Source organism: Desulfitobacterium elongatum (assembly GCF_055378975.1).
In genome coordinates, this window is record NZ_AP038772.1 from 1,095,759 (window position 1) to 1,152,868 (window position 57,110).

The window sequence follows — 57,110 nt, forward strand, 5'->3', positions numbered from 1 at the left end:
AGATGTCGAGCAGGCGACAGATAAGCTCAATCGCTTGATGGGTCTTATCGATAAACGCTTACGGTTTGACCTTAACGAAGAGTCTGATCAGATTATGGTTCGGGTTATTGATCAGGACACAGATGACGTCTTAAAGGAGATGCCTCCCAAGCGAGTTTTAGAACTTCTCCATTCCCTGACAGACATAGCAGGTTTGTTGGTCGATCAAAAAGTATAGATATATTGTTAAGTTTATGCGTAAACACTCTGATATTTGTTCAGAGTGTTTTTTTTTGAGAGTATTTTGATGGTTTTTGCCTGAGAGTCCTAAAATAAAGGGACCTTAGTCCTAAGAATAATGTCGAAAAGGGGGATTTACACCTTTTATATCGAAGTGCTAGTATTATGTAAAGCATCATCAAAGATTTGCTAATATTCTCCTTACTTGGAGGAATTATAGCTATCTTGGCGAATAAAGAAAATTGGAGCACTCTGTAATCGTGCTTCTTAAGGATAATTAGGATATTTACATAGGTTATATACATTTGTGTTCTAATGGAATTTGTCATAATAAGTAATCCGGATTTCGAAAGATAGGGGTGGGACTAAGCATGAGCCAAGAAGAGGATCAAAAACTCGGGGTGGACCTTGGTGAGTTTCTGGAATTTTACCTGTTAGATTCTCAGGAACAGATTGACAAATTGGGAGCAGGCTTGTTGCAACTTGAAAAGGAAGGCAACAATATCGGACTCATTAATGATTTATTCCGTTCTGCACATAGTTTAAAAGGGGCATCTGGAACCATGGGCTTTACTTCGATCGTTGCCTTGACACATGCAGCGGAGGATTTGCTCGACCGTTTACGGCAGGGGCAGATAGAAGTTTCTCTATCCATGGTTGATGTTCTTTTAGCCGTTACGGACCGTGTGAAGGCCATGCTAAATCAAGTCGAACACAGAGAGGAAATTTCACTCGAGTACCAAGACTTGGTGGATGAGATGAAAGCACTGATTAACGGGGAGGTCCGGGTTTCACCTGACAAAAATGAAAAAACCCCTAAGCAAGAACCTGAAGATAATCAATACACCCCTGTAGATTTTCAACTGACAGCAGAGGAAAAAGATCAAATCTCAAATGCGCTGTCTATGGGTCATGGTGTCTACCAAGTGGATGTCAAGTTTGTCCCGAATACCTTGATGAAAGCTGTTCGGGCCGTGATGGCAATGCAGCGTATGGAGAATTTGGGTAAATTGGTTAAACTCCTGCCGAGTATAGAAGATTTAGAAGTGGGCTCTCCAGATGGTTTTGCCTTGCTTGCGCTTTCAGATGATTCCCCAGAGGAGATTCGTACGGAACTTCTTGGAGTTTCTGAGCTCGCCGATGTCGTTGTTAACCCTTATCTCGGCTTAGATGTTCAGGAAGCACGGGGCGGCGAGGAAGAGATTGCTGCAGCTTCTGCACTTGAAGAGACAGTAACCATTCCGCCTGCTAAAGCTGTACACGAAATAGCTCCACAAACCACTAAACTCACCCAAGTGGCGCCTGCTATTGCTCCAGCTAAGCCAGTCAATGCCAATGCAGCAACAAATGAGGGGAATACCCAAGTACATACGATTCGTGTGGATACTGCTCGCATGGATAACCTTATCAATCTTGTAGGAGAAATGGTCATTACACGGACACGACTGGTTCAGATTGGACTAGATCTTAAAGAAGCACATCGTATGGATGGCCTTGTGAACAACTTAAATGAAACCAACGTTTATTTAGGACGTTTAATGAATGACCTTCAGGAGAGTGTCATGCGTCTTCGCATGGTACCGATCGGAACGGTCTTTAGTCGTTTCCCACGTTTAGTTCGCGATCTCGCACGAAAAACCGATAAAGAGATTGACCTCGTGCTTAAAGGAGAAGACACAGAACTTGATAAAACAGTCACCGAGGTGATAGGCGACCCCTTAATGCATCTCATTAGAAATTCTGTAGATCATGGCATCGAGACTCCAGAAGAGCGTCGGGCCGCTGGGAAACCCGAAGTTGGACAGATCACTCTCGATGCATACCATGAAGGTAACCATATCGCCATTCTCATTTCTGATGATGGCAAAGGGTTAGATCTCAATCTAATTCGGGAAAAAGCCATAAGAAAAGGCTTAATTGGTGAACGTGAAGAGCTTGATGAGCGAGATATTGCGAACCTTATTTTCCTCCCCGGCTTTAGCACTGCTGAAAAGGTCACAGACATCTCCGGTCGTGGAGTCGGAATGGATGTCGTAAAGAAAGCCTTGAATAACCTCGGAGGAATGATTGATATCACGACTCGCGTAGGACAAGGAACCACCTTTACTATTCGTCTACCCTTGACTTTAGCGATTATTCAAGCGCTCTTAGTCGAAGTCGGAACAGAGATTTATGCAGTTCCTTTATCCTCGGTACTAGAAACCCTGCTCGTCGAGAGAAAGGATATCAAAGCTGTCGGTGGATTACCCATGGTTCAACTCCGTGGAAACACCCTTCCGCTCATTTCTCTCCGAGATAAATTTGAACTTCCCGCATTGGAAGAAGAGAGTGAGGAAGTATTTGTTGTTGTCGTAGGACTCGGAGATAAAGCCCTTGGCCTCATCGTCGACGGCCTCCGCGGACAACAAGAAGTCGTTATTAAATCCCTCGGCGACTTCCTCAATAATTTACCTGGCATCGCCGGCGCCACCATCCTCGGTGACGGAAAAGTCACTCTCATTCTCGATGTTGGAAGCTTAATTCAAGATATCTTAGTCACGAGGAAGAGCTAATAAAAAATTTAACAAGCCATATACTTAAGAGCTACAGTTAATGAATACATAAGTATATCTGTAAGAAACAACCCAAGGATTTTGCTTTACATTAGTGAGCGCCTTCTAAGCGAGCGGCTACCAATCTTCGCGAAAAGTATGCAGCGGAGACGGGTTGGAAACATGGACGTTTCCAACCGGCTAATAAGCCATGGATGGCGATTCAGCCACGAAAGCCTCCAGTGACGAAAGCCTCCGGTGGAGGGTTTCGCCCGAAGCCGCATGCTTAAGAGATAGCTTTACGGCTGAAGGGGGGGGTTGCCGAAGCCGCAAACCCGTGATGATTCTAAACGGTGAAGGATGTACCCGTCGAAGTGAAGGACTTGAGCGTTAGATTGGTCCGCGCAACTTACAGAGAGAACGGTGTAAAGCAAAATCCTGGAGACCTACCTTAAAAAATCCTGATAAATTAGTAATACTCCCAAGTAAGAAGAGGAGGGTGACTTTATGGCAGAAGAACAACTTGTCACATTCAGCCTTGGTTCAGAAGAATTCGGCGTGGACATCATGCGTGTCCAAGAAATTATCCGTATCCCACCCATCACGCGGGTACCAAAAGCCCCCAGCTATGTCGAAGGGGTTATTAATTTACGTGGAAATGTCATTCCCGTAGTAAGCTTACGTAACCGCTTTGGTATGGATCGTGTGGAAGAAACCGATCTAAGCAGGATTATCGTATTACAAGTTCAGAATAAAGTATTTGGTATTCGTGTAGACGCAGTGACCGAAGTCCTTCGTCTTGATACGGATTCCATTGAACCACCACCGCCAGTCGCGTTAGGTATGGATTCACACTTCATCCTTGGTGTTGGAAAAATTGAAGAAAGACTCCTGATTCTTCTTAATCTCGATTACATCATGGGTGGAGAGATGGGACATGAATCAGCCTAATTCACCCATCACGGTACTCATTGTCGATGATTCTCCCTTCATGCGACTCACCTTACAGAAGATTTTGAATCAAGATCCGGAAATCAAAGTTCTTGATTCGGCACGCGATGGGAGAGACGGGATTGAAAAGCTACAATCTCTCCGTCCCCAAGTCGTAACGATGGATGTAGAAATGCCGGTCATTGATGGCCTTCAAGCCCTCGATGAAATTATGCGTTGGCAGCCCACTCCGGTCATAATCCTAAGTGCAGTAACAACAGAGGGAACACAGGCAACTTTAAAGGCCTTAGACGCTGGCGCCTTTGATGTCGTGGCGAAACCTTCAGGTGGGCCAGGTGCTGACTTACAGGCCCTCGCTCGAGACCTTATTGCCAAGGTGAAGGCGGCAGCTCAAGTAGACCCTAGTCGATTGGGTAAAAGAGGAACAATTAATCGTCCTAAAACCAAGCCTGCCACAAGGCCGACAACAACGACTGGAACCATTAGTGCTTATACCTCTGGTATACCCTCAGGAACTACGTCCTCCCTTGGGAATACGGCCTTACCTCCTGGGAGTACAAAAACTCGCTTCACGGAATCACAGGGGGTGCTACCTAAGCATCCAATCGAAATCGTAGCCATCGGAACTTCTACAGGGGGGCCATCTGCCCTACAGAATGTACTACCACAACTTCCTGCAGATTTCCCTGTTCCGGTGCTTGTTGCACAGCATATGCCTCCGGGCTTTACCGGACCTTTAGCCCAGAGACTCAATGGGCTCTGTTCACTGAATGTCCGGGAAGGCGTTCATGGGGAAGTCTTGAAGGCTGGGACCATCTATTTTGCACCCGCAGGAAAGCAACTTCAGATTCAACGTCGAGGGAGTCAACTCTTTCTACATATCGGAGAGGATTCGCCTATTCCCACTCTATATCATCCCTCGGTGGATGTGATGTTTCTTTCCTTGGCTAAGGAAATCGGGAAAGGAGCCTTGGGAGTGGTTATGACAGGGATGGGGAATGACGGTCTTAAAGGAATGCGGGAGATAAAAGCCTCGGAAGGGTTTGCAATCGCTGAAGCAGAAGAAACGTGTGTCGTCTACGGGATGCCGCGAGCCATTGTGGACGCGGGACTTGCTGATCGGGTGATTCCCCTCGGGGAAATTGGCCGAAATATCGTAGAATGTGTTCAAAGGAGGTAATCAGATTTAATGGGCCTTTTTGGAGCGATGGATATCAGTGCCTCCGGGTTGACTGCGCAGCGTTTGCGCCTCGACCTGATATCAAATAATATTGCCAATATCAATACGACTCGGACGGCGCAATCGACCCCGGGTGGGAACCCTGTCCCTTATCGTCGTCAAGTTGCCCTCTTTGTCCCCAGACCTGCGGAAACCAGTTTTGCGGAAACACTCAACCAAACCTTACAGGGGAACTCACTTAATCGAAATACGCTTCCTCAAAAACTACCATCGGCGAGCGCTAATGGAAATGGTGTACAGGTCCAAGCGGTTCTGGAAGACCCTGCTGCCTTTCGCATGGAGTATAATCCAGAGTCCCCTGATGCAGCCCAGACGGCAGAAGAGGGGATTCCTGTAGGATACGTCCGTATGCCTAATGTCAATATCGTTACAGAGATGGTGGATATGATATCAGCCTCTCGTGCTTATGAAGCGAATGTAACGGCAATGAATGCCTCGAAATCGATGATGAGTAAAGCACTTGAAATTGGAAGGGGGTAAGCTTTAGATGGCGATCAGTGCTATTCCACCTTTGAACCCCGTGTTTCTTAATAGCCTGAATCCGGTTCAAGGGATAGAACAGAAAGAATCCGTGCCTTCTGCCACTGGAAATGGAGCAGCTAAGGCAAGTTCTGATTTTAGCCAATTCTTAACAGAGGCTCTACAGCAAGTAGACACCCTTCAGAAGAATGCCGATGTAGCAAGCGTGGGCTTAGCCACAGGGCAGATTCAGGATCTACATACGGCGATGGTCGCTTTGGAAAAAGCAAGCCTCTCGTTATCCATGACGGTCGAAGTTCGGAATAAAGTCTTGGATGCATACCATGAGATTACGAGAATGCAGATTTAAATCAGCGAGATAATACTCACTCCTATTTTTCCTTCTATAAAAATAATACGACATTAATCATCAAGATATCGGGGTCTATAGCTTGGTAATTTTAACCGAAAGGAGGAGCCATTCAATTGGAATTTTCGTGGGCAGGAATACAAAAATCTATCCGTGAATTTTGGGGCAAGCTCTCTCGCCCACAAAAGGTCATTACTGTGGCCGCTCCTCTGGCTGTAGCAATTGCCTTATTTTCTTTACTCTATTGGGCAAGCCACCCTCAATATGTAGCGATTTTTACAAAGTTATCAGACACAGAGGCCGGAGCGATCACCACGAAATTAAAAGATCTGAAAGTGGATTATCAACTTGCAGATAACGGTTCTTCCATTTTAGTTCCTCAAAAACAGGCACCTGAGATTCGCTTGGAGCTCGCCAATGCGGGCTTGCCCCAAGGAAGTAAATTCAGTTGGAGCGATAGCTTGAATCAGATGCGGGTGGGAGAGACAGAGGCCGACCGGAGACTGCGTTATATTCTTGGATTGCAAAATGAATTGGAAACAACGCTTAAGAGTCTAACCGGAGTACAGGATGCCAGAGTGCATGTCGTGATGCCGGAGCCGACTCTTTTTGTCGAGAAAGAAAAAGCAACGACAGCAGCAGTTACTTTAAAACTTAATCCAGGCGTAAAAGTTGCAGATGATCAGGTTCGTGCCATAGCTAATCTTTTATCCTCCTCGGTTGAAGGACTGCATCCGGAGAATGTAACGATCGTGGATACGGGTGGAAACGTGCTTTCTGATGTGATTGGGCAAAAAAATGAACCCGAGCGGATGACTGCTACCCAATTTCAGCTAAAACAAATCACGGATGATAACATCCAGAAGTCTGTACAAAGTATGCTGAATCAGGTGCTTGGCTCGGGTAAAACTGTGGTTCGCGCGAATGCCACACTGGACTTCGATAAAGTCACGACGAATTCTGTAATCAATGGACCAGGAGCCGTGGTGAGTGAAGCGAACACTTCAGAGAAAACGACCAATGGAGTTGGGGCAGGAACGGTTCCAGGTGTGACGACAAATGTTCCAGGGTACCAGACCCCAGTCGCCAATGGAACGACTTCCACTTCAGAAAAAACGAGTAGTACTAGAAATTATCAGGTTGATAGCACTCAAGAACAGAGAGTTCGAAACCAAGGAGATATAAAACGCCTCTCTGTATCTGTAATGCTTGATGCAGATTCGGTCAGTGCAGAACAGGTCAATCAGATTAAAACGATTGTCTCGTCTGCGGTCGGAATCGTCGAAGCTCGGGGAGATGAGATCCAAGTCGCCGCCCTTCCCTTTGATAAGACTGGTCGACTGCAGCAAGAGAAGGAATTCGCAGATGCTGCTCGCAAAGAGCAAATGCGCACTTATATTGAACTCGCAGCTGGAGCACTCCTGGGAATCCTTTTTCTGATTTTTATCTTTAGAATGAGATCTAAACGGAAGCAGGAGAATATGCCCTTCGGGCTTGGTCAAGAGCTTAAACCTGTCCCCTTAGCTGCAGCAGAAGAACTTCTGCTAGCCCAGCAGGAAGCGGAGCAGGAAGCTGATTTAAAACTTGCCCAGAAAAAACAAAAATCAGCTGAGGAAATTCAGCGCCAGAAGATCAAGGAAGCCGTCGAGCTCTATGCCCGGAACAATCCGGACGAAGTGGCTCGTCTTGTAAAAACTTGGTTAGCGGAGGAACGTTAAAATGGTCCAAGGCCTATCGGGAATTCAGAAAGCAGCGATTCTCATGATCGCTTTAGGACCAGAAAAATCAGCCAATGTGGTCCAACATTTGGGTGATACAGAAATTGAACAATTGACCCTAGAGATGGCCAATGTCCGTAAGATTTCATCTGAACAGCGTGACGTGGTGGTGGATGAATTCCATCAGATGTGTGTAGCCAATGATTACATTGCTCAGGGTGGGATTGAGTATGCTCGAGATGTTTTGGAACGTGCGTTAGGCGAACAGAGGGCCTTTGAGATCATCACTCGCTTGTCCTCTTCCCTGAAAATGCGTCCCTTTGATTTAGTGCGACGAACTGACCCTAAACAACTCCTCTCTTTTATCCAAGGTGAGCATCCGCAAACCATCGCACTTATCATGACGCATCTTCCCTCGGATAAAGCGGCTACCCTGTTATCTAGTCTGCCTCAGGATCGACAAGCTGACGTGACAAAACGGATTGCCTTAATGGGGAGAACAAGCCCAGATGTTCTGAAGGAAATCGAAAAAATCTTAGAACGTAAGATTTCCAGTCTCGCTCCTACGGATTATACCTCCTCGGGTGGAATACAGAGCGTTGTCGATATCTTAAACCGCAGTGACCCAGGAACGCTAAAAATAGTCATGGATACTCTAGAAGTCGATGATCCGGAACTTGCTGAACAGGTTAAACGTCAAATGTTTGTCTTCGAAGATATCGTCATGCTTGACGACCGAGGAATCCAACTCGTACTGCGTGAAGTGGATGTTAAAGATTTGGCCTTGGCCCTTAAAGGTTCAAATCCGGAAGTTTCTCAGAAGATCATGGCCAATATGTCTGCTCGGGCGTCACAGAACCTTAGGGAAGACATGGAGTTCATGGGCCCAGTTCGTCTTCGCGATGTGGAAGAAGCCCAACAGCGTATTGTTAAAGTAATTCGCCGACTCGAAGAAACTGGCGCGATCGTGATTTCAAGAGGTGGCAGTGATGAAATTATCTACTAGAGCACGGGTCGTAAAAAGCAATACAGTCGAGGTGTGCATTCCTCGACTAGTGGAGTGTCAGGCGGGAGAATTTCGATTCCTTGGGGAGCACCTTTCGGTTGTGCGAGATACTTGCCTGGAGTTCTCCCTACAAGAGAATACTTATTCCTCAGAGCCTGATGACAGTTCCTCAAGTAGGGATCTTGATGAGCCAGGGAAATTGCACATCGTTGCGAAGAATTGGACGACAGAAGAGGAGACGATTCTGAGTCAAGCTAAGGCACAGGCCCAAGAGGTTCTTACTCAGGCTCAAGAGACTCTCGCTCAGGCTGAGGCGACACTTGCTCAAGCGCAAATAGATGCCCAAAAACTTCAGGCCGAGGCACGAGCGGAAGCAGGGGAATACCGGGCAAAACTCTACGAGGAAGTCTCCCAGCAGGCCTATGCCGATGGACATGAACAAGGCTTAGCCCAAGGGCTGCGAGAAGGCTTTGAGCAAGGGGAAAATGAAGCTGAAAAGATTAAGAATGAAGCGAAAGACCTTTTCCAACTTGCGACGCGGGCTGTGCAAGAAGAGCTTGCTAAAGTCGATGAAATTCTTCTCCACCTTGCCTTGAAGGTCTCGGAGAGAATCGTCCGAGCCAATCTCCGACAGCATCCGGAGTATTTACTCCATAGGGTACGTGCCTTAGCCCTACTCCCTGAACAACGGGAAGGGTGGAGGCTTCATGTCGCCTCTAAGGACGCTGAATGGTTGAAGAAACTTCCGCCAGAAGACAGGTTAAGAATTCCTCTTATCGAGGATGAAACCCTGAACCCAGGGGATTGCTTCCTAGAGTGCTCAGAAGGGATCTTTGATGCACGTCTAGAGGCGCAATTAGACAGCTTCGAACAACTCCTGGGAGAGGAGCTAAGGCATGACGGATTGGAACAGGCTGGTCGCTAAGGTAGAGAATATAGAATCCGTTCTATCCCAGGGACGTGTGGCGAAAATAGTCGGACTTATGATTGAATCCGACGGTCCACGGGTCAGCGTCGGAGAATATTGCCACATTCTAACTCGAGAGGGGCAGAAGGTCCCTGCAGAAGTTGTAGGTTTTAGAAATTCAACAACTCTTCTGATGCCTCTTGCTGAACTCGAAGGAATTGCACCCGGTGATCGAGTCATTCCCCAACAGCATAAGCTCAGGGTAGGGGTAGGGAAGGCTCTCTTGGGAAGAATTTTGGACGGATTAGGGCGCCCACTGGATGGCAGACCGCTCAATACCGCAGAGGATTATCCCCTCCAAAGCGCCCCACCGAACGCTTTTTTAAGACCGAGGATTCGCGACCCGCTCAGCGTTGGAGTTCGTACTGTCGATGGACTCCTCACAATTGGTAGGGGACAGCGGATAGGAATTTTCGCTGGCTCGGGTGTGGGTAAGAGTACCCTCCTTGGCATGATGGCCCGAAATACCACGGCCAGTATCAATGTCATCGCCTTGGTCGGAGAGCGGGGTCGCGAGCTAAGGGATTTCATCGATAAGGATCTCGGTCCAGAAGGTCTGGAGCGCTCGGTACTCATCGTTGCAACCTCTGATCAACCCGCATTAGTCCGTCTTAAGGCCGCTTTTACCGCGACCGCGATCGCCGAGTATTTCCGGGATCAAGGTCAGGATGTCCTTCTTATGATGGACTCTGTCACCCGCTTCGCCATGGCCCAGAGGGAAGTTGGCTTAACCGCTGGTGAACCCCCGGCAACTCGAGGTTATCCCCCTTCCGTATTTGCCCTCTTACCGAAGCTCCTGGAGCGATCCGGAATGAGTGAGCAGGGAAGCATCACAGGAATCTACACAGTACTTGTCGATGGGGATGATCATAACGAGCCGATTGCAGATTCAGTCCGTGGGATTCTCGACGGGCATATCGTTCTTACTCGAGACCTGGCCATGCAGAATCACTATCCAGCCATCGATACCCTTCAGTCTGTCAGCCGGGTCATGAATGATATTGTTTCCTCAGAACATAAAGTTCTCGCCGGGAAACTCCGCGAATACTTAGCCGTCTACCAAGATGCGAAGGATCTGATCGACATTGGAGCGTATGTCTCCGGGAGCAATCCTCGAATTGACGCGGCGATTCAGCATATCGACGGAATCAATGGCTTCCTTAGACAAGGAATCGAGGAGAAGGTCTCCTTCGAAGAGATGATTGGGCAGATGCAGGTGGCTATGCAGTAAAGCGAATTTGCTTGGGTCAGCGGCGAGCTGCATTGCTCCGTTCATCAAATAGGTTCAGAGCAGATTCGCTATTCGACTTCGCTACCTCGCTGAACCTCAGGGTAATAACCTGAAGTGAACCATAGCTCGGCTTCACGCTACGTCTCCGGCGCTCATCTTGCTCTTCGGCCTAAAAGATTCTCTCCGCAATGCAGCTCGCCTGCTTGCACGTCGATTAAGTACTACTTTCAAGAGTCGCTTAGACCCGAAAGAGTAGCTTTTCGCGCAGAAGTGAACGACTTTTAACGGAAGAGCGTAAAAGCGAACGAGGCTTCTAAGGACGAAAGCCGTTGTAGGGTTTCGGCCCTAGCTAGCGGCGCCACTGGTTCACATGCAGAAAACAGAAGGGTTTGGCAACGAAAGTGTCCAGTGGACATTTTCGCCCGAGGCGGCATTCCACAAATGATACTCATCCGCTGAAGGTGCTCCACCGGAAGCAAGTGAGGCCTTCGTCCGAATGCTCCGCCGCATTCGAGCCCTGGAGCTACTGAGTACGTGAGTCTCCCGAAACCTGTCGTAAGGTTTCGGCCCTAGCGTGGAGATTCACGCCCGAAGGTCCGCTGCGCGAAAAGCTACACGACCCCAAGCAATCTTCGAATCCTAAGGAGGCGAGCACCATTGCCGAGATTCAAATTCCGCCTTGAAGCCGCCCTAAGACTCGCTGCTCGGAACCTTGAAGAACAACAACGCCTCTTAGCTCTCGAACTCGAAAAGCTCTTTAGCCTCCAAGCCCGCTGTCGAGAACAAGAAAAGACCTGGCAACTCGCACTAGAAGGGCAACAGGAAGCAGGGATGAACTCCCCCCAAGACTTAGGTCGCTGGCAAACCTTCGCACGTAAACAACTTGAGCTATTACGTCTCATCGAGCGAGAGACTTTACAGCAAGCACAAGTCGTAGAGCAGCAACGCCAACGCCTTCTCGAAGCTCATCAGGAAGCGGAGAAATTAAAGAAACTCAAAGAAAAACAGAAAGCCCAATATGACCTCACCGAACAAAGGCGTGAACAAGCGATCCTAGATGAAGCAGGCCAAGTGATTTTTAGACGGAGGAACCTCGAATGATACAGGTTACACGCCTCAATGGAAAACAGTTTGTCGTCAACTCATATCTCATCGAAAGTATGGAAGCAACCCCGGATACGGTCATTACCTTAACGGGTGGAAATAAATATGTGGTCTCCGAGACAACGGAAGAACTTATCCGGCGAATTACAGACTATCAACGACACTGCCATCCGTTATATCGGGAAGAAGGAGAGATACCGAACGAATGAGCCGAAAAGCAATTATTTTTATTATTGTCGCTGTATTTCTTGGTTCTGCACTAGGAGTGGGCGGCACCTTGGGATACCAAAAACTTTTCCTAGATAAAGGGACAACTGTAGCTACCCAAAAAACTGAGGGGCCGATAGTATCCGTCGGTGAGTTTACAGTTAATTTGCAGGGTGGGGCCTTTCTAAAAACTTCGATTGCTGTAGAAGGTGTCGACATCAAGTCGGAAGTGACCTTGAAAGCGAAAGACGCCTTTATGAAGGATCGAATCAACACCGTGCTTTCAAGTAAATCTTTAAACGACATGCAGCCGGCAGTACGAGATAAGTTAAAGAATGAGCTTATCACACAGTTAAACGAGGTTGCAGGAAATAAGATTCAAAATATCCTCTTTCTATCCTTTGTATACCAATAATATTTGTTTTCCACATTTTGTATACCAATAATATTTGTTTTCCACATATAGTGATTTGGTCATAAGTGAATTTACCCATGGTGAGTTAAGACCTTAAACTATTTATTAACTTGAGAGGGGGGATCTTATGGGAGACGTCTTGTCCCAAGCGGAAATTGACGCGTTACTGAGTGCACTTTCTGATGGACAGGTCGATGCGGAAGAGATAAAGACGACCAAGGTACAGAAGAAAATCCGGGTTTATGATTTCAAACGTCCTAATAAATTCTCAAAAGATCAGATTCACTCCCTCGAAAATATCCATGAGAATTATTGTCGGGCACTCACAACCTATTTATCAGGTCATCTGCATTCCGTGATTGAGACCAAGGTTCTTTCCATTGAACAGATTACCTATGATGAGTTCATCCGATCTCTTCCGAGCCCGACGATCTTAGGGATATTCTCTATGAGTCCCTTAGAGGGAACACTTCTCTTAGAGATGAGCCCGTCTCTCGCCTTTACCATAATCGACAGGTTGCTTGGAGGTCAGGGCTATGGGTCTGAGAAGAATAGGGATCTCACAGAGATTGAACGAACCATTGTTGAGCATCGTGTCAATCAGATGATTAATTTGCTGGAAGAATCTTGGGTAGAGGTTATTGAAGCAAAACCAGAACTTATCTCTTTGGAGACAAATCCTCAGTTTACTCAGATTGTTGCACCGAATGATATGATTGTCCTCGTGACTCTCGAGGTGAAGGTTGGGGAAATGGTGGGGATGATTAACATGTGTCTCCCCTATTTGGTCCTAGAGCCGATTTTGGATAAGCTGAATACTTTATTCTTATTTTCAACTCAGGCCAAAGTAACCTCGCCAGAACAGGTTAAGTTGATTCGTAAAAAAATCGAGTGGGCTAAAATAGATATGACCACGTTACTTGGGCAGTCGGAAATTCTGGTGCGCGATCTTATGGAATTAGCCCCAGGAGATGTAATTCCGCTGATACAAAATGTCAAAGAGCCTCTCTCCATTTATGTAGGGAATTACAAGAAATTCCGGGGAATCCCTGGATTACATGGGGAACATCTCGCTGTTCAGCTAACAGAAATTGTTGAGGAAGGAAGGGATCAGGATGGGTAACGGGATGCTTTCCCAAGAAGAAATAGATGCTCTGCTGAGAGGAAGTTTTGATGCGGATCCCCCGGTCGAAGAAGTACCGGCCGAGGCATTCTCGGACATGGAGAAAGACACCATAGGAGAAATCTCAAATATCTCCATGGGGACCGCGGCCACAACCCTTTCACAACTTTTAGGCAAAAAGGTCGAGATTACAACCCCCAAGGTTGATGTTACGAATTCGGATCAGATCCGCAAGGATTATCCGGTTCCCTCGGTCATCGTGGATGTGAAGTACAAAGCTGGAATTGAAGGATCTAATCTTTTAATTCTCTCTCAACGGGATGGCACAGTTATTGTCGATTTGATGATGGGGGGAGACGGACGAAATCCCTCACCAGAACTCTCGGAGCTTCAAATCAGTGGAATATCTGAAGCCATGAATCAAATGATGGGTTCTGCAGCGACCTCCATGTCGACGATGTTTAATTCTATGGTCGATATCACCCCACCCCAGTTGGTCTTAAATGATATGTTGGGGATGGATGATGATGTCATCAAGAATTTTCTCAATATCAAGGAAAATCTGGTTCGGGTATCTTTCAGGATGGTCGTGGAAGACGTTATCGATAGTATCTTAGTCCAGGTCATCCCTGTAAGCGTGGCTAAGGGAATGGTGGAAAAACTACTCGGATCCATGGGTGGAGCGAGTTCTCAACCGACAAATCGGCCGGTTGCTCAGCCAAAATCAGCACCAGCCCCGTCAATAACTCCGCCAGTAGCATCCCAGCCCACGCCATCAGCCTATGTCAATCCGACGCCACCACCTTCCCCGTATTCCGCGCCACAGCCGGAATATCCACCCACTACGCAAGGGTACGGATATGACGGACCAGGATATGGACAAGCTCCTGGAGGATTTCCAGCTGGCCCAGTAGGGTATGCAGCGGTTCCCCCGACCCCGATCCAGCCTGCTCAATTCACCCCTTTAAGACCAGGTGTTCCGGTGGTAGGGCAGGATAACCTAGAATTGATCCTTGATGTACCCTTGCAGGTAACTGTCGAATTGGGAAAAGCCAAGAAAACCATTAAAGAAATACTTGAGTTAGGACCCGGCTCAGTCATAGAGTTGGATCGTTTGGCAGGGGAACCCGTGGACATGATTGTCAACGGTAAGCTTGTGGCCAAGTGTGAAGTGGTCGTGATCAACGAGACGTTTGGCATCCGAATTACGGATATCATTCAACCGAACGAACGGATGACGAAGGCTATCGGAATGTAGGTTATTTAAAATGAAGTTTAATAACTAAAGAAATCGTTTTTGACAATAAGGGAGGAAATCTTGTGGGTGCAAATATAATGATCGTCGATGACGCTGCATTTATGCGGATGATGGTAAAGGATATCTTATCGAAAAACGGGTTTAATGTTGTCGGGGAAGCCGAAAACGGTGCTATTGCCGTAGAGAAGTATATGGAATTAACGCCAGATCTCGTCATCATGGATATCACAATGCCGGAAATGGATGGGCTTCAGGCAGTTCGAGAGATTAAAAAGCGCGACGCTCAAGCTCGCGTCATCATGTGTAGTGCCATGGGTCAACAAGCCATGGTTATCGATGCGATTCAATCCGGTGCCAAGGACTTTATTGTGAAGCCTTTCCAAGCAGACCGAGTTATCGAGGCTGTAACGAAGGCGCTGAAGTAAAATGCCGAATGTCCAAGAGAGCTTCGAAAAGCAGCAGTGGCAACCGAGCAATGTAGTGGATACCGCGTCTTCAGCATCTTTTTCGTGGTGGGGTCTTATGGGGACGATTCTCATATTTATCATCATCTTGTGGGTGGCCCTTTGGGTTATCCGTCGGATGAATCGTTCCACTGCACGTGGCATGAATGCACCCTGGGCGCGGATCTTGGACCGCCAGATGCTCAGTGCACAGCAGTCCCTGTATCTCGTCGAGATCGCAGGAAAACTCCAAGTCCTCGGTGGAACAGATCATCATCTCGTAAAGATTGATGAGATTGATGATCCTGAGCTTGCCGCAGAAATTCTTGATGAGATCACCCATCGTCCAGTCGAGCGGATGGAGGGACTTTTTTCTGGGATAGCCAAGCAGACCTTTGGGGGAAAACGCCGTAAGGCAAAGGATCCCTTTTCGACTGAACTCGAACGTTTACTTAAGGAGGTGGAGTGATGAAATCCATCTCAGGTTTTTTGAAGTCTCTGGGAGGAGCTTCTCTCAAGTCCAAAGTAGGAGTATTCGTGGTATTGGTCGTTGGGGGTATTCTCTTCAATGCTCATCTAGCTTTGGCTGCCGGTCTGACCCTAGACTTTGGGGCGTCAACGGCTGAGCAGGCGAGCACCTCTCTTCAGATCTTGCTTCTAATGACGGTGCTTTCCATAGCACCGGCGATTCTCATCTTAATGACTTCTTTTACTCGAATTGTTATTGTACTTTCCTTCGTGCGAAATGCCTTAGGAACACAGCAGCTCCCGCCAACTCAAGTGATTATTGGGTTAGCGCTGTTCTTAACCTATTTCGTCATGGCACCGACCTGGAATGAGGTTAATTCCACGGCGCTTCAGCCATATATGAAAAGCCAAATTACTCAAGCTGAGGCACTGGAAAAAGCGGAACTTCCCCTGCGCAATTTTATGTTCAAACAAACGCGGGAAAAAGATCTCGAGCTTTTCGTAGGACTGGCTAAGATGGAACGCCCTAACACTTATGGTGATATTCCTACATACGTACTTATTCCTTCTTTTGTAATTAGTGAGTTAAAGACGGCCTTCCAAATGGGCTTTGCCATCTTCATTCCCTTCATGGTCATCGATATGCTTGTTGCTTCGACCTTGATGTCCATGGGTATGATGATGCTTCCGCCGATGATGGTCTCACTTCCGTTTAAACTCCTCTTATTCGTCCTGGTTGACGGATGGCATCTCGTCGTGCAGTCGCTCGTTACGAGCTTTCATTAAAGGGGGTGCCTAGATGAGTCAAAACGATGTACTGTTTCTGGCCAAGGAGGCTCTACTGACTGCACTTATGGTCGGAGGGCCGATACTGGGCGTGTGCCTGCTCGTAGGTTTGCTGGTCAGCATCTTTCAAGCTATGACCCAGATTCAAGAGCAGACCTTAACCTTCATACCAAAAATCCTCGCAATCATTGCCGTGATGCTCCTCTTAGGACCATGGATGCTGAATGTTCTCACAGGATATACAGGAAATCTCTTTAACCAACTTGCCACTTTCGCGAATTACTAGAGCACAGGTACACCCGAAATGCGGTAAATATTATCTTCCCGGAGGCTTAACATGGGTTTAGCACAATTCTTGCAATGGAACCTGACCTTGTTTCTGCTCGTGCTCTCCCGTTGGGCGGGGATGATTATGCTGGCCCCGGTGTTTGGCGCTCGGGGGGTACCGGGTATGGTTAAGCTGGGTTTTGCAGTAAGTATCTCGGTGATTCTTTATCCCTTGATTCAAGGAGGCAATCCTCAGATTCCCTTGGAATTACTTCCTTATATCGGGATACTAGTTAAGGAAGTTCTGATAGGACTCGTCATCGGATTCGTCATCTATGCGCTAACCGCAGTTTTAGAAGGAGCGGGACAACTGATTGACCTGCAGATGGGCTTTACTATGGGGGGAGCCATTGACCCGGTCTACGGCGTGCAAAGCGCAATGACGGGTAATTTTCAAATGATCTTGGCGACCATGCTTCTCCTAGCTACAAATTCTCATCATTATATCATTGCGGCGATGGTTAAGAGCTATGCTTATATTCCAATCAATCCAGGGAGCTTGCCTCAGGGAATCGAATTTTATATTCATCTGGTTCGAGATGTATTTTCCCTTTCGATTCAAATTGCTCTCCCTGTATTTGGAGCCCTTGTGCTTGCGGACATCGGGGTTGGACTCTTATCCCGTACGGTTCCGCAGCTTAATATTTTCTCGATTATTTTCCCTGTGAAAATAATTTTTGGATTCATTCTTCTTTTCCTGGCAGTTCCCTTTTTCGGGGAATCCGTGAGCATGCTGTTTAATAAAAGCATGACCTGGGTGTTACAACTCTATAAGGGGTGGCAGCCATGAGTGAAAAAACCTTTCAGGCGACGCCCAAACGAAGGCAAGATGCCCGTAAAAAAGGACAAGTCTTTAAAAGTACGGAGATTGTATCCGCCCTCATGCTCTTGGGCTTCATAGCAGTCTTGAAATATTGGATTCCCTCGATGCTTGCAAAGATGCAATCCCTTTTCCCCTATGTTTATGGACTTTCTTATGAGTGGACAACCCGCTCAATCTCTAGTCTTATGGTGAGTCTCCTGTGGATTGGAATCCAGATCGTCGGTCCCATCTTCATCGTCGGAGCGGTGATTGCGATTGGAGCAAACTATTTGCAGGTTCGTTCTCTGTTTACGATCGAACCCTTGAAGCCTCAACTGAGCCGAATTAGTCTCATCAGCGGGGCCAAGCGGATGTTTGGAGCGCGGGCTTGGGTAGAATTAGCAAAATCTTTGTTCAAAGTCATTATCATTGGTTATTTCCTCTATGCAACCATCCGAGATAATTTTCAAATCTTCCCTGCTATGGCTAGACTTAGTGTAAGGCAAGGGGCTGCATTTATCGGCGGACTGCTCATCAATCTAGCCTGGAAAATTGCCATTTCCTTCGTCTTTATCGCCCTTTTTGATTATCTCTATCAATGGTGGGATTACGAAAAAAACCTCAAAATGTCCCATGAAGAGATGAAACAAGAATACAAACAAACCGAGGGAAATCCTCAAATCAAAGCAGAGATTAGAAGAAAACAAAGAGCCATGGCCATGCGAAGAATGATGCAGGATCTAAAAACTGCTGATGTCGTCGTAACAAACCCAACTCACTTCGCTGTTGCCCTACGCTATGACCCCAAAGAAAATTCCGCTCCCTACGTCGTAGCCAAAGGAGCCGACGAGGTCGCCCAACGAATCAAACAACTCGCCAAAGAATATGGCATTACGATTATGGAAAACAAGCCGCTGGCACGAGCACTCTTCGCTCAGACAGAAATCGGGCAAGGGGTGCCTGCGGATCTCTATAAAGCCGTGGCGGAGGTTCTCGCCTTCGTCTACCGCTTGAAACGGAAGAAGCCGACGGCTTAGGAAATTACTAAAACGAAGGAGGTAGGAATCCATTTATGGCCACAAATTCGAATCTTAGCCGCCGCTTAATCGCAAACACAGACGTCCTTGCCGCCATCGCCATCGTCTTCATTGTCGTCATGATGGTCATTCCGCTGCCTCCCTTTTTACTCGATATTCTACTGACCTTAAGCATAACTGCCTCAGTCCTAACCCTCATGCTCGCTGTTTTTACAAAAGACCCACTCGACTTTTCCGTACTTCCTTCCTTACTCCTTATGATGACCTTGTTCAGGCTTTCCCTGAATATCTCCACAACTCGCCTGGTTCTTCTAGACGGCTATGCGGGAGAAGTTATCCAGCAGTTCGGAGCGTTTGTTATTCGTGGAAACGCCGTCGTGGGTTTTGTCGTCTTTGCTATTCTGGTCATTGTAAATTTTATCGTTATAACCAAAGGTTCTGAGCGTGTATCAGAAGTTGGTGCTCGTTTCACTTTGGATGCGATGCCGGGAAAACAAATGAGTATCGATGCGGATTTGAATTCAGGGATGATTACAGAACAGCAAGCTCGGGATCGCCGTAGGAAGATTCAGTCTGAAGCAGATTTTTACGGAGCGATGGATGGTTCCAGTAAATTTGTCAAAGGGGATGCCATCGCGGCAATTATTATTCTCTTTATTAATATTATTGGGGGATTCATCTCCGGGGTTGTGATTCGGAAAATGGATATGATGGATGCCCTCCATACCTACACCTTACTGACTATTGGTGATGGCCTTGTTTCGCAGATTCCGGCTCTCTTGATCTCCACGGCAACTGGTTTAGTCGTTACTCGTGCAGCCTCAGATACAAACTTAGGTCAGGACTTGTCCAAGCAACTCTTCCAGACGCCGAAAGCACTCTACATCACGGCCGGGGTTGTGTTGGTTCTGGCAATGCTTGGATTACCTCCAATCCCTTTAATTATCGTTGCTCTCTTTCTCATTGGCATAGGGCGGTTTATGGAGAAAGATACAAAGAAGGCAGTGGTCGAAGAAACTGCGGCAGCTCGGGAGACCGCGATAGAAGAGAGCAAGAAGCCAGAGAACGTCTTAAATCTCCTGAATATCGATCATATGGAACTTGAATTAGGATATGCGTTGATCGCCCTTGTCGATGTCCAACAAGGTGGCGATCTTCTCGATCGAATCGTCCTGATTCGTCGACAAGTTGCCAGCGAACTTGGATTTATCGTACCTGTAATCCGGGTTCGAGATAATATGAACCTTCAGCCCAATCAATATTCGATAAAAATCCGGGGAGCAGAAGTGGCCGGGGGAGAGATTCTTGCCGATCATTATCTGGCTATGAGCAGTGGTATGGAGGAGGATAGTATCCCAGGCATTCCGACCAAGGAACCAGCCTTCGGACTTGATGCGAAGTGGATAAACTCTATGTACCGCGAACAAGCGGAAATGTACGGGAATACCGTTGTCGATGCTCCGACGGTTCTGGCGACACATCTTACGGAAGTGATTAAGTCAAATGCCTGGGAAATCTTGAGCCGTCAAGATGTAAAAACGCTTATGGATCATGCTAAGGAGCAGGCTCCGGCCGCAGTCGAGGATGCCATGGAACACTTGAACCTCGGACAGATTCAGAAAATCCTCTCGAATCTTCTCCGGGAAAGAGTCTCCATTCGGGATATGGTCACGATTCTTGAGACGCTTGCGGATTACGCCAGCTCGACGAAGGACCTCGACCGCTTAACCGAATATGTCCGTCAGTCTTTGGCGCGCCAGATTCTACAACCCTTGCTCAGTGCAGATAAACTCTTACCTGTGCTCACCTTAGAACCGAAGCTCGAACAACAGATTTTGGATAGCATTCAGCCTTCGGACTTTGGAAATTATATGACACTTGACCCGCGTGTCTTGCAAGAGCTGATGCAAGCGCTCAGTCGGGAAATGGAGAAGATGGTGCTCAAAGGGTATACCCCCATATTGGTCTGCGCCCCTGTGGTGCGGATTAACTTAAAAAGGGTGACTGAGCGGCAATTGCCTCAGCTTATCGTATTATCTTATAACGAACTCGTTCATGGAGTTCAAGTTCAGGCTGTAGGGATGGTGATGACTGGAAATGCGGGTTAAACGATTTGTCGGAGATAGTGTAGCAGAAACCATGGGAAAAGTGAAACGAGAGCTCGGTTCAGATGCGGTGATCCTTCAGACTCGGCAGTTTAAGGAAGGTGGCATCTTTGGCCTTTTCGGAAAGCCGAGAGTAGAAGTAATGGCCGCAATTGAAGAGCTACCGGTTTCGAAAAAACAAAGTCAAAAGACCAGTAATACCTACCCAGCGAACTCTTATGCACCACAGAAGGAAACACCTTCTCCAAGTGGAGTAGAGTACAATGGCATGGGAACTCCATCTGTGCCACAGCATACAGATATACCCCAAGGGTCACAGGGGGACACGTCCACGTACACGAATTCTCTGAAAGCAACTGAGGCGAATTCCGTCGAGGAAGAGCTTCAGTCCATGCGCAAACTTCTGGAAAATATGAACCGCCAGATGGAAGGGCTTGAGGGGGAGCAGGGGGTCTGGCCTGTACCTTTGCAGAAATGGGCAGAGCTTCTCCGAGAGCGTGGTGTTAGTCCTAAGCTTACGAAAAGACTTCTCAGGATGGTCCAACAAAATGTTCGGGAAGAGGATTGGGCTGAAGATCACCGTGTAAAGCAAAGCCTTAAAGAGGGGATTCGTCAGATTTGTTGTAATACGGCTTCGATCCAACCGGGGGTACGCAAGCCACGAATCGTTGCTTTAATCGGGCCGACGGGTGTTGGAAAAACGACCACGATTGGCAAGCTTGCGGCTGGGTTTAGTATCGTGGATAAGCGGCGTGTCGCTTTGATTACGGCGGACACCTATCGTGTAGCTGCCGTAGAGCAACTCAAAACCTTTGGTGAGATTATCGGTGTACCGGTCGACGTCGTGATGACTCCGTCTGGGCTCAAAGAGGCAATCGAACGTCACTCGGATAAAGAACTTATTTTTATTGATACCGCCGGCCGAAGCCCACATCATGATTTGCATATGTCAGAGCTTAAGTCCTTTCTAGATAAGGCTCAGCCTGATTTAACCCTACTTGTTATGAGTGCCTCAACCCATTCCTCGGATCAGGCCAAGATTTTCGAGCGCTTTGAAGCGTTAACAACCCACTTTATTTTTACTAAACTTGATGAGACCATCAATGGGGGAGCGATTCTAAACCTCCTCGAAAGAACGGATCAGCCTGTTGCTTATATTACGAATGGACAAAATGTCCCTGATGATATAGAAGTCGCGACACCGGAACGCTTAACCCGTTATATTTTGGGGGAGGGGGATGTCCGTGAATGATCAGGCAAGGGTGTTAAAACGCTTAGCCTCCCGCCAAAGTGTCGGTAAGAAATCGAGTTTACGGGTCATCGCCGTGACGAGCGGTAAAGGTGGAGTGGGTAAAACTAGCTTTAGTGTCAATCTTGGTATGGCCCTGATAGATTTTGGGTATCGCGTTATCTTGATGGATGGGGACTTAGGACTTGCCAATGTAGACATTGCTTTAGGAATCACCCCACGGTATACCTTAGAACACTTACTCAATGGAGAGAAAACCTTAGAGGAGATTCTGGTTTATGGTCCGAAAGGAATTGGAGTTCTTCCAGGGGGATCTGGGGTACAAGATTTAGCTAATATCGAAAGAGAACGGCTGGGAGAGGTACTTAGAAACCTTGGACGCCTAGAATCCCTGGCAGATATCGTAATTATAGATACAGGAGCCGGCTTAGGACATACCGTCATTAATTTTCTCAAGGCTGCCGATGATATCATCTTGATTACGACACCTGAGCCGACAGCCCTAACGGATGCGTATGGGCTCTTAAAAACCTTGCGGACGGATGATCAAGCGATTTTAGTGAATGTTGTAGTGAATCGAGTTCAGCGGGAAGCTGATGCACGGGCAACCTTTGAACGACTTGAGAGCGCTGTTCGACGGTTTTTAAATGGCTCCCTGAATCTCCTGGGGTGGGTATACGAAGACCCAATGGTTGGAAAGGCCGTCATGAAGCAAGAGCCTCTCGGGTGTACCTATCCGGAAAGTGCAGCCTATCAATGCATTCAGTGGATTGCGGGCTCCGTATCTGGGCTTTATCTAAGACCCCCCCGTCAATCGGGTGGGATTAGAGGCTTTATATCAAATCTTTTACGCACATTTTAGCGTGGTTCAACAACGTCCTCAGTGTGGGATTTCCCATGGAAGAGTGTAATAAAGAAGGATTTTGATGATCGTGAGGGGGTGAGGTTGTGTCATACCGAGAGAAGCTAATCTCCGGGTTACAAGTAGAGTTGCATGTACTCGAAGGGGACTATAAAGGACATCACAAGACGCATGTGGACGAAGTTGGCCAGAAACGAATTTCTGTTTATGCTCCACAGAGTGAAGGGACGATTATTCCCTTGAAAGAAGGAACCCGGGTTGAAATCATATTTTGGGATGACGTCGCTTCTTATACGATGGATTCGGTAATCGTGCAGCGTATTGCAGTTCCAGTTCCAATCTTAGTCTTAGAATTTCCTGATGATATCCGTAGAGTTCAGCGACGGAATTTTGTTCGAGTCGCCGCCTTCTATCCGATTACGTTCCAAGTTGTAGAAAAAACAGGCTTAAGTGATGTGAAAAAAGCAAATATGCTTGATCTCAGTGGTGGGGGAATGCGTTTCCAAGCGAAGGAAAAGCTCGATAAAGGAACCATTTTATATGCCTACCTTGAGCTACCGTCAGGAACGCTTGGGACGCCGGGACGGGTGTGTCGAGTAGAACCTATTGAGAACACTAACAAGTTCTCCATGTCAGTGGATTTTTATCAAATCTCCGAACGGGATCGCGATCGCATCGTTCGATGTGTTTTTGATATCCAAAGAGACATGCGCAAGAAAGGATTGGTCTAGTTTATGGAAATCACTCAACTCCAAAGGGATGCGTTGCGTGAGGTTGGAAATATCGGATCAGGACATGCTGCGACTGCTCTCTCTACGTTACTTCAGCGCAGAATTGATATGTCCGTGCCTGAGGTCTGGGCAATCTCTTTTGAAGAGGTTGCTTCAGTAATTGGCCAACTCGACTCCCCTCAGGCGGTCATTTACGTCAAGGTTGAAGGAGATGCCCCCGGAAAGGCAGTATTCTTCTTCCCAGTAGAGAGCGCTGAAATCATGGTGCAAGCACTGTTTGGCTCGAAGGAGTCCTTTAATCTCTTTGAAGATGAGATGGCACAATCTGCACTCAAAGAAGTTGGTAATATCATGGTTAGCTCGTTCCTTATGGCGCTGACACAGTTTTCCGGAATTCCGTTGCAGCCTTCAGTGCCCGCTTTGGCTGTTGACATGGCGGGGGCTATCCTGGATGCCATCCTCTTAGAAGATGGCTCACTCGAGGATAAGGTTCTTTTTATTGATACCCAACTCTCTGGAATTCCCCAGATTGAGGGACAATTTATCTTTTTACCGAATGACGGTTCTTTGAGAAAACTATTGGGAGCTTTAGGGATATGAGCAATGTTATAAATGTAGGTATGGCTGACCTTAAGACGACAAAAGCACCGAATATCCTGATGACTGCTGGCTTAGGGTCCTGTATTGGTATATGCGTTCACGATCCGATTGTAAAGGTGGGTGGGATGGCTCACATTATGTTGCCAGCGGCGAACGGAAACAACGGCGGGAACCCAGCGAAATATGCGGACTCCGCAATGGAGATTCTTATCGCAGATATTCTTCGCCTGGGTGCGCAAAAATCTCGATTACGTGCCAAGATAGCAGGCGGGGCTCAGATGTTTTCTTTTCCCGGTAAGCCACCTGTTTTAAAAATAGGAGATAGAAATGCAGAAGCAGTTGCTGAGGAACTGAAACGCTTTGGGATTCCCTTGATTATCTCAGATGTGGGTGGAAGTTTTGGACGGACCATTCATTTTGATGTCGGGACTGGGGATCTCAAGGTTCGTACAATTAACCACGGCGAAAAGGTGATTTAGTGTGAAGATGGATACTCTGCGTGTCTGGGCCTGGCGTTTAGCCCTTGTGGTTTCTCTTGTTGTCGCGCTGCTCAGCGTTGTGAGCGGAGTCTCATTTCTCCAAGTGGTTCTCCGAGGCATTCTCGGGTTTGCTCTTATCTATGGAATGAGCGTGCTAAGTATATACCTCTTCGAAAAAACGGGTTTCAGTTCGGAGCCAGAAGTCGGGGCATTATTAGATATAGCTGTCGGTCAAGAGGATGAACTTCCTTCAGCTTCTATGGAGCAGGGGGAAGATCTTGCAAAAAAAACATATGGACAAAAGAGCTATTCGACTGGTGGGATTGGACAATCACCGATTCCTGGCCAAGTAAATCAAGAACTTGCTCAAGGGCTACCAAGTGAAGAAAAACAAGCAGAAATCGTGAGGCGAATGGGCTGGGGAGAATAATTCAAAGGAGGGAGAGCCAACATGATGCAAAACCCTTATGAGGCGGCCAATCGGGGACCGTGGAAAGTAGAACAAATTGAAAAATACTTGCCTTTGGTCAAGCGTATTGCCGGTCGGTTGGCTATTTCCTTACCTCAACACGTCGATGAAGATGATCTCATTGGTTACGGGGTTTTCGGATTACTAGATGTATTGGATCGTTTCGATGTCAGTCGAGGAGTAAAGTTCGAGACCTATGCTACCATTAGAATTCGTGGCGCAATGATTGATGGGTTAAGAGCGATGGACTGGGTCCCACATTCTGCACGCCAGAAAGTGAAGCATATCCAAGAAGCCTTTATCGAAGTTGAAGCTCAACTGGGACGCCCTGCTACGGTATTGGAAGTCGCTGCCCATCTCCAGATGGATGCTCACGACCTCGAAGGGGCAATTCTTCAAGGACAAATGCTCAATCTAACCTCCCTCGATGAGATGGCAGCTGGTGAGGATGGAGATTCCCATCTCTCCCCCCTTAGTCAGCTAAAAGACCCTCTAGCCCAAGAGGCTTATCAAGAAGTAGAACTTAATGACCAACGTCAGCTCTTAGCAACAGCAGTTGAAAAACTTCCAGATAAGGAAAAGCTCGTCGTTGCACTGTACTATCAGGAGGACTTAACCCTCAAGGAAATCGCCGCCGTTATGAAGCTGTCAGAATCGAGAATTTCCCAGTTGCATTCTCAGGCTATCCTACGTTTACGAGGCCGACTAAGCAGGCAGAAGAAGAATTTATTCTAACCAAGAAAACCTTAAGTTTTGACAAACTTTTTACGATAATCTACATGGACTCTATTTTTTTATGGAGGTGATGCCATGACAGGAATCAATGTCCTTTCCACAGGAGTATCCCCAAAAAGCAAAGAAGAAGGATTCTCCGTTTCAGAAAAAGCCCAAACAAGTATGGATTCAGCGGTAATTGACTTCGCTACAATCTTAGGCGGTTGGGTCGCACAAATGAGTGGACAGGGACAAAACTCTGGATTCCAGAGCAATGAGCCGGCAGGCAAGGAAGCCAATTCCGGACGAAATGCCCTATTAGGGTTAGATGGGTTGCAAGCGATGATTGGAACCATCCAAGGATACGGAAATCCTCAGGAGGTTCGGGTGGAAGAGGTGCAAGGTAAGCAAGTCCAAACTCTCATGGGATGGACTAATGGACAAGGGAGTGAAGTTCCCACAGGGGAGGGTACGCTCGAATCCCTTCTTGCACAGATTAAGAATTTGCAAAACTCAGCTGCAACATTTAATCCAATAGGTAACATAGGGGAAGCATACCGGTCAGGGATGATGACGGAGCAACCTCTGGGGAAGAACTCCCCACAATCGGAGTTGGATTTATATAAAGGTGTGATTTCAGAATTACTTAAGGAAATGTCAGGGAAGATTCAGGAAGTAACTGGGAATAACCCCGAATCTTTAAACACTTCTGCACAACAAAAGATAGAGCTAGTAGCGCAACGCCTGAATAGTGGATTGTTCACTCAATATGTAGGTGGGAGACAGTTTCAAGCGGTAAGTGATGATAGTTCATCTTTGATTTCGAGTCATTCCGCGAGTGTCCAAGAAGACGAGGCTCTTTTGGCGAAAGGACTTCTGCAGGTAACTAATTCGGCAAAGCCTAAGACTAATATGGACTCGATATCCTTAACTAATCAACACTTACAATCCATTGCCCAGTTCACTGATGAACAAAAGGGTAAGCAAGAAAATAAGCCAGACATCCGTAATAGCGTACTGGAGAATCCAGGTAATATAGTTTTCCAGAAACACGAGGCAGTAAATACTAACCCTCTTAGTGAGGAAGTTTTGCGCTCAGTACCGCTTTCTACGCAAGAAGGAGATCTAGCAAAAGGGGGGGGGCCGGAGAAAGGCTCTACCCCACAAAAACGCTTCAGTGTAGAGGATACTACGGCACAAGACCTTACTTCGGAAGGTACTGGGATTATGAGTCAAACTAAAGAAAATGTTCAGTTACAATCAAAAGTGGAGAATAAAGTAGAATTGCCAATCTGGGCTCAGGTCGCTCGTGATATTCATGAAAAAGCCTTTCAAGCCAGACCCAATATACGGGAACTGGATATTCAGCTTCATCCCGCGGAACTTGGGCAGATTCGCCTCTCCTTAAGGTGGGAAGATGGTCAAGTTCACCTTCGGATGGTAGTCTCTGAATCTGGAACGGGGCAAATGCTTCAATCAAACTTATCCGACCTTAGAGAGAATCTCTCCCAGTTAGGAATTCAATGTGGAATGCTTGAAATGGGTCTTGGCGATCAACAGAGAAATTCTCGCGATCAACAAGGTCAAGAAGCTTTAAATCAAGCACGGGTAAATCGTGAGGAGTCCCAAGAAATTCAAAGCAACAACGAATTAGATACCTTGAGCGTTACAGGGTTACATGAATCCAAGGAAGTCAGTAACCGAATCAATGTAACCGCGTAGGAGGAAGTCATGAGTACTACAGTTAATAGCACACCCTATACAAATAATACTTCGTCGACAGCGAAGTCTAGTGACAGCAAAGTCGTCTCCGATGCTGTCGGCAAAGCCCTTGGGAAGGATGACTTTCTGAAGCTGCTTACTACAGAGCTCAGAAACCAGGATCCGCTTTCTCCGATGGATAATAAGGATTTCATCTCGCAAATGGCCCAGTTTAGCTCACTTGAGCAAACGAATAACATGGCAAACTCGATGGAAACTTTGAATACCAGTATATCTTCACTTTTCCAGCATTCTCTTTTAAGCCAAGGTGCGGCCCTGATAGGCAAGCAAGTTGCTGGGATGGATAGTACAGGGGATTCTTTAATTGAAGGGATAGTAGAAGCTGTGAAGTGGTTGGATGGAAATCCCCAGCTTCAACTCCGGATGGCAGACGGAAGCATAAAGGGTATGGAAATGAATGAGATTATTTCCGTATCGGAATCGAAGAAAGGAACAGATCAAGTGGCCAACCCGGAGACTGAGCCGACTGTGCCAGATACAGGGTCTTCGGATAGCGAAATACAAATGTAAGTTACAAGAAGTAAAATATGGCCCTAAATGGGTATTAAGTGAAATTGGGGGAATGCCTCGATGCTACGTTCTTTATATTCAGCCATTTCTGGACTTAAAAATCACCAAGTTAAAATGGACGTTATCGGTAACAACATTGCCAACGTCAATACAACAGGCTTTAAACGGAGCCGTGTGACCTTCTCTACTATGCTTAGTCAAACTATGAGGGGTGCTTCCTCACCTTCAGCAAATCAAGGAGGAACAAACCCTGCTCAGATTGGTTTAGGATCCATGCTTGGCTCAATTGACCAGATTATGACTCAGGGAAGCTCGCAATCAACGGGTAAAGATACCGATATGATGCTTCAAGGCAATGGATTTTTTGTATTAAATAATTCTGGTCAGACTGTCTTCTCAAGATCTGGGGCATTCAGTCAAGATAGTAATGGAAATCTTATTGATCCTGGAACAGGTGCTTTGGTTCAAGGATATATGTGGGGCACTGACGGTTCAACCGCTGCAGATTGGTCGACCCCCCTTGTACCGATAAAATTTGCTATTGGAGATACAGTTCCTGTTGATACAACGACAAATGCTTTTGATATACCTGGGTCCGCGTTTGTAAAAACTACAACGGGTAGCTGGGTGTATTCGAATCCAGCACTAATTGGAGTAGATACTGCATCAATCGATGTGACTGCTATAACCGGAACTACTACCGTTGATGAAAATACTGGTACAATTACGACAGATACAGATCCTACTGCGGGTGGTCCTTATACGATTACAGGTGTTGTATACCCTGCAGCACCAACTATACCTCAAGCTACACTTACCAGCTTTAGTATCGACCAAAGTGGTATTGTTACTGGGGTATACAGTAATGGTACGGCATCAGCTACCAAGCGAATTGGACAAGTAGCTATTGCTAAGTTTGCAAATGACGCGGGCTTATCTAATTTAGGAAATAGCTTCTATGCTGCGTCAAATAACTCAGGAATTCCCTCGATTGGTTCTGCAGGTGCACAAGGGCGTGGAACAATCGTCCCTAGCGCCGTTGAAATGTCCAACGTTGACCTTTCCCAAGAGTTCACTGACATGATCGTTACTCAGCGTGGCTTCCAAGCGAATTCTCGTGTTATCACAGTATCAGACACTCTGCTTCAGGAACTAATCGATCTGAAACGTAACTAATCTTAAAGGTTAGCTGAGGTTAACGCGCTAACTCTTTGAAAATGCTTGAATAATCCCTAACGGGAGGAACGAAACGATGCGTTTATTAGGTACTGCTGCCTCTGGGGTTCGAGCTCAGCAGGCAGCCTTAGATACCGTGGGAAATAATATTGCTAATGTAAATACTCCGGGGTATAAGGCAAAGCGTGTGGAATTTGCTGAGGCTCTCGCAGCTGAATTACGGCCCGAAGGGATGACCTCAAATGGGGCTCCTGTAGGTGAGCGAATCAGCGTGGGCGCGGGAGTGGTTTATCCCGCGATTAGCACGGATTTTCGTCAAGGAACCTTTGCCGATACGGGAAATCCTTTTGACCTAGGGATAGATGGAGAGGGATTTTTTCCTGTTCGAATGGCCAATGGTCAAAGTGGGTATACACGGGTGGGAAACTTCCAGGCCGATGCCCAAGGGAAGCTCGTCAACGCTGAGGGGCAAACACTTGAAGTTCGTATACCGCTGGACGTGACAGACCTGAGCGTGGATGATACCGGTAAGATTACAGGACTCCTCAATGGAGAACAGAAGGTTTTTGGACAAGTCATCTCGGACGCTCCAGAAGGGGAACAACTTAATTTTCCAGTTGGGACGCTTCAGACCGATGAACAGGGACGGCCACTCGATTGGACGGGTGGAGTTCTCCCTGCAGCTTTAGTCATCCCAGAAGGAGCTGGGGAAGTCAGTATGAGTCCAGATGGAATGATCAGTGGTCTCATTAATGGGACTCGCGAATCCTTGGGTCAAGTGACCCTAGCTTCCTTTATCAATCCTGATGGCCTGGAAAAGAGCGGAGAAAATCTCTTTCTTGTGCCGAATGTCCCAGGAGTAACCGGTGCGGAGCTCATTGGGGTGCCAGGGAGTCAAGTTCAGAATCAATCTATAGGAAAGCTCCATACACAGGCTTTAGAGCAATCCAATGTCGATCTGGGTTCAAGCATGACAGACCTAATTCAAGTCCAGAGGGCCTATCAGATGAATGCCCGAATGATTACGAATGGAGATCAGATGTGGAGCCTAGCCAACTCCTTAAGGAGGTAATTAGATGTCTGGATGGTTAGATCTTCCGGTAATGAACGTCTTAGAGAAAGGACTGGATGCTTCCAGTCAAAGACAAAGAGTGTTATCCAATAATGTAGCCAATGTGGATACTCCGAATTTCAAACGTTCGGACGTCGACTTTCAAAAGGTTCTCGGTCAGGCCTTAGGAGTGGTTGGGGATGACCTGCCACTTAAGGTCACTTCTCCTTTGCACCTCCAAAAGCCGGATGCTATCAATCAATCTGGAGTTGTCACGGATCAAAATTCGACCTTCCGAACGGATGGAAATAACGTGGATATCGACCGTGAAATGACCAATGTCGCAGAAAACGGTCTATATTATAACTCGGTGACTCGAGCTGTTTCCTCTCAATTGGGACTTTTACGCATGGTTATTCAACAAAAATAAAATGCTTTAATACTTCAGGTGAAGCAAAAAACTCCACCTGAAGTGAGTTTACTTTGGGATGAAGTAGACTTACTCCAGGGAGGAAGAGGTAGGGAAAACGATGCTAAGAGGACTTTATACGGGTGCATCAGGAATGCTAGCCGCTCAAACCCAGAGTGAAATCATTGCCGATAATGTGGCTAATATCCGTACTCCAGGTTACAAGGGGGAAGAGGCAAGCAATAAAGCCTTTCCAAGTATGCTTTTGGAAAGAACCAGCACAGTCGGAGGAATGCCTGAGAATATGCCGATTGGGGGTATGGGAGCAGGCGTCGTTGTCGACCAAATCACTCGGATGAATGTTCAGGGTGCCCTTCAGACCACTGAGCTCTCCACAGATTTGGCCTTAACTACTGATGGCTACTTTGCCGTGGAAACCCCGAATGGGGAACGATATACCCGAAATGGGCATTTTCAGCTGAATTCCGAAGGTATGCTACAAACAGTAGAGGGATTTCCTGTGCTTGGAGAAAATGGGCCGATTGGGCCTCTAACGAAGGATTTCACGGTCGATCCCAATGGAACCATCATGGATGAGGGACAGGCCATGGGTCAGTTAAGAATTGTTGAAATTCCGAAAGAGGCGCTTATTCGTGAAGGACAGTCTCTCTATGTCTCGAATCAACCGGCTCAGGCCTTTGTAGGAAATGCGGGAATTCAGCAAGGTGTAGTCGAGGGATCAAACGTAGACATGTCAGGTCAAATGGTCAAGATGATCACGGTAATGCGAGCCTACGAAGCCAATCAAAAGGTCATCCAGACCCAAGACGCAACCTTAGATAAGGCAGTGAATGAAATCGGAAAGATTTAATAATATTCAAAGATAGATTGAATAAGGAAGTGTTTTCATGGGCAGTCAGGTCGTGGTTTTTGCATTAGGACAAGAAGAATATGGCATGCCAATCGAGGTCGTACGTGAAATTACCCGATTAGGAGATATCCGTCCGATTCCTAAAGCTCCGGACTATGTTAAAGGGCTTATCAACATTCGCGGGGCAGCAATCCCCTTGATTGATTTGCATGTTCGCTTTGGTATAAATTCGGGCGGGCTTGTATCTGCCAAAGATGGAGAAGCATCCATCGAGAATGAGTTTGCTTTAATCACGGAAGTCGAGGGCGACCTCGTAGGCTTTGCGGTAGACCAAGTAAAAGAAGTTCGGATTCTGGATAATATCGCCCCAACACCGCCTCTTGTCACTGCTTCCTTTATCGGTGGGCTTGTCAATCTTCCGGATCGTATCATTATGCATCTGATCCCGGAAAGAATCCTCGAAAAAGAAGAACTTCTGGGAATATCTCAGCTCGCATAAGGATTAGAACAACCCTTTGACAGAGCAACTTTAAGTAAAAGGTTTATTACACGAAAGGAGAGAAAGCACTGATGAACTCGGCCGAGATGCTCCTTTTATTCCAGTTGCAAAGTATGAACCAGGCTTGGCAGGATAATTCGAAGACGGATTCTGGAAAGACAGATGCTTCACAGGCTCTCCTTTTCGCCACTTTACTTCAATCCGCACTAGCCGGGGGAAGTGGGTCAGGTTCGGGAAGTAGTTTAGCCTTAGAAGCCCTCACCGGGCAAGGCCTTTTGAATTCACAGAATGTCCTGGGGAATCCCATGAGCTTACCTTCTTCGGTAAACTCTTCTTCTTCTTCGGTCAAGTCTTCTTTGGATTCCTACAACGCTTCTAGAGTCGCTTATAATAGTGTGAATAAACCCGAAATAGAACAGCTCATCGCCGAGGTCGGACAGCGCTATGGAGTTGACCCCAATCTCATTCGCCAGGTCGTCATTGCTGAGTCGGATTTCAATTCCAAAGCAGTTTCATCGACTGGAGCGATGGGATTGATGCAGCTTATGCCTGGAACCGCCCGCTCTTATGGTGTCGACGATCCCTTTGACCCTGTGCAGAATCTGAACGGTGGAACTCGTTTTCTACGGGATCTTTTGAATCGCTTTAATGGGAATATCTCGCTTGCCTTAGCAGGTTATAACGCCGGTCCTGGTGCAGTTGAAAAGTATAATGGAATTCCGCCCTATCGTGAGACGCAGAATTACGTGCAGAAAATACTTAATGGAATAGGCAAATTTGACGCGCAAGCGTAGACTTGGAAGCCCTTCACTTGTAAATGACTACAGAGGAGGGCTTCTTCCTCGCCCAACAGGTCTTATGGAACCTTGACCTCCAACACTGGAAAACCTATAATATCTTCAGTAGAAGGTTTTCCTTCCAAAGGGGTGGGAGATGGCAGACTATTATCTATATCTATGGAGGGCAACTTGGTTTGAAGCACTAGGACTTTTGTGCCTGGGTGTTTTTGTCGTGGCGCGTTTAATATGGAAAGCACTTACTATACAGAAACAGGGCTCAGGACGCTTTCGAAAGTTAATCATCGTTTTAAAAGTAGTAGGGTGGGTTGGAATTCTTAGTGCCTATCTTCTCATGCTTCATGGGGTTGAACCGGATTGGTTTGCCAAAGCCCAATGGATTCAAGGAGAAGTTCAAGGGAAAACCATGACTCTGAGCTCTCGAAATCCCTATACCATAGAGATACAATCGGAAACTGGCCCGAAGACCTTGTTTGTCGATGGATTTTCCTATCAGGAACTCAGCCCTGGGCAGAGAGTTAAAATGAGCTATCTGCCTCATCGGTTAGAAGTAGTGACGTGCGAAATTCTCCCTAAATAGGGCAAAAAGCGTAAGATTGGAGGGAATAACCTTGAGCGCAGAGGTTTACTTCACTAGCCTAAAAATAAAGAATGGTCAAAGCCTCTTGAACAAATTAGAGCAACTTATATCCCGGTCGGGCATTCTTGCAGGGATTGAGGAAAAAGATTTGGTAGCGATCAAACTCCACTTTGGGGAACGAGGAAATCTCGCCTATATTCGCCCTCAATTTGTACGCAGAGTCGTGGACCAAGTAAAGAAGATAGGTGGACGCCCTTTTTTAACGGATGCCAATACACTTTATGTGGGATCTCGATCGAATGCAATTGATCATCTAGAGACGGCCATCGAAAACGGATTTGATTATTCCGTGGTGGGAGCCCCTCTGGTGATTGCCGATGGACTAAATGGGAAAGACTATGTCTCAGTACCTGTTAATCTAAAGCACTTTAAAGAGGTTAAAATCGGAAGTGCCACCGTTCATGCAGATGCATTAATTGCCATCACCCACTTCAAAGGGCATGAAGTAACCGGTTTTGGCGGAGCTCTCAAGAACATCGGAATGGGCCTTGGAAGCCGTGCTGGAAAGCAACAACAGCACTCAGATCTACGTCCCAGTATTAATGAAAAGAGATGTATTGCATGTGGCAAATGCAAGAACTGGTGTCCAGCCTCTGCAATCACTGTAGAGGGTAAAGCTCAAATCAATCAAGAACTCTGTATCGGGTGTGGGGAATGTACCATAACCTGTCCCTACAAAGCAATTGCTGTAAATTGGAAGACGACGCCAGACATAATTCAAGAGAAGATTGTGGAGTATACCGTGGGCGCTTTGAAAGGAAAAGAAGGGAAGACGGGTTATATTACGTTTGTAAACAACGTATCCCCTCTTTGTGACTGTTGCGCTTGGAATGATATCCCGATCGTTCAGGATATCGGAATATTAGCTTCTAAGGACCCTGTTGCTATCGATCAGGCTGCTGTGGATTTGGTGAACCAGGCCCACGGAAATCCTCATTCCATCTTAGGGGAGCGGCATCAGGAGGCAGATAAGTTCCGTGTCGTCCATCCAGGGGTGGATTGGTCTGTTCAGTTGGCTTATGGCGAAGAGGTCGGACTTGGGACTCGAGCTTATCAGCTCATCACAATTGGGTAGTGGATTGTTGAGAAATTCTTTATAAAACCAGTTAATGGTAAACACTGTAAAAAATCTCATTCCTTTCCCAACACAAAAGTGTCGTAATATGATATTATAGGTAATAAACTAATTATAGATGAGGGAAGGAGGGGTGAGGGTTTATGCGTATTCAAAAAGTCAACGATACTACAATCCGCATCTTCATCTCCTTTACCGAACTTGCTGAACGTGATGTTTCTATGGCTGACTTATTTCAACGTTCTCCAAAGAGCGAACAGCTTTTTTGGGAATTGATCGCTCAGGCAAGGGAAGAAGTGGAGTTTAATCTTGACCAGCCTTTCTGGATTCAGGCAACAGCGGCTTCGAATGATGAATTCGTGATTACTGTGATGAAGCAAGAAGATGGTCTGGAAACGGTGGTCAAAGAAAAGGAGAAAAAGCGTCCGAGTCGGACTAAGGTTACGGAATGGGTGTATGTCTTTGAGGATATCGAGGATGTCCTCGCCGCAGTGAAGCGCATTCCTGACTTCTCACGTGTACGTTCCAGCCTCTTTGAATTTGAAGGTGAGTATTATCTAGCCGTTAGCCACCTTGGCTCAGGTAAGAAAAAACAAATTGCGGAAGCCATGTTTGATGAGTATGGAGAACTTGTGGACATCGCCAAGCTTTTCTTAGAAGAGCATGGGAGAGTTATTCTTAAGGAGCGCGCTTTACAAACGCTAAAGACGCAATTCAAGTTTTGATTGAGATCAGCTCAGTGGTTTAGTGTATATTTGGCAATGCCGAGTTTTATTAATGAGAAAGAAGCATGTGCAGTTTATCATAGTGCGCATGCTTCTTCTTTTGAAATTTCGCTCTGCGTAGGTTGAGTTGATAATTTAACTATGTAATAATAAAAGTTGTGGAAACTTTACATATTTTTCACACAAGTTGAACCCGATGATGTAGGAATAAGTCCGGGATATGTTGTAAACAAGACGAACAAACGACTTTACCTTTAAAGTTTTGAGTTTGAACCGTTGAGTTGCAAAAAATACAAGGCTGTGAATGTTTCTTAGAGGCTCTCAAAGCGAGGTCGAAAGAAAGTACTACACCTTGATGGGGGCCAGTGTAGTCGTTCGTAGTTTGAATCTCAATCGGGGTTAGGGGAGCAGAATTCATTAAGCTCGTACCTCCTGTCTTGCATGTACGCCTATCATATGCTATCTGCCCTGTCGAAATCCTAAAAATGGCGCGGGAAAGTTAGGGAGAAATGCTTGGAAATTTGTCTGAATACTAAGGAGTGTCAGATTATGAGAGATAAGAAATCCTTGCTACGAGCGTTACCTGCAGTTCATGAGGTCTTCGCTCAGCTCGAAGGCATGAAAGAATTCAGTCCGATATTGGCGAATAAAAGTATAAATCAGCGTGTAACCGATAAGATTCGTCAAGTTCTTCAGGAAGCCCGGGACAATATTTTAGATGAGGGAACTTTAGAGGCATCGGCTAATAGCACTGAGGGGTTATGGAGCCTGCAAAGTGGGGAGTTCGAAAAAGAATTATGGCCTTGGCTCATCGCTAAGCTTCAGAAGGGCTTAGTGATAAACCCGAGAAGTCTGAGAAGAGTTATTAATGGGACTGGAGTTGTTCTTCATACCAATTGCGGGCGGGCAGTTTTAGCTCCCCAAGTCGCTGAATTTATCGCGGAACAGGCTTGTCGGTATAGTAACCTTGAGCTGAATTTGGAAACCGGAGAGCGCGGTTCCCGTTATGTCCATGTGGAGAAGCTGTTATGTCATTTGACCGGAGCCGAGGCAGCGATGGTCGTGAATAATAATGCAGCCGCAGTGCTTCTGGTGATGAATACCTTCGCCCAGGGTCGTGAAGTTATCGTCTCAAGGGGAGAACTCGTGGAGGTTGGAGGTTCCTTCAGGATTCCCGAGGTCCTTAAAGCCGGAGGGGCACGTTTGGTTGAAGTGGGCTCCACGAATAAAACCTGGCTCAAAGATTACGAGGGAGCGATTGGGCCAGAGACGGCAATCCTGCTTAAGGTCCATACAAGTAACTATCGAATTGAAGGCTTCACGCATTCCGTCTCAGGGCAAGAACTCACTGAATTGGGAGCGCACTATGGGATTTCTGTGGTTGAGGATTTAGGGAGTGGAAGCTTTCTAGATGGTTCTACCCTTGGCTTTCATCCTGAACCAACGATTAGTCAAGCGATCAAAGCAGGGATTTCCTTGGTTACCTTCAGCGGAGACAAGCTCTTGGGTGGTCCTCAAGCAGGAATTATCGTAGGAAAACGCAAAGACATTGAAGCTTTAAGGAAAAATCAATTGACTCGGGCCTTACGGATTGACAAGTTGACCTTAGCTGCTTTGGAAGGGACGCTCAGATTATATGAGAGCGGGGAGGTCGAAAAAATTCCAGTCTGGAAGATGCTTTCGATGCCAGAAGCGGAATGTCAGGCCCAGGCAGAACAGATGAAGGCAGACCTCGAGGCCTATTCCGAGTTTCAGGTCGAGGTCCAGGCGAACTATTCCCAAGTAGGAGGAGGGGCGTGGCCGACAGAAGATCTTCCTACCTGGGTGTGTGCCTTAAGGCCAGTTGAAGGGTCTGTGACTCTGCTTGAGGAATTCCTAAGGGGAGGAGAGATCCCTATCCTCGCACGGATTCAAAAAGACTGGTTACTTCTCGATCCGAGGACTTTATTAGAGGGAGATAGAGAAGAAATCCTGAATCGACTTTCTCAATGGAGCCCTTCCAAGGAGTAGTAGCAGTCAAGTCCATATCCCAGCTGAGAAAGTATTGCTATAAAAGCCATTAGAAGCTCTCCCCAACGCAAACGTAGGGAGAAGCTTTTTCTTTTTTCGACATCTTTCTGTTGTTTAAAACACTCCCGTGAGGTTAAACTGGAATTAGTAGTGACAAATATGGTAAAATATTTTTAAGATTTTCACAAAGGGTATTTTCAGCATTTTCTTTTATTTATTTTTATATTTTTGGAGTGATTGTGTGAGGAAAAAATTATCCTTAACCTTGATTGTGCTTGCTTTGGTTGGAGTCATTGCTTCAGGATATGCTTGGTATAGTATGCAAAGATCTGGGTCAGGAATGGATACAGCGATTGGAGGAACGGCGGGCGAGACAGAAGAAGAGGTTAAAAATCGTGTGAGCCTTCTGCTTGTTGGTGCAGATCAGCGGCCTAATGAGGAGAAATTTAACACCGATTCAATTATTCTCGCCACAATTGACCCCACGGGGCCTCGAATTAGTATGTTATCCATCCCTCGAGATACTCGGGTTTCCATCCCCGGGCATTCGAATATTAAGATCAACTCTGTGGCCCCACTAAGCGATCTTGAAAACTTACAAAAGGTCGTTTCGGAGCTCACAGGGGTTTCTGTCGCTGGATATGTTCAGACGAACTTTGATGGGTTTAAGCAGATCATCGATACCTTAGGCGGAGTTACAATCGATGTCGAGAAAAATATGTATTATGAAACCGGGGATCAGGAGGACGGGTACATCAATCTAAAAAAAGGAGTTCAAAGGCTTGACGGATCGAAAGCGTTACAGTATGCACGATTTCGTCATGATGCATTCGCAGATATTTCGCGGACAGCTCGGCAGCAAGTGGTTCTCAAAGCAGTAGCGAAGGAGATGCTGCAGGTAAGTACCTTAACAAAGCTCCCTTGGCTAATTCCTCAATTGAAGGAGGCTGTGAATACGAATCTGGCACTTGGAGACATCCTTAAGCTATCTAAAGCTGCAGTTCAACTTGAGAATGCCGAGATTTATACTCAGACACTACCCGGAAAGTTCAATGATCTTAATGGAATGAGTTATTGGGAGGTCGATCCTTCGGAAGCTAAGGAAGTAGTTCGTAATCTTCTTCGAGGGATCACGACTGCTAAAGTCATAGAAGAACAGGAAGTGGATTTACTCAAACCCATTGTGACGAGTCCGCAGAAGCCATTACCCAAAGTTCCTGGGAATCCAGTCGATCCGAATGGACAGAAATCATCTGGATATCAGGAATTTGACCTCTCGACTATTGAAGTCGAACAGCAGGCTGTAAGTACGAAAGAGATAGATATAATTAAGTAGAGGGGGAGTTGGGATATGCCAGAGGAAGTCGTGCGAGGGCGCTCTCTTGAGGGGATCCGCCAGGAATATAGTCAGGCGTGGAGGTGTGGCCCCGAGGAACTAGAAGTGGAAGTCCTTGAAAAGCCAGGACTTCTTTCGCGTCAGTGGAAGGTCCGTGTTTCTTGGGACCCAAGCGATTCGAATCAAGAGGGTGAACTTTCTGTTGCTCCCACGGAGGAGAAAGAACAAGTTTGCTCAGTTCAGTGGAAAGAAGAGGATAAGAAGTACACCCTGGAATTGGCAGATACAGTAAAATTCGTTGTACCCTATCCACAAGCCGGAGCATTATATCGGGAGGGGCAGGTCCAAGAATCGACCTTCATGGCCGTTCCCGGGGAAATTCTTGAGTTTCAGCCTGCCTCTTATCTAGGGCAGCTAACCTGGGAACTTGCGATTCGGGATCAAGGGTTAAGCGCAGTTGCAATAGTGACTCATCAGAAGTCAGGGAGATATACACTTCCTGAGGCTATTCCTGCCGAGGTCACCCTACGTTTCGAAAAAGTGGTGGGCTGGTTAGAGGCGCAACCTGAAGGACCCTATTGGAATGAGGAGAAGCTAAAGACTGATTTGCAGGATAGCGGAATTATCCATGGAGTTCTTCCTTTGGTATGGTCGAAGGTCTTAGCGGCTGAAGGAGTCCAAACGGTTATTCTAGCAGAAGGAACTCGACCAATTGCACCGACACCGTCTCAGCTTGAGGATTATGTTGGGGAAGTGCAACAGCATGATATTGCTGACGAGCGAATCGACTTCTTTGCTTCAAAGGTGAAGTTGGTTCATGAAGGGGATATCCTGGCCAGGAAAATTCCGGGTAAACCAGGTATCGCTGGAAAAGACGTTCGAGGACAAGAAATCCAAGGTCTTATGCCTAAGGATTTCCTGTTCAAAGCAAAGAAGAATGTCCGTATATCTGAGGATGGACTTGAGGTCATTGCAACAGCAGCAGGTCTTCCTGTTCGAACAGATGATACTTCCTATAGAGTAGAAAGTATCTACATACTGAATCAGGATGTGGATTTGGCCTCTGGTAGTATCGAATTTCCTGGTGATGTCTATGTCTCTGGTAATGTTCAAGATGGGCTGCATATCTACTCCAGTGGAAAGGTTGAAATTCGGGGTTCGACTTCAAAAGCGGAGATTCGCGCAGAAAAAGGGCTTGTCATTAATCATAATGTCCTTGCTGGAAAACTCGTGGTGGGGGAACGCTTCGTGGTTCGCTCCGAACTCTTACGAAAAATTCAAGAACTCCACGAGGAATTAACAGCGTGTCTTATGCATACGAATGAACTTATTAACTCTCCGAATGCAAAAGGGCTTAGGCCTGGGCAGTGTCTTAAGATCTTACTGGAACGAAGATTTTCTGAATTACCAAAGCGTGCAGTGGAAATGGAGAAATATGTCTTAGGAACAAAGGACGAGCTTATCAATCAGGACTTAATCATCGCAGCTCAGGCAGCAAAACGTTTCTTGGCGGGTTTAGGCCCCCTTGATCCTCAGGCCTTACCCTTTTTAGAGCGTGTGAATAAAGCCTTCGAGCAGATTATTCTAAATATCTCGCTTGAAGTTCCGGAAAAGCTCAATTGCTTTGTGGAATATGCCCAAGGAGCAACCGTGGAATGTGGTGGAACATTTGAGTGTCGTAAAGGGACCTATAATTCGAATATCCGTGCCGATGGGGATCTGAGGATTGATGGGGTTTGTCGGGGCGGTAAGGTTATCTCTGGAGGGAATGTAGAGATTAAGGAGCTTGGCGGATCAGGGGTCAGTATGACAACGGTTCAATTTCCTGGGGCAAAGCGTTTAAAGGTAGGGTTTTGTCATCCGAATGTCATGATCATTGTGGATAAAGAAATCATCCGTATAGAGGAGCCTTATCGGTCACTTGAGGTCTATCGCGAGATGGGGCGGGTTCAGGTGGAACATTTGAGGGGGGAATAAAAGTAAGATTGATGGTAATGACGGACTTGTAATACTTAGAGCTAAAGAGCACAATGTGAATAAGCAGGTAGTCATCAAGTTAATCTAACTTCGAAAGGGTGTAGGGATAAATGGAAACAATGATTTCTCTGGAACGGGCTTTGGAAATCGTCTTGGCTCGGGTCAAGACGCTTGAGCCAGAAACGGTACGCTTAGTTGATGCCTATCAGAGAGTATTGGCACGAGACGTTCATTCGCAAGTTGATATGCCCCCCTTTGATCGCTCGCCTCTGGATGGATATGTTTATTGTGCGGGAGATTTAGATTCAGCCCCGCTGACCTTAAACATAGTGAGCGAGATTCCGGCTGGGACTTGGTCGGAGCGAGTCCTTGGCCCAGGTGAATGTGCGAGAATCTTTACAGGGGCACCTATACTACAGGGAGCAAATTGTGTGGTACGCCAGGAGGATACGGAGCAAATAGGAGAACAGGTGATAATCCACCAGCCCGTTATGCCCCATTCAAATGTGGTCTTAAAAGGGGAGGAAACGAAGCATGGGGAGCTTGCCTTGAAATCAGGTGAACTTCTCTCTCCCGCTGCGATTGGTTTACTTGCTTCTTTAGGGGTTGAAGAGGTTAAGGTTTATCGTCGGCCGAAGGTGGGGGTGTTATCCACGGGCTCAGAACTGATGGATGTGGGAACCCCACTCTTACCGGGCAAAATATATAATAGTAATACCTATACCATCAAGGGGCTTTTGCTTGAGGCAGGCTGTGAGGTAAAGGTCGCTCCTTTCGTCTCAGATGATTTAGAAGAGACCATTCAGGCACTCGAAGCGCTCCAGGACACCGATGTAGTCGTAACTACGGGAGGAGCCTCTGAGGGAGACTATGATTTGATTCGGGAAGCCCTGACGGGTATGGGGTGTGAGCTTCTTTTTTGGAAGCTGAATTTAAAGCCAGGGACTCCAGCCGCTGTGGGGGTAAAGGGTGATAAGGTTTTCTTCTCCTTATCAGGAAATCCAGCTGCGGCGGTAATCACCTTTGAACTTTTAGTTCGACCAGCGCTACGAAAGCTAAAAGGTCGGGCTTCCCAGGAAAGAACTTTTCCAGTTCGAATGGACAGTGGGTTTGGAAAATCAGGTAAGCAAAGACGATTCTTACGAGCGCGGGCAGTTTTCCGCAAGGGAGAGATATGGGCGGATCCAAATTATGCCCAGGGTTCTGGTATCCTGCGTTCGATGATGGGGAGTCACCTCCTTGTTGATGTACCGGGTGGACACGGGCCGGTAAAACAAGGGGAGACCTTGACAGCACGCTGGATTTCCTCCTGGGAGGAAGATTAGAATGCCTATTCCTGTGGTATCGATCGTGGGGAGACACTCGAATTCAGGAAAGACGACACTCCTTGTTAAGTTATTAAGTGAGGTAAAACGTCGAGGCTGGCGGGTTGCCGTCGTCAAGCATGATGTTCATGGCTTTGAAATGGATACGCCAGGAAAGGATACTTGGCGCTTTGCACAGGCTGGGGCAGATGTAGTCGCGATTTCTTCTCCTCATAAGATGGCGATCCTTGAAACAGTGCAAGAGGAACGCACTTTAGATCAGGTCCTCGAACGGATACAGGATGTAGATCTGATTTTTACAGAAGGATATAAACATGGAAAAAAACCTCGGATTGAAGTTTTTCGCTCCGAAGTTCATGAGGAACTTTATTCTCGGCCAGAAGATCTGATTGCGATTGCAAGCGATGTGCCGTTTGATGAAGGGGTGCCCTGCTTCGACTTAGAGGATGCGGTTGGGATTTGTGACTTTCTCGCGGAGAAGTATGGGTTAGGGTAGCCATAGCTAATGCACAATGCCGTATGAAGCTTTGGTGAGCAGACTGGGTCGAGTAGCTTCTCGCACATCCGTTCACTTAGCGCTCCAGGGCTGGCTCTCTCGCTTCCGTAGCAGCTTCGCCAAACCTCAGGGTAATACCTGAAGTGAACCAGTGGCTACGCTATGCCACGAAAGCTTCGTTCACTTTATCGCCCCTCCGCCGCAAATCGTTCTCTCCTGTGCGAGAAGCTACGCTTTCGGGTCTTTGAAGATTTCCCTAAGTGGCCTCCGTACTACGCAGGATCATTTTTTAGTGATGCAAAATAGGACGCAAGCCATCCTGCAAAGTGAGTTACGATTACAGACCGCGAGGTTTCTTCGCGAGCAGCTAGCAAACTTGGGCTAAACTGCACCCGAGATAGCGGGGTGAGCAACATGGACGTTGCTCACCGCCTATTGAGCAGGAGCGATTTAGGCGGGTACCCCGCAACTTGCAAAAAGCAGTTTCGCCCTTAGTTTGCTTTGCGAGCGTATTCCCGAGCGGCTGTATCGTAACTCGACTTGCAAGACTGGTTACCCTATTAGAAGAGTTTAGCGTATCCGTTCTAACTGTCGAGTTGCCCAGGGAAGAAGCGGGAAAGCTACTAAGGATGAGATGACGTTGAACAGCGTGTGGGCATTAGCGACTTGAAGGCTTAGGCTTCCTCCTATCCACTCTAGAAAGTTAGCCAGAGGAGTGAGAAACGGTAGGAAGAGGAGAACTCCGAAGAGGTTCAAGAGCACATGGAAGATTGCGACCCGTTGAGCAGCTCGGTTAGTTGCGAGGGAAGCTAGGACTGCAGTGAAGCAGGTCCCGATATTGGCTCCGAAGATAAAGGCGAGGGCCGTCGGTAGGGTTATCCAGCCATCTTCTGCGAGAAGCATGACTATTCCGGTCGTAGCGGCGGAGGAATGAAGGAGTCCAGAAAGTAAGGTTCCGGCGATTACTCCCTTGAAGTGATGATCGCCGAGCTGATGGAGAGAATTTTGTATCCATTCAAGTTCAGCGAGTGGGGCCATGCCGCTTTCTAGTAGGCTTAAGGCGAGAAACAGCATCCCAAGTCCCAAGCAAGAAAGGGCGAGATAACGCCAACGATCGGGGAAGAAAAGATAGCCTAACCCTCCGACTAGTAGGGCATAGGGGATGAACTGCTCTAAGGGAAGGGCGAGAAGTTGTGTCGTCACGGTAGTACCAATGTTACTCCCGAGAATGAGCCCCAGGGCATTTTGGAAGGGAAGGAGTCCGGAATCCACGAAGGAGACAGCCATGACAGTGAGTGCTGTACTGGATTGGAGAACGGCAGTTGAGAGGGTTCCACTCCAGAAGCCGCGCCACGGAGTTGAAGTCATTCGATGCAGGAGATTTCTGAAGGTTTCCCCCGCAAAGGCTTGTAAACCATAACGTAAGATATGCATGCCATAAAGAAGAAAAGTGAGTCCAAGAGTGAGAGCAAGGAGAATGGTCAAAGGAGGCCTCTCCTTTCTTTATTTTCCTATCTCAAAGTATATGGTGAATATTAAATTTGCAGAACAGGCGCATCTCGTGGGGGTAGTGCGTAAATTATCCCGAGAGGTGATGTTATGCACATTCGCCAGGGGAATGTTCGAGATTGGCCTTTTATGTATGAGTTAGGAAAAGAAGTCATTCCAGTCAGTATATCACCGTGGCGCCAACAACCTATGAAAGATACCTTGAAATACCGGGACAAGATTCATAAAGGGTTTTGGACCTGGATTCAACAAACCGATTCGAAGGTCTTTATCGCGGAAAACGATCAAGCGGAATCAGTAGGTTATCTGGTACTTTATCCCACCTCACTTGAGGAATTAACAGGTTTACATCAAGGTTGGGTCATGGATTTAGCGGTTCTTCAGGAGTATAGGAAGCAAGGAATCGGTAAGCTCCTCATGGAGGCGGCGGAGGCGTATTGTCGAGAAAATAAGATTTATTATCTCGGTTTAGCGGTAAGTAGTCATAACCTCCAAGCGCTTCAGCTATATCAAAATCTGGGCTATGCAGAAGAACGGAAATTGATGGTTAAGGTTTTAAAGGAATAATGTTTCGGAAGTATGAAAAGATGCAAGGAAGTAGAGAGCTTCCTTGCATCTTTGTAATTAGTAAGAGGATGACAAAAAAAGGCTTGCGACGAAGCGCCGCAAGTGAAGTAAAAGAGAGGAGTGGGGATAAAAAATTGGAAAACGTGAGACTAATTAGAGTGTTTCCCAGGAGACTTTTCAATATACATTTATGGAAAAATATTTTGTTTTTGTTCTAGGTATACTATCCCTACTATGATCTTTGTCTGAGGATATGACGAAGCTTATGATTTAGTGACGGATAGTGGTATAATAACTCTAAATTATGGAGATGGAGGAATACCGTGGATCGGAAGGATATACGTGGAATCGTTCAAGAGATATTAAAGGAGGATAGTTCCTCCTCAAATCAAGCCTCTAACACATACTTTATTGTTCGGGCCGAATCCAAACGGGAATGGGGGATGAGGCTGAGTAACGGGAACTTTGAGAGAGTGTCTACAGCTTCGGAGACCGGAATTGGTATACAAGCCTTTACGCCTGAGGGAGCTTCTGGCTTTGCATCCGTGGATGCTTTAACGCTCGAGGCGGGTCGGGACGCCAAGAAACGTGCTCTCTCACTTGCTGAGCGAAATGCGAAAATCGGGGCTGAGTTAAACCGAGAGATTTTTAAGGCTCCCCGGCTAGAAGAAGAGGGCACAAATCCTTCAAAACTCGATTTTGCTCATTTTTCTCTGACAGAGTTGCAGGAGCGGGTTTTATTTCTCCATAAACGGTTGCTAGAAAAAAGCCCGGAGAACTCCTGGCAGACGAGTTATCGGCAAGTCGAAGATACCTGGTGTATCGGTCGATCCGATGGTACGCTTGTTTCCTTTGTCATTCCGCGATCAGTACTTATGCATCAGGGAACAGTACGGGAGAACGGACGTGCAAAGAACGCTCTCGTGCAACGAAGTGGGATTGATGCAGAGATTCTTCTTCAGGAAAAAGAGGATGGCGATCTTGAAAAGCGAATTCTGGAAAGGATTGGATTCGCGAAGGAAGTATGCAAGGCGCCTAATCTGCCAAGTGGACATTATTCATTAATTATTGATTATGGTTTGGCTAAAGGGTTGGCACATGAAGCCTTTGGCCATGCCGTGGAATCTGATCATATCAAGGAATCTGTTCTCGGAGAGAATGGAAAACTAAGAAAAGGCCTGCGGGTAGCACGTCCCGGCGTACATATTACTGATGGCCCCTTGGTGGGAGACTGGGCGTTTCAACCCTACTCTTCCAATGGGCTCGTGCGTGAAACGGTTGAGATCGTAAAGGATGGAGTACTCCAGGCAGGGCTAGGGGATATTTTTTCTGCCGAAGAAGCTGGAATGCCTGTCTCAGGAGCTGGAAGGGCTGAGAGTTATGGGCATATTCCTCTTCCACGGATGACCAATATCCGCTTGATGGTTGATCGAGAAATTCCTTTACCCCCTGCAGTGAGCTTGATGGATGAAGTTCGTCAAGTGAGAGAGATATTGAAAGAGACAGGAGAACTTAACGTAGAAGGAAAACATCTACTTCTTCTAGGTTATCGTGGTGGGCAAGTCAACCCAAAGACAGGAGATTTTGTCTTTCAATGTGATGGGATTATCGACGTAGCTGATCCAGAATTGCCGATTTATCAACCGAGTATTTTCAGTGGTAAGATTCTTTCTGCTCTCCAAGCGATTCGCGCTGGTATGGGGGGAGGGTGTTATGATGCCATTGGAACATGCGGAAAAGGTGGACAATCCGTCGCATCCAGCGGGGGGAGTCACCGCTATCTCCTTCTCGACCGTGATGAAAATGTAAGCTTAGGGGGAGAACAGGGATGAAACTCGTGGCACAAATCGAAGAATTCCTTCATCAGGCAAAGACCTCACCGATAAAAGAGGAACTAAAGATTAGGGAATGGAGAGTGCTTGTTCAGGAAGCACAACTCATCTCCTTAGGAATTAAGGAGAATTCTCCTGGAAGTGTTTATACCCCACCAAGTTATCGACAAGGGGAAAGTGGTGAGGTCTATATTATCTGGGAAGATGGACGTTTGAGCCAAGCGAGAGTCCAGGCTCCTCCGGCCCGAGGAAGTAGAGAGTATTGGCAAGAGCAACTCGAAGAGTGGCGCCAAGCGTCTTACGAAGATCCGGAGGGAGCAGAAGTTACTCTACCTGAACCCTTGCCTCTCGTAGCCGTAGAGGACCGGGAAATACAGATGATTTTGGCTGGAGAGGATCAGCTATTATTTGACCAACTTGGGAAACTTCTTGAGGATCGTCCTGAGGCTGCAAAAATGAACGCTGGAATCCAAGCAGCTTGGGGTTATCGGCATGTTCGTAATTCGAAGGGCCTATCTGTCACCTATCAGGAATCCCAGTATTCTCTATCCTTTTCCTTTGATAGCCTTGTCGGCGGAGGATTTGCTAAGAGGAGGCTCATCCGCCCTGAGGAGTGGGAGAGTATCTGGAAACGAACGCTGACCTATTATGAAGCTTTACAGAAAGAAGCACTGGAAGTTACCTCTCAAACGACGGTCGTTTTCTCTCCAGGTGTGGTAGGCGATTTTCTGGGGCAATTTATCCTGCCAAATTTCTTAGGTCAAAGCGTTTTGGAAGGACAAAGTGCCTTCAAGGTCGAAGATTTTAAGAACCAAAAACAGATCTTTAGTGATGCATTGACCCTCCTTGTAGATCCACTGCGCCCCTTTGAATGGGGGTCTTATCTGATCACTTCTGAAGGGGTACCTGCAGTACGAACGGTTCTCGTTCAGAAGGGAGCCCTGCAGACCCCGATTCTGCGCATGAAGGATTCACGTCGTTGGGGAGCGCGACCAACGGGTCTTCCCAGCGGTACTTCAGGACTATACCTCAAATCGACTTGTGAAAAGCCCTGGGAGGATGTGCTCACCGAAATCGAAGACGGAATCTTTATTCTTTCCGTCTTAGGCATGCACACTCAAAATAGCGTTTCAGGTGAATACTCTCTGAGTGCTCCGCAGAGTTTGCGCATCCTCAATGGAAAAATCGTAGGTAAGCGGGATGTTAAGCTGAGTGGAAACTTCTTTAAGGATTTGGCATCTCCTGTGACACAGTTGGGGAGACCGGAGTTTGAGACGAAACCTTATCTTGTGGTGGGGACTGGGGTTCAGAATATGTAGGTGGAGGAAATTTTAAGAGATGTTAGACTTACATGTACACTTAACTGGTCATAAGGATCGGCTGGCTAATGCTGAAAATATTAGGGAATTCTTGAATCAAGCCCGTAGTAAGGGGCTTAAAGAGATTGGCTTTGCAGATCATGATTACTATTTTGAGGATCTGAATTTGTCACTTATCCGTGAGATCGCTGAAGACTATCCAGAGTTGAAGGTTCGAATCGGTCTGGAAGTCGACTATCGACCGGAGGAAGAGGGCAAGATTAATGAGCTTCTTGCGCGATTTCCCTTTGATTATGTCATTGGGTCGGTGCACGAAATGAATGGCTGGATATTTGATATTCCTGAACAAGAAGGGGCACATCGGGACCGAGATGCAGACAAAATGTATCAGGAATATTTTTCTTGGATAGAGATGGCGGCTGTGAGCGGATTGTTCACTACAATAGGACATCTTGATCTAATAAAGATCTTTGGAGTTCGCCCGCAGACAGATGTTCTCAAATTGGCAGATGCGGCCTTAACACGTGTTCAAGAAAACGGATTAGTGCTGGAACTCAATACCGCGGGGCGCTATAAGCCGGTTAAAGAGTTTTATCCGGAAGTCACATTGATTGAGGAGATAAAGAGACGGGGAATCCCCATGACCTTAGGGTCAGATGCTCATCAAGCAGAGTTTGTGGGACGAGATTTAGATGAGGCTGCGCAACTTTTAAAAAGCCTAGGAATCATACAGTTGATTGGATTCGATCAAAGAAAAAAAGTTTATTATCCTTTGTAGGTTCATAGAAAGGAGCCAGATTATGTACGAGCAAGAAATACGACAGCTTCTTAATGATTTGGCTTGGATCGATGATGTGAGTTATTATCACAGCCTTAGGGTCGGCTACTTGATGAGTGCGTTTACGGAAACTCCATCAGGCAAGCTGTTTTTAAAGCAAGCTTGGGTTACTCGAAATGAGTGTGTGGCTACGGGTCTTTTGCATGATATCGCTAGAGTCCGTTGGTCACGAGACGTTCTCCTTTCTACTGATAGACTACAGGATATGGATCGGGAGTTATTACTTAAGATCTGGCGAAATAATATTGAGCATCCACTTATTTCGGAAGAAATCGTTCTAGATTTCTATCGGCAAACGGGTAATCGTTTTTGGGAGCGGATTGCTAAAGGGGTTGCCGCACATCATGAAAATTATTCAGGGAATGGATTTCCTTATAAATTAAGAGGGACTGAAATTCCTTTGCTCGCACGCGGACTTCATCTTTTCGACAATTACGCCTCTAATATGGAAGTTCGTCGCCACCGAAAAAAACAGCTTGATCCAAAAGAGGCAATCAATAGAATGCGTGCCGCTTTGGGTGTGCTCTATGATCCTTATTGGGGTGAAGAAATTCTCAAGTTTTTGGACAATGTTCCTTCGCCTCCCGGGAACTTAGATGAATGGCTCAACGAGGAGATGAAGAATTTTCAATTGTAAATTTTCATGTTCAGGAGGAGAGCTTTCTGTGAATGAGAATCTGGATGAGAAATGGCTACTAGAAGAAGGTGCTGCCTTAGATCTAGTAGAAGCTTTAAATCTAAAGTATGGACTTGGCTTTGGAATCGCAGAGCATAATGACCGTCCTGATATCGTGATTGAGGATTACGTAAAAGGGATACGAATCGGGGTAGAGGTGACCCATTTGTTCTACGACTCAGATGAGGCTCGAAGAATGTTTGGCCGTTCTACGACGAATGAACGTCCCCCCGAGAACATAGAGGAATGTATTCGGCGGCTAAACGCCTTGCTCCTGCAGAAGTCTGAGAAGTCACATGGGTATGACCATGAGTCCCCCTTAGCTCTGCTCGTACGTGTTGTCTCCCGAGTGTTTAAGGAGGGAGATTTTCACGACAATCTATCAAAAATTATCGTCCCTGCGTCGGATTTCCAATACATCTGGCTTCTATTCTATGATTTTGATCTGAGGTGCTGGTCAGGTCTGGAAGAGCTAAGGTAGGGGGCGATATAACCTTCGCTACGCTATGGCTTTTGGGTATCCTGCATAAATTTCTCGGATAGAAATTCTCATCTTTAGCCAAACTATGGAAGAAATTCAGCGAGATGAGGAGCGAGAGTATGCCGTGGATGGAACTACCCTTGAATCCGATAACGGATTGGGATGAAGAAGGTTTGTCAGATTGGGCGGAGGCTTTGGGCGCTTTTTTAACAGAGAAGGGAAAAGGTGTCACTCCGTCACTCCAGGTACTTCCAGGTTATCATGTCCTAAGCTTAGGAGAAGATGAAACCGCCGGAGAATTGCTGATTAGCTCATCGGAACGTCTCATTGTCCTCACTGGGTTAACCCTTGTGAATTCCTCGGACCGGGAATTTGCGGGTTACGTGGCACGCTTTGCTCGGGAGATGGGAGCGATTGCTTTGAGGGCGCCTGTTCACTACTCCTCAGAAAAAGAATTCTGGAGGAAGTTGGGAGCAAAGGTTATACCAGACCCCGTTCCTCTACATGAAAAGGTCTGTCGTGAAAAGGTTGGAGTAGAGCCTTTATTCGGACAAAATATTCTCGTGACTTATCGGGGTAATCCTGCTCTATGTCTTGAGCCGATTTTTTGTACTGCCCGTCCCAGTGGTCCGATAAGTCTAGCAGCTCGAAGGCTGGAAAAACTTTTCGGCGGAGGTCGTCCGATTGGTTTTGCGAGTCGTGTCTCTGCTCATTCTCCTTGGGAAATTGAAAAATTACAATGGGATGATCTATTAGCATACAGTCGGCTTGAGGCTTATGAAGTATTAGCAAAGCTCGTCACACAAACTCTCCCAGAGGAAATCTTTGCACCGCTGTGAAAAGTCGGTATAATGGGGGAATGAGAAGAGAGGGGTTAGAAGAATGTCTACATATGAGACTGCTCATCAATTAGCACAAGAAATAACTGAGTCAGATGAGTACCGCGCTTTCATCGTGGCAAAAGAAAAGATTAAAGCTGATGAAAGTCACTATAGAATGATTCGAGATTTTCAACAAAAACAGTTCGAAATCCAACAGTCGCAACTCTTTCAGTTAGAGATCTCTGAGGATAAGCAACAGGATCTTGAACGCCTGTATAGCTTGTTAAGTTTAAATCCAGCGGCTCGGGAGTATCTGGAAGCAGAGTTCCGGATCTCTCGATTAGTGAATGATGTGCAAAAAATCATTGGGGATGCCATTCAAGAGGCTCTGCCCATAGGCTTTGAAGAGGTTGATGAACCTCAGCTGTTAGCGTAAGGGCTTGTCATTTTAGGTTTAAGTACATATATTCTAGTGGTATCATCGCCGCATTAAGTTTTGCCGTTATCTTTGTAAGAGGTAACGGCTTTTAGCTTTTCTCGATGGATACCGAAAGTATCGCTGAGCGGGAATTGTAGAGATTGTCTCCAGGATTTTGTTTTACGGTTTCACAGGATTATTGCACAGACATTTCTAAATAAACAGACTATAACAAGAGCTTCAAAGGCAGGCGAGCTGCATTGCGGAGAGAATCTTTTAGGCCGATGAGCGACGTGAGCACCGGAGACGTAGCGTGAAGCCGAGCTATGGTTCACTTCAGGTATTACCCTGAGGTTCAGCAAGGTAGCGAAGATGACTAGCGAGCGCCTTCGGCCGAATGCTCCCCCGCATTCGGGCTCTGAACCTATTAGATGAACGGAGCACTGCAGCTTGCCGCTCACCCAAAATCGTTTCCACTTTTACACACCATCCCCCTTGTGAAACTTTCTGAATTTTCAACTGACACGATCCGTGTTATCATAGAAGCAATCAACCACAGTCGGCTGGAAAAAGAACGTGAGAAAGAGGAGAGGCGCCCATGAAGCTTGACATGACTCTGGATGAATTTGAAAAGGCTTTGACTCAAGTCGGGTATATCACGGAAAAAGAAGACCGCATTGCCTTGACAGCCTATCTCGCAACACAGCTTGAGAAACCCATCTTAATTGCCGGGCCGCCAGGGGTTGGGAAGACAGAGATTGCTAAAGCCCTGAGTCAGATTCTGTCTGCACAACTTATTCGACTTCAGTGTTACGAAGGACTTGATGAGAATAAGGCGCTTTATGAGTGGAATTACCAGAGGCAGCTCCTTCGAATTCAGATGAAAGAGGATAACCTGCGCGAGGAAGATTTATTCGCAATGGATTACCTTCTTCCGCGTCCTCTTCTTCAAGGGTTAATGAGCGAGGAACCCTCGGTGCTACTCATTGATGAGGTAGATAAGACGGATGCTGAGTTTGAAGCCTTTTTACTCGAGGTTCTGGGCGAATTCCAGGTCACCGTTCCAGAGATGGGGACGATCAAAGCGAAGGAACGTCCACTCGTTATTCTGACTTCGAATGGGGAGAGAGAGCTTTCGGATGCCCTGAAACGTCGTTGTATTTTTCTCTATGTCAATTCTCCTTCGGTAGAAAAGGAGGTTCGGATTCTTCGTACAAAATATCCTGATCTTCCGGATAAACTTGCCCTTCAAGTCGCAAGGGCTGTAGGTCTACTACGAGAAAAGTTGGTCCTGCAAAAGCTTCCTTCTATTTCCGAAACCTTGGATTGGACGAAAGCGTTACTAGTCATGGGGAAAACTGAACTCGATCCTGCATGGGTCGAAGCGACTTTGAACCTACTTCTTAAGAGTAAAGAGGATTTGGAGCTTTTCTATCGTGAGATGGGCGCGGAATGCTTACTTTGGGATACGAAGTCAATCTGACGTTCACTGGTCTGGTCCCTTGGATACATAGAGACGAACTTGAGGGGGGAACCCTTGATGGAACGAAGTGATCTAGATCGTCATCTGCTCGAATTTGTTCAGCTTTTAAGAGACGGGGGCATTCCCATTAATCTAACCGAGGTCCAGGATGCTCTTTACAGCCTGGCACTGATTGGGTTGGAGGATAAGTCTAGGGTTGAAGGGGTTTTGCAAGCCACGATGGTGAAATCCGTGACTCAGGTGCCTTGGTTTCAAGAGGCTTTTCGGGTATTCTTTGCGGCGCCGGAAGCACAGTCTTCATGGCAAAATCAGGCTCAGCAACAATCTGACCGCTGGGAAAAAGGAATAGCACAAACGCGTGAGGAGTTGCGTTTTCAAGGAGAGGAGTTAGCTCTTACTGAGGAACAGCGAGCGACCTACATGCAGCTGCCGGAAGGAGAGAAGGAGCGTCTTAAGAAGTTCCTAGAACGTTCTGGAGAAGGAATGAGGAATGGAGTTCCTTTGGATCATTCCTTTCAGCCCATGGTGGAGCGTGTACTTCAGGGGTCTTTAGATTTCTGGCGGCGTAAGTTAGGTGAAGAGGATTTTCCCTTAGCCCCCCCGGGTGAGGCTGGACTATTAAGTGAAGTGGAACGCGCGATGCGTCAAAAAGAGATTCATTATATGACGCGGGATCTAAAGGATATTCCCCCTGAAGAATGGCCTGAAGTGATTAAGCTCATTCGGCGTCTATCTCAACGGTTAGCCTCTCAAGTTTCTCGACGTCTAGCTCAAGGGAAACGTGGAAGCTTGGATATGCGTCGTACTCTCCGCGAAAACATGGGCTATGGGGGAGTTCTTCTAAAGCAAAGTTACCGGACAAAACGTCGAGGGAGGCCAAAATTTGTTTTGCTCTGCGACGTGTCGGGATCTATGGTGAAGTACACTGAGTTTATCCTGCAATTTGTCTATGGTTTAACGAGTCTTGTGAGTGGGATTGAGACCTATGCCTTTGCAGACCGTCTGGTAAACTTAACACCGAAGCTTCGCTCAGCAAATTCCTTGCAAGGGATGCTTCAGGTATCCATGCCTGAGGTATCTCAAGAATTCGGAGGAGGGACGAATCTTGCCATTTCCTTGGAAGAACTTTTAAAGAACTATGTAGGATCTCTTTCCCGTCGAACGATTCTTTTCATCCTAAGTGACACACAGACTCTCGAGGGGGAAAGGGCTGCAAAGCTTTTGAAGACGACAAAGGGCAAGGTGAGAGAGATCCTCTGGTTAAATACTCTACCTGAGAGAAGGTGGAAGGAAACAAAAACAGTTGAACTTTTTCGTCCTTATTGTCAGATGTTTGAGTGTTATACCTTAGGACATCTGCAAGGTATCTTAGGTACACGATTGTAAAGGAATTTCTTGCTGAAGTTTAATTTCTAGAAAAAGGGAGCATACTATAGGCATTACGACATAGTACATAAGCTCACAATCTAGGAGGTAAATTCAGGTGTTGGAGAAATGTCGATCCTGTGGATTTGAACACGAAGATTTAGCTAAAGTTCTTTTTCGAAGAAATCATGTTAGTAATCGTATTTTACCGTATTGTGCTCATTGTATGAGACGACTTTATCAAGTTCCTTATCGGCCAGATCGAGATATTTAGTGTACTCCCATGAATATTTTTGATCGTGGAGGACAAAATATCTAATTACATATTGCCTAACTTTCTTCCCTTATGTTATAGTGACAAATGAGAATGGGGAGAAAGGGGTTGTTTGACAATGGCATATGTAATTAATGATGAGTGCATTAGTTGTGGAGCTTGCGAAGCTGAGTGCCCAGTAGGTGCTATCAGTGCTGGAGATGACCGTTACGTTATCGATGCTGATTCTTGCACAGATTGTGGTTCTTGTGCTGGAGTTTGCCCAGTTGGCGCTCCTAACCAAGCTTAATAACGAATACGTACCAGAAGGGGGGAGGGGCTTGTACTCTCCCTTTTTCAATGTAATGTTGACAGTAATGTGATTTTGTATTACTATGAAAATAGTAATTATTATAAAGAGTATTAGAAAATATTTCCTATCTTAGTAAGTTAGGAAATATTACTAGCTGATTTTTATTTTAATTATTTGTCCTACCAGATCCCTTTTTTTGGTTTCGACTAATCTCTATTTTGTTTTGAGGCTTGATTTATAATTTTAACAAGGAGATGAGCGACGTGAGTGCAATTGAAATTCTCAGACAATTGAAAGAGAAAGGGGTTCGTTTTACACCCCAACGGCAAGCAATTTTGGAGTTTCTTTTGGGAACGGACACTCATCCAACGGCTGATGAAATCTATCATCATGTGAAGGCGAAGTTTCCTGGAGTAAGTCTAGGAACCATATACAATACCCTGAATATGTTGAAAGAGCATGGGCATATCTTAGAGCTCTCTTATGGAGATATGTCGAGCCGTTTTGATGGGAATCCGAGTAATCATTATCATGTGGCCTGTACGGAATGCGGGCGAGTTGTCGATTTCCACCGCCCTTTGATTAATATAGAGAAGGAAGTGGAAGAAAGTACGGGCTTCCAAGTTCAGGGACACCGAATGGAGTTTTATGGAGTTTGTCCCGAATGTGCCAAAAATCTAAAAAAGTATAATTAGAGACTCAAGAGTAATAATCGAGAGTTTTAACAAGTCTGATCGTGTGGATCAGGCTTTTTTCTTCATCTTAAGAAGTTTTGCAAGGATTTTTCGTTAGTTTCTAGAACTATTGAAAAAACAAGGTATTTTATTGGGAAAGGGCAGAATCACTATGTTCAATCGTCGTCTCCTCCTACTTATCATTGCACTCGGTTTTGCTCTAGGGCTACTGATTTGGAATTGGAAGATACCCCCCGAAATCCCCTTGAAGGCGGCTTCAGGATCTGTTAGTGCGGGGCGCTGGGAGATGGATCTCACGGGGCAATGGGAAATGTATACTTCATTACGGCAAGCTTGGATTACCGAAACTGAGCAAGGGGCATCTACCCACAGTTTGACCGGAGGAACCACAGGGTATTTACCCTCAAGTGCAAAGTTCCATGTTGCTGCAAAAACGTTTAGGGTTCCGGCTGAATGGAACGCACGGAGCCTGCTCCTTCAATTGAATGGAGTGAAGGGGCGATTAACTGTTTATCTCAACGGGATGGAAAGTATCAACCGGATTGGGACAATAGAAAGTGAAGGTGGGATAGAGCGTTTAGAGATTCCCGTCAAAGCCCTCAACTATGGTCAGGATAATCTGATTCTCTTTGAGTTGGCGGCACCTCCCTCCCAAGAACAGACCCTTTTCGGAACTCGGTTTCCAGTAAAAGGACAGATTACGGGGTCTATTTCTTTGCAGGCAGTGATGGAAACGAGCCTAGAAAATCCTCAGCTTCAGGTTCAATGGGAGAAAGAGACTGCGAAGGTTCAAGTGAATTTCCTCCTGAGTCATCATGGATTTTCGGAATACGGACCCTGGTCGGTTCAGGGAGTTATTTCGGATGGGTCAGCAGAAGTGGCACAAGCGACACTACAAGTGAATCCTGATGAAAATCCAGTTCAATCCGTTAGCATGGCCTTTGACATCCCTAATGGGCGGAAATGGAGTCCAGGGAATCCTTATCACTATCAACTTTACCTGACAGTAACGAACGCAAAAGGGGGTAAAGATGACCTCGCGTTTCCAATCGCACTTTCTTCGCTACGCTTTGAGGCAGGGGAGTTTCTAGAGAATGGGAAAGCTCTACCCATCAAAGGGCAGGCAATATTACCGGATGAGGAATACTGTGTGCGGGAAGCTGGAGAAATCAATACCTGGCTTAAAGAACGCAAAGATAAGGGATATAATCTCCTCTATTTTGTCGGAACTTTTCCTGACGAACTCTGGTTCCAGGAGGCCGATAAAATCGGGATAGGTATCTGGGCAGAACTTCCTGGAAGTGCGATGGTCCCTGGAAAACGCCTCACCCAACCAAGGGTGTGGGAAAATTTGATTCGGGCAGGGAGTTTACATCCCTCACTATGGGCCTATACTGCGGGGAAAGGCCTAGAAGTTAATCCTAGAGCTCAGCTTCAAACGTATGAGAAGGAAGTTCAATCTTTAACACGCCCGATTCCGTCGTTTAGTGTGCGGCTTACCGACCAGCTGGCCTTTCAACCGGAATATTCCCCAACGTATACTGAAGGGAAAATTCAGGGGGCATGGGGAGAGGTCGATTTACCCGAAGGGACCTTTGGGGGGGCGATAGGAAAATGGCCAAAGGAACGTTGGGCGAGCGGGCTCTGGGCGTTTTTTGTAATGATAGTCGCCTGGGCTAATTTAGCCTCTGTGAATTGGCGCTACAAGGAGCTTAATACCAGAAAGCCAAAGCGTGCCTTGAGAATGGCCTGGTTCTGGCAGGGCTCTGCACTTTTATGCCGGGAGATAACCCTAGCTGGAGTGCTCACCTCCCTTCTTTTCTATGTGGAAGTGCCTTGGGCCCCATGGCTACCTAATCAGTGGCCACTATGGGAAGCCTTTAGATTACAATCCCCCTGGCTGGTTTGGCTGATTTTAGGATTATTCTTTACCTTGGGCCGTTTGCTACAAGTGGGAGTAGTTGCTCCACATATGCCAGAATCCCCTACG

The 57,110-nt window shown here is 46.6% G+C and carries 61 protein-coding genes (2 of these 61 cut by a window edge); 59 read left to right on the top strand and 2 right to left on the bottom strand.

The genetic code is table 11. The annotated features are described in order from the left end of the window. From ACZ42W_RS05025 to mobB, 45 genes are all read left to right on the top strand, one after another. Positions 1-217: the 3' portion of a flagellar protein FlaG gene (locus ACZ42W_RS05025; protein ID WP_464168881.1), read on the top strand. Its footprint begins 158 nt before the window's first position; the window shows 217 of its 375 coding nt (coding positions 159-375); the start codon falls outside the window, past its left edge; it ends in the stop codon at positions 215-217. 373 nt (positions 218-590) lie between these two features. Then, complete coding sequence (locus tag ACZ42W_RS05030; RefSeq protein ID WP_464168883.1) at positions 591-2,771, top strand: chemotaxis protein CheW; 2,181 nt, start codon at positions 591-593, stop codon at positions 2,769-2,771. A gap of 486 nt (positions 2,772-3,257) precedes the next feature. Further along, positions 3,258-3,701, top strand: coding sequence for a chemotaxis protein CheW (locus ACZ42W_RS05035; protein WP_464168885.1), 444 nt, complete (start codon positions 3,258-3,260; stop codon positions 3,699-3,701). Then, complete coding sequence (locus ACZ42W_RS05040) at positions 3,688-4,881, top strand: protein-glutamate methylesterase/protein-glutamine glutaminase (RefSeq protein ID WP_464168887.1); 1,194 nt, start codon at positions 3,688-3,690, stop codon at positions 4,879-4,881. Before ACZ42W_RS05035 ends, ACZ42W_RS05040 begins: the two co-directional genes overlap by 14 nt. Before the next feature lie 9 nt (positions 4,882-4,890). After that, on the top strand, positions 4,891-5,421 hold the full coding sequence (flgC, locus tag ACZ42W_RS05045) for a flagellar basal body rod protein FlgC (RefSeq protein WP_464168889.1): 531 nt from the start codon (positions 4,891-4,893) through the stop codon (positions 5,419-5,421). A 7-nt stretch (positions 5,422-5,428) separates the two neighbouring features. Then, a complete protein-coding gene (fliE, locus tag ACZ42W_RS05050) occupies positions 5,429-5,770 on the top strand; it encodes a flagellar hook-basal body complex protein FliE (RefSeq protein WP_464168891.1) in 342 nt (113 codons plus the stop codon). A 116-nt stretch (positions 5,771-5,886) separates the two neighbouring features. Continuing rightward, positions 5,887-7,488, top strand: a complete 1,602-nt coding sequence (fliF, locus tag ACZ42W_RS05055) for a flagellar basal-body MS-ring/collar protein FliF (RefSeq protein WP_464168893.1) — start codon at positions 5,887-5,889, stop codon at positions 7,486-7,488. 1 nt (position 7,489) lies between these two features. Continuing rightward, on the top strand, positions 7,490-8,494 hold the full coding sequence (gene fliG, locus ACZ42W_RS05060) for a flagellar motor switch protein FliG (RefSeq protein ID WP_464168895.1): 1,005 nt from the start codon (positions 7,490-7,492) through the stop codon (positions 8,492-8,494). After that, positions 8,478-9,419 (top strand): FliH/SctL family protein, encoded by a 942-nt coding sequence (locus ACZ42W_RS05065; protein WP_464168897.1) that lies wholly within the window; start codon positions 8,478-8,480, stop codon positions 9,417-9,419. Before fliG ends, ACZ42W_RS05065 begins: the two co-directional genes overlap by 17 nt. Continuing rightward, positions 9,391-10,692, top strand: a complete 1,302-nt coding sequence (gene fliI / locus ACZ42W_RS05070; RefSeq protein WP_464168898.1) for a flagellar protein export ATPase FliI — start codon at positions 9,391-9,393, stop codon at positions 10,690-10,692. Before ACZ42W_RS05065 ends, fliI begins: the two co-directional genes overlap by 29 nt. 657 nt (positions 10,693-11,349) lie before the next feature. Beyond that, positions 11,350-11,793: a flagellar FliJ family protein gene (locus tag ACZ42W_RS05075; protein ID WP_464168900.1), complete on the top strand. Its 444-nt coding sequence runs from the start codon at positions 11,350-11,352 to the stop codon at positions 11,791-11,793. Next, positions 11,790-12,005 (top strand): flagellar FlbD family protein, encoded by a 216-nt coding sequence (locus ACZ42W_RS05080; protein ID WP_464168902.1) that lies wholly within the window; start codon positions 11,790-11,792, stop codon positions 12,003-12,005. The genes ACZ42W_RS05075 and ACZ42W_RS05080 overlap by 4 nt, the downstream gene beginning before the upstream one ends. Then, on the top strand, positions 12,002-12,418 hold the full coding sequence (locus ACZ42W_RS05085; protein WP_464168904.1) for a flagellar basal body-associated FliL family protein: 417 nt from the start codon (positions 12,002-12,004) through the stop codon (positions 12,416-12,418). Before ACZ42W_RS05080 ends, ACZ42W_RS05085 begins: the two co-directional genes overlap by 4 nt. Positions 12,419-12,545: 127 nt before the next feature. Further along, entirely contained in the window at positions 12,546-13,541 is a 996-nt protein-coding gene (gene fliM / locus ACZ42W_RS05090) for a flagellar motor switch protein FliM (RefSeq protein ID WP_464168906.1), read from the top strand. Next, a complete protein-coding gene (fliY, locus tag ACZ42W_RS05095) occupies positions 13,534-14,799 on the top strand; it encodes a flagellar motor switch phosphatase FliY (RefSeq protein WP_464168907.1) in 1,266 nt (421 codons plus the stop codon). The genes fliM and fliY overlap by 8 nt, the downstream gene beginning before the upstream one ends. Before the next feature lie 62 nt (positions 14,800-14,861). Further along, positions 14,862-15,224 (top strand): response regulator, encoded by a 363-nt coding sequence (locus ACZ42W_RS05100; protein WP_464168909.1) that lies wholly within the window; start codon positions 14,862-14,864, stop codon positions 15,222-15,224. A 1-nt stretch (position 15,225) separates the two neighbouring features. After that, positions 15,226-15,711 (top strand): flagellar biosynthetic protein FliO, encoded by a 486-nt coding sequence (gene fliO, locus ACZ42W_RS05105; RefSeq protein ID WP_464168911.1) that lies wholly within the window; start codon positions 15,226-15,228, stop codon positions 15,709-15,711. Next, positions 15,711-16,496, top strand: coding sequence for a flagellar type III secretion system pore protein FliP (gene fliP / locus ACZ42W_RS05110; RefSeq protein ID WP_464168913.1), 786 nt, complete (start codon positions 15,711-15,713; stop codon positions 16,494-16,496). Before fliO ends, fliP begins: the two co-directional genes overlap by 1 nt. A gap of 13 nt (positions 16,497-16,509) precedes the next feature. Next, entirely contained in the window at positions 16,510-16,782 is a 273-nt protein-coding gene (fliQ, locus tag ACZ42W_RS05115) for a flagellar biosynthesis protein FliQ (RefSeq protein WP_464168915.1), read from the top strand. Positions 16,783-16,833: 51 nt separating this feature from the next. After that, positions 16,834-17,613, top strand: a complete 780-nt coding sequence (fliR, locus tag ACZ42W_RS05120; RefSeq protein WP_464168917.1) for a flagellar biosynthetic protein FliR — start codon at positions 16,834-16,836, stop codon at positions 17,611-17,613. Then, complete coding sequence (flhB, locus tag ACZ42W_RS05125) at positions 17,610-18,662, top strand: flagellar biosynthesis protein FlhB (RefSeq protein ID WP_464168919.1); 1,053 nt, start codon at positions 17,610-17,612, stop codon at positions 18,660-18,662. The genes fliR and flhB overlap by 4 nt, the downstream gene beginning before the upstream one ends. Positions 18,663-18,697: 35 nt before the next feature. Next, positions 18,698-20,770, top strand: coding sequence for a flagellar biosynthesis protein FlhA (gene flhA, locus ACZ42W_RS05130; RefSeq protein WP_464168921.1), 2,073 nt, complete (start codon positions 18,698-18,700; stop codon positions 20,768-20,770). After that, positions 20,760-22,019 carry a flagellar biosynthesis protein FlhF gene (gene flhF, locus ACZ42W_RS05135; protein ID WP_464168923.1) on the top strand — a complete coding sequence of 420 codons (1,260 nt, stop codon included), beginning with the start codon at positions 20,760-20,762 and terminating at the stop codon, positions 22,017-22,019. Before flhA ends, flhF begins: the two co-directional genes overlap by 11 nt. Then, on the top strand, positions 22,012-22,878 hold the full coding sequence (locus ACZ42W_RS05140; protein ID WP_464168925.1) for a MinD/ParA family protein: 867 nt from the start codon (positions 22,012-22,014) through the stop codon (positions 22,876-22,878). The genes flhF and ACZ42W_RS05140 overlap by 8 nt, the downstream gene beginning before the upstream one ends. An 86-nt stretch (positions 22,879-22,964) precedes the next feature. After that, positions 22,965-23,609, top strand: coding sequence for a flagellar brake protein (locus ACZ42W_RS05145; protein WP_464168927.1), 645 nt, complete (start codon positions 22,965-22,967; stop codon positions 23,607-23,609). Between the two features lie 3 nt (positions 23,610-23,612). Further along, entirely contained in the window at positions 23,613-24,209 is a 597-nt protein-coding gene (locus tag ACZ42W_RS05150) for a chemotaxis protein CheC (RefSeq protein ID WP_464168928.1), read from the top strand. Further along, on the top strand, positions 24,206-24,688 hold the full coding sequence (locus tag ACZ42W_RS05155) for a chemotaxis protein CheD (protein WP_464168929.1): 483 nt from the start codon (positions 24,206-24,208) through the stop codon (positions 24,686-24,688). Before ACZ42W_RS05150 ends, ACZ42W_RS05155 begins: the two co-directional genes overlap by 4 nt. 7 nt (positions 24,689-24,695) lie before the next feature. After that, the gene (locus ACZ42W_RS05160; protein ID WP_464170865.1) at positions 24,696-25,118 is read left to right on the top strand and encodes a hypothetical protein; all 423 of its coding nucleotides are present in this window, start codon (positions 24,696-24,698) and stop codon (positions 25,116-25,118) included. Between the two features lie 24 nt (positions 25,119-25,142). Continuing rightward, positions 25,143-25,892 (top strand): FliA/WhiG family RNA polymerase sigma factor, encoded by a 750-nt coding sequence (locus ACZ42W_RS05165; protein WP_464170867.1) that lies wholly within the window; start codon positions 25,143-25,145, stop codon positions 25,890-25,892. Positions 25,893-25,967: 75 nt separating this feature from the next. Next, entirely contained in the window at positions 25,968-27,593 is a 1,626-nt protein-coding gene (locus ACZ42W_RS05170) for a flagellar hook-length control protein FliK (protein WP_464168930.1), read from the top strand. 9 nt (positions 27,594-27,602) lie between these two features. Beyond that, entirely contained in the window at positions 27,603-28,163 is a 561-nt protein-coding gene (locus ACZ42W_RS05175; RefSeq protein ID WP_464168931.1) for a flagellar hook capping FlgD N-terminal domain-containing protein, read from the top strand. A 60-nt stretch (positions 28,164-28,223) separates the two neighbouring features. Further along, a complete protein-coding gene (locus ACZ42W_RS05180; RefSeq protein ID WP_464168932.1) occupies positions 28,224-29,339 on the top strand; it encodes a flagellar hook protein FlgE in 1,116 nt (371 codons plus the stop codon). Positions 29,340-29,415: 76 nt separating this feature from the next. Then, entirely contained in the window at positions 29,416-30,411 is a 996-nt protein-coding gene (locus tag ACZ42W_RS05185; protein ID WP_464168933.1) for a flagellar hook-basal body protein, read from the top strand. Between the two features lie 4 nt (positions 30,412-30,415). Next, a complete protein-coding gene (gene flgB, locus ACZ42W_RS05190) occupies positions 30,416-30,820 on the top strand; it encodes a flagellar basal body rod protein FlgB (RefSeq protein ID WP_464168934.1) in 405 nt (134 codons plus the stop codon). 100 nt (positions 30,821-30,920) lie between these two features. Continuing rightward, positions 30,921-31,670, top strand: a complete 750-nt coding sequence (gene flgF / locus ACZ42W_RS05195; protein WP_464168935.1) for a flagellar basal-body rod protein FlgF — start codon at positions 30,921-30,923, stop codon at positions 31,668-31,670. A 37-nt stretch (positions 31,671-31,707) separates the two neighbouring features. Next, positions 31,708-32,169, top strand: coding sequence for a chemotaxis protein CheW (locus ACZ42W_RS05200; RefSeq protein ID WP_464168936.1), 462 nt, complete (start codon positions 31,708-31,710; stop codon positions 32,167-32,169). A gap of 71 nt (positions 32,170-32,240) precedes the next feature. Then, positions 32,241-32,963 (top strand): lytic transglycosylase domain-containing protein, encoded by a 723-nt coding sequence (locus ACZ42W_RS05205; RefSeq protein ID WP_464168937.1) that lies wholly within the window; start codon positions 32,241-32,243, stop codon positions 32,961-32,963. A gap of 139 nt (positions 32,964-33,102) precedes the next feature. Further along, positions 33,103-33,546, top strand: a complete 444-nt coding sequence (locus ACZ42W_RS05210) for a hypothetical protein (protein ID WP_464168938.1) — start codon at positions 33,103-33,105, stop codon at positions 33,544-33,546. Between the two features lie 31 nt (positions 33,547-33,577). After that, positions 33,578-34,681: a DUF362 domain-containing protein gene (locus tag ACZ42W_RS05215; protein WP_464168939.1), complete on the top strand. Its 1,104-nt coding sequence runs from the start codon at positions 33,578-33,580 to the stop codon at positions 34,679-34,681. A 143-nt stretch (positions 34,682-34,824) separates the two neighbouring features. Then, a complete protein-coding gene (locus ACZ42W_RS05220) occupies positions 34,825-35,406 on the top strand; it encodes an adaptor protein MecA (protein WP_464168940.1) in 582 nt (193 codons plus the stop codon). 549 nt (positions 35,407-35,955) lie between these two features. Then, positions 35,956-37,416: an L-seryl-tRNA(Sec) selenium transferase gene (selA, locus tag ACZ42W_RS05225; RefSeq protein WP_464168941.1), complete on the top strand. Its 1,461-nt coding sequence runs from the start codon at positions 35,956-35,958 to the stop codon at positions 37,414-37,416. Positions 37,417-37,657: 241 nt separating this feature from the next. After that, positions 37,658-38,752, top strand: a complete 1,095-nt coding sequence (locus ACZ42W_RS05230) for an LCP family protein (RefSeq protein ID WP_464168942.1) — start codon at positions 37,658-37,660, stop codon at positions 38,750-38,752. A gap of 15 nt (positions 38,753-38,767) precedes the next feature. After that, on the top strand, positions 38,768-40,729 hold the full coding sequence (locus ACZ42W_RS05235; RefSeq protein WP_464168943.1) for a flagellar assembly protein A: 1,962 nt from the start codon (positions 38,768-38,770) through the stop codon (positions 40,727-40,729). 110 nt (positions 40,730-40,839) lie between these two features. Further along, a complete protein-coding gene (locus tag ACZ42W_RS05240; protein WP_464168944.1) occupies positions 40,840-42,054 on the top strand; it encodes a molybdopterin molybdotransferase MoeA in 1,215 nt (404 codons plus the stop codon). Between the two features lies 1 nt (position 42,055). Beyond that, complete coding sequence (gene mobB, locus ACZ42W_RS05245; RefSeq protein WP_464168945.1) at positions 42,056-42,550, top strand: molybdopterin-guanine dinucleotide biosynthesis protein B; 495 nt, start codon at positions 42,056-42,058, stop codon at positions 42,548-42,550. A 570-nt stretch (positions 42,551-43,120) separates the two neighbouring features. Here the strand turns inward: mobB and ACZ42W_RS05250 are convergent. Further along, entirely contained in the window at positions 43,121-44,035 is a 915-nt protein-coding gene (locus ACZ42W_RS05250; protein ID WP_464168946.1) for a Na/Pi cotransporter family protein, read from the bottom strand. A 114-nt stretch (positions 44,036-44,149) separates the two neighbouring features. Between ACZ42W_RS05250 and ACZ42W_RS05255 the strand changes: the two genes are divergently transcribed. From ACZ42W_RS05255 to ACZ42W_RS05290, 8 genes are all read left to right on the top strand, one after another. Then, a complete protein-coding gene (locus ACZ42W_RS05255) occupies positions 44,150-44,626 on the top strand; it encodes an N-acetyltransferase family protein (protein WP_464168947.1) in 477 nt (158 codons plus the stop codon). A 323-nt stretch (positions 44,627-44,949) separates the two neighbouring features. After that, positions 44,950-46,458: a TldD/PmbA family protein gene (locus tag ACZ42W_RS05260; RefSeq protein ID WP_464168948.1), complete on the top strand. Its 1,509-nt coding sequence runs from the start codon at positions 44,950-44,952 to the stop codon at positions 46,456-46,458. Continuing rightward, the gene (locus ACZ42W_RS05265) at positions 46,455-47,777 is read left to right on the top strand and encodes a metallopeptidase TldD-related protein (RefSeq protein WP_464168949.1); all 1,323 of its coding nucleotides are present in this window, start codon (positions 46,455-46,457) and stop codon (positions 47,775-47,777) included. Before ACZ42W_RS05260 ends, ACZ42W_RS05265 begins: the two co-directional genes overlap by 4 nt. A gap of 19 nt (positions 47,778-47,796) precedes the next feature. Continuing rightward, positions 47,797-48,555 (top strand): histidinol-phosphatase HisJ family protein, encoded by a 759-nt coding sequence (locus ACZ42W_RS05270; RefSeq protein WP_464168950.1) that lies wholly within the window; start codon positions 47,797-47,799, stop codon positions 48,553-48,555. Positions 48,556-48,577: 22 nt separating this feature from the next. After that, on the top strand, positions 48,578-49,252 hold the full coding sequence (locus ACZ42W_RS05275) for an HD-GYP domain-containing protein (protein ID WP_464168951.1): 675 nt from the start codon (positions 48,578-48,580) through the stop codon (positions 49,250-49,252). 28 nt (positions 49,253-49,280) lie between these two features. Then, positions 49,281-49,772, top strand: coding sequence for a hypothetical protein (locus ACZ42W_RS05280; RefSeq protein ID WP_464168952.1), 492 nt, complete (start codon positions 49,281-49,283; stop codon positions 49,770-49,772). Between the two features lie 119 nt (positions 49,773-49,891). Beyond that, positions 49,892-50,611 carry a hypothetical protein gene (locus tag ACZ42W_RS05285; RefSeq protein ID WP_464168953.1) on the top strand — a complete coding sequence of 240 codons (720 nt, stop codon included), beginning with the start codon at positions 49,892-49,894 and terminating at the stop codon, positions 50,609-50,611. Positions 50,612-50,654: 43 nt separating this feature from the next. Next, positions 50,655-51,029 carry a YlbF/YmcA family competence regulator gene (locus tag ACZ42W_RS05290; protein ID WP_464168954.1) on the top strand — a complete coding sequence of 125 codons (375 nt, stop codon included), beginning with the start codon at positions 50,655-50,657 and terminating at the stop codon, positions 51,027-51,029. Positions 51,030-51,347: 318 nt separating this feature from the next. Here ACZ42W_RS05290 and ACZ42W_RS05295 read toward each other — a convergent pair whose 3' ends face one another. Next, positions 51,348-51,488 carry a hypothetical protein gene (locus tag ACZ42W_RS05295; RefSeq protein WP_464168955.1) on the bottom strand — a complete coding sequence of 47 codons (141 nt, stop codon included), beginning with the start codon at positions 51,486-51,488 and terminating at the stop codon, positions 51,348-51,350. A 121-nt stretch (positions 51,489-51,609) separates the two neighbouring features. Here ACZ42W_RS05295 and ACZ42W_RS05300 point away from each other — a divergent pair, with 121 nt between their 5' ends. The 6 genes from ACZ42W_RS05300 to ACZ42W_RS05325 form a co-directional block, all read left to right on the top strand. Next, positions 51,610-52,494 (top strand): AAA family ATPase, encoded by an 885-nt coding sequence (locus ACZ42W_RS05300; protein ID WP_464168957.1) that lies wholly within the window; start codon positions 51,610-51,612, stop codon positions 52,492-52,494. Positions 52,495-52,551: 57 nt separating this feature from the next. Then, complete coding sequence (locus ACZ42W_RS05305; RefSeq protein ID WP_464168959.1) at positions 52,552-53,880, top strand: vWA domain-containing protein; 1,329 nt, start codon at positions 52,552-52,554, stop codon at positions 53,878-53,880. Positions 53,881-53,977: 97 nt separating this feature from the next. Continuing rightward, on the top strand, positions 53,978-54,133 hold the full coding sequence (locus ACZ42W_RS05310) for a hypothetical protein (protein WP_464168961.1): 156 nt from the start codon (positions 53,978-53,980) through the stop codon (positions 54,131-54,133). Positions 54,134-54,251: 118 nt separating this feature from the next. Next, positions 54,252-54,422, top strand: coding sequence for a DUF362 domain-containing protein (locus tag ACZ42W_RS05315; RefSeq protein ID WP_464168963.1), 171 nt, complete (start codon positions 54,252-54,254; stop codon positions 54,420-54,422). A gap of 266 nt (positions 54,423-54,688) precedes the next feature. After that, the gene (locus ACZ42W_RS05320) at positions 54,689-55,120 is read left to right on the top strand and encodes a Fur family transcriptional regulator (RefSeq protein WP_464168965.1); all 432 of its coding nucleotides are present in this window, start codon (positions 54,689-54,691) and stop codon (positions 55,118-55,120) included. Positions 55,121-55,271: 151 nt separating this feature from the next. Then, on the top strand, positions 55,272-57,110 hold the 5' portion of the coding sequence (locus tag ACZ42W_RS05325; protein ID WP_464168966.1) for a glycoside hydrolase family 2 protein. 297 nt of this gene lie beyond the right edge of the window; 1,839 of the gene's 2,136 nt are visible here — the first part of the coding sequence; it begins with the start codon at positions 55,272-55,274; its stop codon lies off the right edge, out of view.

Bases quoted from the DNA above. Each gene is read 5' to 3' on its own strand.
- ACZ42W_RS05030 (WP_464168883.1), top strand. From the start codon at position 591: ATGAGCCAAGAAGAGGATCAAAAACTCGGGGTGGACCTTGGTGAGTTT.
- ACZ42W_RS05035 (WP_464168885.1), top strand. From the start codon at position 3,258: ATGGCAGAAGAACAACTTGTCACATTCAGCCTTGGTTCAGAAGAATTC.
- ACZ42W_RS05040 (WP_464168887.1), top strand. From the start codon at position 3,688: ATGAATCAGCCTAATTCACCCATCACGGTACTCATTGTCGATGATTCT.
- flgC (WP_464168889.1), top strand. From the start codon at position 4,891: ATGGGCCTTTTTGGAGCGATGGATATCAGTGCCTCCGGGTTGACTGCG.
- fliE (WP_464168891.1), top strand. From the start codon at position 5,429: ATGGCGATCAGTGCTATTCCACCTTTGAACCCCGTGTTTCTTAATAGC.
- fliG (WP_464168895.1), top strand. From the start codon at position 7,490: ATGGTCCAAGGCCTATCGGGAATTCAGAAAGCAGCGATTCTCATGATC.
- ACZ42W_RS05065 (WP_464168897.1), top strand. From the start codon at position 8,478: ATGAAATTATCTACTAGAGCACGGGTCGTAAAAAGCAATACAGTCGAG.
- fliI (WP_464168898.1), top strand. From the start codon at position 9,391: ATGACGGATTGGAACAGGCTGGTCGCTAAGGTAGAGAATATAGAATCC.
- ACZ42W_RS05080 (WP_464168902.1), top strand. From the start codon at position 11,790: ATGATACAGGTTACACGCCTCAATGGAAAACAGTTTGTCGTCAACTCA.
- ACZ42W_RS05085 (WP_464168904.1), top strand. From the start codon at position 12,002: ATGAGCCGAAAAGCAATTATTTTTATTATTGTCGCTGTATTTCTTGGT.
- fliM (WP_464168906.1), top strand. From the start codon at position 12,546: ATGGGAGACGTCTTGTCCCAAGCGGAAATTGACGCGTTACTGAGTGCA.
- fliY (WP_464168907.1), top strand. From the start codon at position 13,534: ATGGGTAACGGGATGCTTTCCCAAGAAGAAATAGATGCTCTGCTGAGA.
- fliO (WP_464168911.1), top strand. From the start codon at position 15,226: ATGCCGAATGTCCAAGAGAGCTTCGAAAAGCAGCAGTGGCAACCGAGC.
- fliP (WP_464168913.1), top strand. From the start codon at position 15,711: ATGAAATCCATCTCAGGTTTTTTGAAGTCTCTGGGAGGAGCTTCTCTC.
- fliQ (WP_464168915.1), top strand. From the start codon at position 16,510: ATGAGTCAAAACGATGTACTGTTTCTGGCCAAGGAGGCTCTACTGACT.
- fliR (WP_464168917.1), top strand. From the start codon at position 16,834: ATGGGTTTAGCACAATTCTTGCAATGGAACCTGACCTTGTTTCTGCTC.
- flhB (WP_464168919.1), top strand. From the start codon at position 17,610: ATGAGTGAAAAAACCTTTCAGGCGACGCCCAAACGAAGGCAAGATGCC.
- flhA (WP_464168921.1), top strand. From the start codon at position 18,698: ATGGCCACAAATTCGAATCTTAGCCGCCGCTTAATCGCAAACACAGAC.
- flhF (WP_464168923.1), top strand. From the start codon at position 20,760: ATGCGGGTTAAACGATTTGTCGGAGATAGTGTAGCAGAAACCATGGGA.
- ACZ42W_RS05150 (WP_464168928.1), top strand. From the start codon at position 23,613: ATGGAAATCACTCAACTCCAAAGGGATGCGTTGCGTGAGGTTGGAAAT.
- ACZ42W_RS05155 (WP_464168929.1), top strand. From the start codon at position 24,206: ATGAGCAATGTTATAAATGTAGGTATGGCTGACCTTAAGACGACAAAA.
- ACZ42W_RS05160 (WP_464170865.1), top strand. From the start codon at position 24,696: ATGGATACTCTGCGTGTCTGGGCCTGGCGTTTAGCCCTTGTGGTTTCT.
- ACZ42W_RS05165 (WP_464170867.1), top strand. From the start codon at position 25,143: ATGCAAAACCCTTATGAGGCGGCCAATCGGGGACCGTGGAAAGTAGAA.
- ACZ42W_RS05170 (WP_464168930.1), top strand. From the start codon at position 25,968: ATGACAGGAATCAATGTCCTTTCCACAGGAGTATCCCCAAAAAGCAAA.
- ACZ42W_RS05175 (WP_464168931.1), top strand. From the start codon at position 27,603: ATGAGTACTACAGTTAATAGCACACCCTATACAAATAATACTTCGTCG.
- ACZ42W_RS05180 (WP_464168932.1), top strand. From the start codon at position 28,224: ATGCTACGTTCTTTATATTCAGCCATTTCTGGACTTAAAAATCACCAA.
- ACZ42W_RS05185 (WP_464168933.1), top strand. From the start codon at position 29,416: ATGCGTTTATTAGGTACTGCTGCCTCTGGGGTTCGAGCTCAGCAGGCA.
- flgB (WP_464168934.1), top strand. From the start codon at position 30,416: ATGTCTGGATGGTTAGATCTTCCGGTAATGAACGTCTTAGAGAAAGGA.
- flgF (WP_464168935.1), top strand. From the start codon at position 30,921: ATGCTAAGAGGACTTTATACGGGTGCATCAGGAATGCTAGCCGCTCAA.
- ACZ42W_RS05200 (WP_464168936.1), top strand. From the start codon at position 31,708: ATGGGCAGTCAGGTCGTGGTTTTTGCATTAGGACAAGAAGAATATGGC.
- ACZ42W_RS05205 (WP_464168937.1), top strand. From the start codon at position 32,241: ATGAACTCGGCCGAGATGCTCCTTTTATTCCAGTTGCAAAGTATGAAC.
- ACZ42W_RS05210 (WP_464168938.1), top strand. From the start codon at position 33,103: ATGGCAGACTATTATCTATATCTATGGAGGGCAACTTGGTTTGAAGCA.
- ACZ42W_RS05220 (WP_464168940.1), top strand. From the start codon at position 34,825: ATGCGTATTCAAAAAGTCAACGATACTACAATCCGCATCTTCATCTCC.
- selA (WP_464168941.1), top strand. From the start codon at position 35,956: ATGAGAGATAAGAAATCCTTGCTACGAGCGTTACCTGCAGTTCATGAG.
- ACZ42W_RS05235 (WP_464168943.1), top strand. From the start codon at position 38,768: ATGCCAGAGGAAGTCGTGCGAGGGCGCTCTCTTGAGGGGATCCGCCAG.
- ACZ42W_RS05240 (WP_464168944.1), top strand. From the start codon at position 40,840: ATGGAAACAATGATTTCTCTGGAACGGGCTTTGGAAATCGTCTTGGCT.
- mobB (WP_464168945.1), top strand. From the start codon at position 42,056: ATGCCTATTCCTGTGGTATCGATCGTGGGGAGACACTCGAATTCAGGA.
- ACZ42W_RS05255 (WP_464168947.1), top strand. From the start codon at position 44,150: ATGCACATTCGCCAGGGGAATGTTCGAGATTGGCCTTTTATGTATGAG.
- ACZ42W_RS05265 (WP_464168949.1), top strand. From the start codon at position 46,455: ATGAAACTCGTGGCACAAATCGAAGAATTCCTTCATCAGGCAAAGACC.
- ACZ42W_RS05270 (WP_464168950.1), top strand. From the start codon at position 47,797: ATGTTAGACTTACATGTACACTTAACTGGTCATAAGGATCGGCTGGCT.
- ACZ42W_RS05275 (WP_464168951.1), top strand. From the start codon at position 48,578: ATGTACGAGCAAGAAATACGACAGCTTCTTAATGATTTGGCTTGGATC.
- ACZ42W_RS05285 (WP_464168953.1), top strand. From the start codon at position 49,892: ATGCCGTGGATGGAACTACCCTTGAATCCGATAACGGATTGGGATGAA.
- ACZ42W_RS05290 (WP_464168954.1), top strand. From the start codon at position 50,655: ATGTCTACATATGAGACTGCTCATCAATTAGCACAAGAAATAACTGAG.
- ACZ42W_RS05300 (WP_464168957.1), top strand. From the start codon at position 51,610: ATGAAGCTTGACATGACTCTGGATGAATTTGAAAAGGCTTTGACTCAA.
- ACZ42W_RS05305 (WP_464168959.1), top strand. From the start codon at position 52,552: ATGGAACGAAGTGATCTAGATCGTCATCTGCTCGAATTTGTTCAGCTT.
- ACZ42W_RS05315 (WP_464168963.1), top strand. From the start codon at position 54,252: ATGGCATATGTAATTAATGATGAGTGCATTAGTTGTGGAGCTTGCGAA.